Raw genomic sequence first — 57,671 nt, forward strand, 5'->3', positions numbered from 1 at the left:
GCGGGGAAGGAAGAGCCGGAGTCTTTCGAGCCAGCCCTGCGTTGCTCCTCGGTTACGGTGCCTGCACCGCGCCCTCGTCGCGCCTTGGTCTGGCCCGAAATCCACTCGGCCATTCTACCAGCCAATTCTGCAGCTTGGTATGAGGGGCCCCCGGGTTAGTTTTTGGCGGCGTCCAGCCAGAAGAAGCGATTGTCCCGAGAGAGTTCGAGCGCGATGCTTTGGAGCTGGAGGAGATCTCGTTCCTCGGCTTTGAGGGCGGCGGCGGTGACCCGGTCGTGCCGGAAGCTGGCATCGCGCATTTCGTAGCGGACTTGGTCCAGCAGGTCATGGACGGTGCTCTGAATGAACTTCAGTTTGCGGGAGTCGTCTTCGTTCTGAATGCCCTCTTGCACCAGTTGGCCCAAGAGCTCGAGTTCGCGGGCGAAGAATTGGGCGGCCAGGCGGCGATTTTCGGGTGTGTTTTGGACACTGCCATCTGGATTCCAGCGGGGCTCCTGGACCGGCGGGGCGGGGTCGGTCTCGACGTATTGGGGGCGATCTGGCAGTCCGGCCGTGTCGTCCGAGAGCACGGTGGGAGTGAGGAAAATGAGGAGATTCTTGCGGCTGCGGGATTTGTCCTTGTTGCGGAAGGGGGCGCCCAAGATGGGAATCTTGCGCAGGCCGATGATGCCATTGTCCGATTCGGTGGTGGTGGCTTCGTCCAAGCCACCGATGGCCACCGTGTTGCCCGAGCCGACCTTGAGGGCGGCGGAGTAAATTCGGGAAGAGGCAATGGGGTAGGACTCTCCCCCGATGGTTTCGCTGCCGATGATGGAGGAAACCGTGATGGAGGTATTGAGGAGGACGGCTCCATCTACCATCTTTTTCGGCAGCACATTGATGATGGTTCCGATCGGCAGGTAGTCCACGGAGGCCACGTCGGTAGAAGCCCCGCCCGAGGAAGTGCTGGAGCTGCTGGAGAGGACCGGCTGATTGATGACGCTCCGGATGACGACCTCGCGGTTGTTCATGGTGACCACTCGTGGGTAGGAGACCGAGGTCACTTCGCTGTCGCGGGCCAGCAGATTGAGGCTAGCCTGGGCGGCGGCTGCGGAGAGGATGGCGGATTGAGGGGCTTGGAAGGAGGAGGCGATGTTGCCAATATTGAATTCCGGGGTGGAGAGCCCATCCACGTTCAGGCCGTAGCCTTCGCCAAACATTCCGGTCCAATCGACCCCGATTTGGCGGCGCGGGTCTTTGGTGGTTTCGAAGAATTTGACCTCGACTGCGATGAGCGGTTGCGGACGATCCACCGCTTCGAGATAGCCCTCGATCCACTGATGCTGAGCACGATTGGCCACCACGTAGATGGTATTGGCATCCGGATTGAAGATGACCTTGGCCCCGGGGGCGGTGCTGCTTTCCTCATCGCGCACGGCGATTTCGACCTGTTGCGGCAGGGTGGCCGCGGAAACGCCGTCGCCGACCCCAAATTCCGCACCGGTGTTGACAATGCTGGTGGTGGTTTCGATGTCGAGCAGCTCTTTGATGTCGTCGAGGATTTTACTGGGCTCGGTCTCGAAAATTCGGCTGGCACCTCCCAGGCTGAGCCCGCCGGTGCCGCCGCCTGAAGATCCCGTGCCGCCGGTGGTGGTGCCCGCGCTCTGGACCCCGCCCCCTCCGGATTCGGATTGGTTGATGACCTCCTGGGGATTGAATTTGATCTGGTAAGTGCGCGCGATCAGCTCGTTGTCGCTCGATGGACGGAGATACCAGATGCTATCACTGTAAATCAAGGCCACGCCGTTGGCCCGGGCCAGGGTTTCCAAGGCAATGAAGGGCGGCGCCTTGACAGTGAAGGTCACGATCCGATCCGACTCTTCGGACTCCTCGGGGAGCGAGAAGAAGGAAATTCCCGCATCCTTCGCCATGAGACGGAAGATATCGCCGAGGCGGCCTTGCGAGAAATCGTAGGCCACGGGTGGGGCTTGGCGAAGGGGCTCGGCGGCCCGCTCGTAACTGGGCGAGCTGGGAATGGCGACTCGACCGAGGACTTCGCTCTCAATGAACTCGTTCCCGAGAGAGGCCGGCGCCTGAGCAAAGGACCCATTTCCCAGCAAGAGGAAGCTCACCAAACCTACCATCAAGCCTCTCAGGGGCCATGGTGAACTTTGCAAAGTGGTAGGTAGACAGTTCATCGGAAAGAACAAAACCCGGACCTAAATGGTAAGCGGTTCAGGGTATTTGAGTCAAATTTATAATTATAAATATTATAAGACAGGCTCCCTTTATTTAAAATGATGCGGGCAAGATTCTTCTTTATTGACTGTTTATCATAAAAAAAGGTCAGACGTAAAGAACTTTTTAGATAATTTAATCATAATTGCGTCTCGGGTTCAAGATTCCGTTATCTTGAAGGCCAATCAGGCGTGCTGGATCGGACGGGAGGGAGCGGGATCGATTCATTTCCTGGATTATAATTACCATAATTTTAATGTTGAGTATTTGACTCGGCATGGAATAATGGGCACTCCTCTCATCTCTCCCCATGAAATCGTCGTCTGTTGACTCAAGGGCACCTGTCCATGGCGGGTATAGTTTTAGCGAAGTAATTCTTTCAGTGGCCGTGGTAGCGGTCATCGCGGGAATCGGTCTCCTGCTGGCTCTCAACGCCAAGGGGACGACCGAAGAGGCTCGTTTGGCCTCGCAAATGCATTCTCTTAACTCCGCCATCCAAATTTATCTGGCCTCTGGCGGGGATCTTTCGGGAGTTTCTGACCCAGCCGTGGTGCTGACGAAACTCAAGTCCCGAGCCACCGCGGAACAGGCGGAGCAGTTGGTGGGCTTGCGGGATGCGGTGGTCGATCCTCGACTGAAATTTGTCATGATGTCCGCCAGTGAGGAAGCGGGCGGCGGGGAGCGAGTTCTGTGGAATGCTGCGAACCAGCGATTTGAAATCGCCACCAGTGGCGCGGGTGGGATCAAGCAGTTGGTTCTGGATTCCAATATTGGTTTGGACACGCAATCGACGGAAAATCGCAAGATGCCTGTCCGCATGGCCAAGGTGGACAGCTGGGTCTGGGATTACACCGAGGTGCCGATCGCTGGGTGGGGCACTCCCGGGAGCGAGTCGACCGCCCCGGGCAATGCGCCTCCCGGGACCACTGGCGCAGGAGGCGACGGGGGGAGTTTAGCGGGAGGACCTTTGCCCGGCGGTGGCCCAGGGGGAAGCACTCCTGGAGGCGACCCGGATGGCCCAGGCGCAAGCGGCTCGGGCGTCAAGATTTTGCAAGCCCCCCACTTTTCGGTCCAGACGGGGAACTATGCCTCGGAGTCTTATCCGCTGGAGGTGGCTCTGACCGATCCCAATGGAGAAGGGCTGGCTGAGATCCACTATTCCTTGAATGACAGCCCTTGGACGCTCTATGAGGGGCCACTCGGTGTGTCAGCCAATTCGCGTTTGAGTGCCTATTGCAAATCGATCGATGAGGGCCACTCGGATAGCATCTCGGTCACGGAGTATTATGAGGCCTGGGACCATCGCTTCTCGGGGATCGTGACAGCGCAGTTCGGGTGTGCCGAGGGCGGCCCGACCATGACGGTCGGCTATTCGGATGGCGAGACGGGAAGCGCTTTTGAATTTGGAATGCCAGCCGAGGGCTTCTCCACCGGCAGCCTGCTGAATTTCCGAGGGCAGGGGTTCAATGATATCCGCCCCGGGCAGATTTTCCGCTTGGGGACCTTGGATTATTTCAATGGCACCATTTGGTCTGGGACCGAGGCGGAGCGGGTTCTGTTGGAGCTTCGTTTGCGTCTGACCAATCCCGTTTCGGAGACGGGATTTCGCTATGCCTTTGAACTGGTTAGCACCGTCAATCAGGGAAACAGCGCGGATGAGGATGCGGACTTCGTCTACATCCCGCGGCTTTCCACCCCGTTTTCAACTACGCTCAACGGGGTCACCTACTTCCTCGAGTTGCAGTTTGGCTACCAAGGGGAGGACGGATTTTCCAGTATCGACACCTTTCACGTCCACGAGGGCTCCGGCGCTCAAGGCATGGTTTACGGGAAGTTCACGACGGCCCCGTCCGACCACTCAGGCCTGCAAGAAGAAGACAGCTTGGTGTGCGCCGAGCTGGGGGACGCCGTGGAAGAAGAGCCTTCGGACCAAGAAGAGCAGCCAGAGCAGGCTGCAAGCGGTCATCCTTGCCGAGAAAGCCAGCACCCGGCGGACTGGCCCGCCTACCAAGATCTGGATCTGATTTGGGAGACGCATGTCAATGGCCAGGGCTCTACCAAGTGGAGAGTCGACAATCCCAATAACGTGCCCTTGGATTCCAACCCCGATTCGAAGGTTCGATACAATTGGTATTCTTACTCTGACTACCACGCCACTGGCACCGTGGTGCAGTCGGCCAGCGCTTGGGACAACCAGGATCCGAACCCGCTCGACACCGCCTATGCCAAAAGCATGAAGCTGGAGTGGTATTTGGTGGTGGATGGCAACACCTCGCCCATTCTGGGCTGTGTCATTGCCAATGCCGATGGCGTGCCCTTGGAATCTGACCTTCCCTCTCAGCATGAGCTTTCCTTTCTCAGCCCGGCAGAGGGAGATGAATTCGCTGAGGGCGTGGATCTCTTGGTCGAGGTCTTGGCGGAAGATAGCGATGGCGTGGCCCGGGTGGATTTCTTTTTGAACGACGAATTTGTCCGGAGCGAAGAAAACGCCCCTTATGTATGGAACTCTGCCGATGAGGCCCTGCGGGACTTGCAAGCGGGCGAGTATCTCCTGACAGCCGAAGTGTGGGATGCTCTCGGGAACACCGGAGAAAAGGAGATTCGCGTCTCGGTGCTGGAGGACACCACGAGTGATACGGAGCTGTCCTTTCTCACTCCTTTGGACGGGGAGAAGTTCGCCCACCAATCCGACCTCAGCGTCGAAGTGGCCGCCTCGGATCCGGAGGGGATCGCGAGGGTCAGTCTCTACCTCAACGAGAATTTCATTCGGACGGAGCACTACGCACCCTATGATTGGAGCAGCACGGAGGACAGTGTGCTGCAAAATCTCTCAGGAGGCCCGCATGTCTTTCGGGCCGAGGCGGAGGATGGCGAGGGCAATGTGACTTCCACGGAGATCGTGGTCACGATCTTTGAGCCAGAAGGAGAGGTGCCAGCGGTCATCTTCGCCTTGCCAAGCACCGGCGAGCTTTTTCAAGAAGGCGAGACCCTCGAGGTGGAGGTCAGCGCCAGCGACGACGATGGCATCGCCTCGGTGCAGCTTTATCTGAACGATGCCTTAGTCAGGCAGGAGGTGGCAGCTCCCTACGAGTGGGGAGCGGATGATCTGGCGCTCGAGGATCTGGCAGCGGGCGAGTATGTCTTGCGGGCGGTGGCGACCGATAGCGAGGGTGAGACCAGCTCGGCGGAAATCGTGGTCTCCGTCGAAGAAGCGACAACTGGAGGGAGTTACGATGGCTATGCCTACCAGGATCTGGAAGTGGAATGGGTCCGCCATCACGGCCAAGGCAGCTCGCAATGGAGGATCATCAACCCAAATTCTAGCCCTCTGCAATCCAATCCAGAGGTCAAACTCCGCTACAACTGGAAGGTCTATCGCTTCCCCCATCTCAATGGCAGGGTGCGCCAGTCAGGGAATGGCTGGGACAATCCCAACCCCAATCCGCTGAACAGCTCCTACGGCCGCAGCATTCGGGTCGAGTGGTATCTCGTGATCGATGGAGAAGCGACGGAGATTCTTGGCGAGACCACTGCCCGGGACGAGCCCTGAGGCTTCGCGAACAATTTATTTATTGTAATTATGGTAATTATCATTCATAATTGCGAGAAGGAGGCTTAGTTTTCTCGCCATCTCACCACCCAGTCTGCCATGCAAACGGCTCAATCTCACCCACCACGCCCTCTCAAAGCGGCCGGCTTCACTCTGTCTGAGCTGCTCGCTTCTGTGGTCATCGTTGCCATTCTTGTCGGCATTGCCTTCTTTCTAGCGAGCGATGCCAAAGGAAAATCCGAGGACGCCAAATTGGATTCTCAGGTCAACGCGCTCAACTCGGCAGTTCAAGTGTATTTGGCCTCAGGGGGGCAGCTGAACGGCGTTTCCGACCCGGTCGAGGTCCTCGACAAGCTGAAGAGCACCGCCACTGATTCTCAAAAAGCTCGTATCGCCGGCCTCAGGGAGTCGGTCGTCGATCCTCGCCTGGTTTTCGTGATGTTGGGCGGGGACGCAGTCGATTCTGACCAGAAGCGGATGGTGTGGGACGCCACCAAGCAGCGATTTGAGGTTGCCACCTCGGGAGCCAATGCGGTGAGAGAAATCCGGCTGGATCCTGATGCCGCGCTCAACGGAGTCGCTCAGGAGAATCGAAAAGTGCCCATGGAGTTGGCAGCAAGTGACTCTTGGGTTTGGGACTACACGGATACGACCTCCAACGGAGGCGAGACCCCCGGCGATAACAACACGGCCCCTGGGAATGTTCCTCCTGGGACCGATTCGGGGAGTGGGGGCTCGGGCGGCGGTTCCAATCCGAACGGCGGCGGACCTGGCGGACCCGGCGGAAGCGGGGGTGGCGACAATCCGGGCGATGGCAGTGGAGGCAAGAGTGACCTCTTGCCTCCGGTCTTTTCCCAAACGACCGGCCAATACCCTTCCGAAGTCTTTCCCCTGGAGTTGGTTCTCACCAATTCCAATCCCACGGGCAGCAGCCGAATTTTGTACTCGATCAATAGTGGCGCGTGGGAAGAATACACTTCCAAGCTGTCCATCGATGCCAATTCACGCGTGAGCGCCTATGCCGAAGCGATCGACACGGGCAACTACACCGACAGCTACATCGTCTCTGAATTTTTCGAGGGTTGGGACCACCGTTTTTCAGGTAAAGCCAATGGTCGTTTCCGATGTGAGCTGGGCGGGCCCAACATGACGACCAATCACTTCGAAGAAAAGGAGATTGCTCACTTCGACTTTGGGGTCCCGGCCACGGGCTATGAAACCCCGAGCACCCTTCAGTTCAGCGGAACGCCTTTCAATGATGTCCGCCCAGGCCAGATTTTCCGCTTTGGCACGCTCGATTTCTACAACGGAACGATCTGGTCCGGGACGGGAGCGGAAAGCGTGGTCTTGTCGATGGACCTCGCGCTGACCAATCCAGTCGATTCAGAAAGTTTCCGGTATTCCTTCAGCCTTTTGTCGACCGTGAACCAGGGCATCGATCCCGACGCCGATGCGGACTATGTGTATCTTCCCAATCTCTCGACTCCTTTTTCCACGACCTTAGATGGGGTGAAGTATTATCTCGTTTTGCGTCTGGGCTACGAGGGCGAGGATGGATTTGCCACCTTGAGTAGCTTCCACGTGCATGAAAACGAGAAAGCCCAAGGGGGAGTGTATGCCTACTTCACTGCGGTGGAGCCAGAAGGCTTTGGGGAGACTTATGAAGAAGTGCAGTGTCCCGAATTAGACGCGGAAGACCAGGAAGAGGAGGCGGTGGAAGAAGAGGAAAACTCAGGCGTTTGCGGCGAGAGCGTCCATCCCTCAGACAAGCCCGCCTATCAGGACCTCTCGGTGACCTGGCAGTCCCATGTGAACGGCCAAGGCAGCACCAAGTGGCATATTGATAATCCTAACAGTGTTCCGCTGACGTCGAATCCTGAATCCAAGGTTCGTTATCACTGGCAGGTCTATGACAACTACAATGGGACCGGCAATATTCTCCAGTCAGCCGTGGGATGGGACAATGGCAATCCCAATCCGGTGAATACGGTTTATTCCAAAAGCATGAAGATCGAATGGTATCTGGTGGTGGATGGCGAATCGACCGAGATCCTGGGATGCGACGTGGCGAATGCCGATGAGATCCCGGAAGAAGATCCGGATGAATTTGAGAGCGACTATGTTCATTCCATTCCAGGGATCATTGAGGCGGAGGAATATCGCCTCGGAGGCGCCGGAGTGGCCTATGAAGATAGCAGCCTAGGCAACAACGGCGGAGCCTTTCGCCAAGACGATGTCGATATTCGGACCTCTCCCAATGGGGGTTACCTGGTGGGCTGGATTTCCGGCGGAGAGTGGATGGAATATCGGGCCAATGTGACGCCGGGGGTCTATAATGTGGAGGTCGTGATGTCGAGTGGCTATGGGAGCCCAGGCTCCTTGGCCATCAGCATCGACGACCGGGCCCTCGGGAGTGTCAACTCTGGCAATACCGGAGGCTACAACAACTTCGTGACCAAGACTCTCGAAGGAGTGGAAATCGATGAAAGTGGCGCCTGCCTCATTCGTTTCATGGCCACCGGCGATGGCGCCTTTGACGTGGACTCGGTGAGGTTCTTGGAACAGCCTGACAGCCCTACCTCGCTCGCCTTTGTCACGCCGAGTGGGGGAGAGATGCTCGACTATGGCACGGACCTGGAGGTGGAGGTGAGTGCGACCGATGACGATGGCATCAGTTCGGTGCATCTCTATATTAACGGGAACTTCGTCCGCTACGAGGCGACCGCACCCTACACTTGGGGATCAGGAGATGCCGAGCTTCAGAACCTCACTGAAGGAACCTACACCTTGACCGCCATCGCCGTGGATTTGAACGACAACTCGACCACCGAAGAGATTCAGTTCACCGTCGATCAGAATCGAATTGGCAACCTGAGCGTGTCCTTCGAGAGCCCCTCGAACGGTGACACCTTCGAGTTCGAGTCGGACCTCAATGTGACGGTAGCAGCTGAGGATCCCGATGGGGTGAGCGAAGTGCAACTCTACCTGAACGGCAATTTCATCGCTACCGACACGACTTTCCCCTACAGCTGGGACGCCCAATCCCATCCGGCTCTTCAGGGTCTGGCTGAGGGCAGCTACACCCTCACCGCTTTGGCCGAGGACGATTATGGTGATAGCGCCAGCACGGAAATCACGGTCAATGTGGATGAGGATCGCTCGGCCAACATGTGGATGTCCTTCGAGTCTCCCGGGGATGGCGATGTGCTGGAACACGGGGCCGATCTCAACGTGGAAGTTCTCGTGACGGACCCGGATGGAGTCGATCATGTCAGCCTGTATCTCAATGACGAGTTCGTGCGCACCGAAAACAATGCTCCCTACACTTGGGATGATTCTGCCGTCCAGGACTTGCAGGAAGGGACCTACACACTGCGAGCCGTGGCGACCGATAGCTATGGCTACGCAGACGAGACGAGCATTGTCATCACGATCTCTCCAGACTACACCAACAATACCACGTTGTCCTTCGTGAGCCCGGCGGACGGAGATTCCTTTGATTACCAGTCCGACCTGGAGGTCGAGGTGGCGGCAAGCGATCCACAGGGGATCGAAAACGTGAAACTCTACCTCAACGAGAATTTCGTCCGCCAAGAATCCAATGCCCCTTACGACTGGGGCTCCGGGGACAATCTGCTCCAGAATCTTGGGGCGGGGGAGTATACCCTGAAAGCCGTTTCTCAAGACGGTTACGGCGACATTCAGGAAACCAGCATTGTCATCACGATTGAGGAGGAAGAGGGTTCCGACTTCTTGGTTTCCTTCAACACCCCGGCCGATGGGGATCAGATTGAGGAGGGCAGTGACCTCGATGTGGACGTGGCCGCCAGTGCTCCCGCCGGGATTGATTATGTCCAGCTCTACGTGAATGGGAACTTCATTCGCCAAGAGAACGTGGCGCCCTATGAGTGGTATCCTGGCAACGATTCCATCTTTGACGAGATGGAGCCGGGTAGCTACACCTTGACGGCCATCGCTACCGACGAAAATGGAGCGACGGCCTCCGCCGAGATCACCATCACGGTGCAGCAAGAGAGCCTGGCCTACAGCGAACACGTCATTCCCGGCCTCATCCAAGCCGAAGAGTATGACCTCGGCGGACCGGGAGTGGGCTATTATGACACAGATTCCACCAACCACGGGGGAGCCTTCCGGAACGACGGCGTCGATATCATCAGCAATTCAGATTCCCAGCATGGGGGCAATGGGATCGGATGGGTCGACGGCGGCGAGTGGCTACGCTACACCGTGGAGGTGGCCGAGGCAGGCACCTATGAGATCGAGCTGCGAACCGCTTCGGATTGGGGCAGCCTGGGTGCCATCACCGCGGAATTAGGGGGTGAAACCATCGCGACCTTCCAGCCGGGCTACACGGGCGGATGGAACTCCTGGACGACGCTCACTTCCAATGAGGTGGAAATCGACACCACCGGTCAGACCACTCTCTTCATTCGCATCGGGGGAGACTATAGCGCAGACATCAACTGGATCCGATTCAGCAAGATCGAGCCCGAGGAACCCGAATCGGACGAAAACACCTACCAAGGCTATGCCTACCAAGACCTGATGGTGGAGTGGGTCCAGCACCACGGGCAGGGCGCCAGCGAATGGCGGATCACCAATCCGAATTCGGTCCCGATTGCCAGCAATCCCGAGGTCAAACTCCGCTACAACTGGTATGCTTACACACGACCCGACCTGAAGGGCCAGCTCAAGCAGAGTGCCTCGGGTTGGGACAACGGCAACCCCAACCCGGTCAACACTACCTTCGCCAAGTCGATGTTGGTAGAGTGGTATCTGGTCGTGAACGGAGAGGCTTCCCCCATCCTGGGAGCCATGGTGGCAAACCATGACGGAAATTCCTACTACACCGTCGGGGGCGATTCGGGAGACTGAGGCGGAAAGAGGGCTTTTCTCCGGGTATTTTGGAAAAATTTAATAATACTTGAAATTTCCATAAAAAAACGGCAGAATTAGAGGAGACGACTCCTCTGATCTGCTATGGTCCGCGAAATCACAGAACAAGATCCCCTCGGTTACCGAATCGCTCAGCTGTCCCAAAACGGCTCGATCAGTGATTTCTACGTGACGCCGAATTTTCCCCTCAGCTTCAAGCTCAACGGGAAGCTCTATTATGACGAGTTTCTCTGGCAGGTGCATCCGGACACACCGCTCGAGAATGGCCAAGAGGACTATGCCATTGTCCTCAACCAGCGTCGTTATCGGGTCAGCCGCATGACGACCCAAGGTCGCCAGCGCTGGGTCTTGCGTCTGTTGCCCGCGGGCATCCCGGATCCGGAGGACATCGGGCTCCCCCGGGCTGCTTTGAAGGCTTATCTGGAAGCGAAGAATGGACTTTTTCTGGTCTGCGGGGCCACCGGTTCGGGGAAGTCGACCACCATTGCCTCCATGGTGAAGCATCGTTCGGAGCGCCGTCAGGAGCACGTCATCACCTTCGAGGACCCGATTGAGTATGTCTATCCTGAGGACACCCCGTCGCTCGTGTCGCAGCGCGAAATTGGGACAGATGCCATGGATTTCGCGGCCTCGCTCAAAGGCTCTCTTCGTCAGGCGCCCGATGTCATCATCGTGGGGGAAATTCGGGATGGGGAAACGGCGGAGATTGCGCTGCAAGCCTCGGAGACGGGGCACGTCGTGATCGCCACCCTCCACACCTCCAGCGCCGCCCAGACGGTGCAGCGATTTTTGAAGCTCATTCCTTCAGAGCGAGTGGAGGCCGCCCAATCGACCTTCGCCGACACCCTCCGGATGATTATGTGCCAGCGTCTGATGTTGGACGAGCAGAAGGGTCGGCGCTTCGGCATTCACGAGGTGCTCCTTCAGTATGACTCGGTCGCGAACATCATCCGCCGCGGCGAATTCAAAAAGATCGACCAAGAGCTCGAAACGGGTTGGAAGAAAGGAATGTGCAATTTCGATCGCAGCATTCAGAACCGGGTCGAGGAGGGCTGGTGCCCTTCCCTGAGTGCCACTCGCACGAGCGGCTTTGGAGAGCAAGAGGTCGAGGAATTTCTGGCCAAAGAAGAAGAAAACCACGCCGCCCAGCTGGCAGTCGCCAGCCAATAACCCTTTTTTCTTAAGTCATGAGCCTTCCCATCAAAGACATTCTCACCTTCGCCGCTTTCCGGCCCGAACCGCTCGACCGTGGCGCCACCTGGGCTTCCCGTTTTCCCAAGCACAATTCGGTTTTGGTGAATCTGAACAAGTCCTCTGTCAATTGGCGGATCCGCCAGAAGAACGGAAACATTCTCGATGGAGGCACGGTGGAAGGCGATCTGGCCGAAGCCATCGCGACCGCCGGGGACGAGTGGAAGGATGCCACCCAGGGGGGCGTCATTGGGCTCTCGATTAACAATCGCTTCATGATTGCCCTGGAGACCAATCTTTCCCGCAAGCAGGGGTATCGCGAATTCCTTCGCACCAATCCCAAATCCGTCTTGGGAAGCAAGTATGAGCGTGGAAAGCGATATGCCATTGAGCACCACCCCGAATTGAACTCCAGCCTGCTTTTGGCAGTGGACGAGGGCTTGGTCAAAGACATGGAAGAGCAGCTTCACAAGGCGGACTTGAAAGCCGGGCGGATCTCTTGCGGACTCTTTCGAATGCTTTCGGAATCGGCCCTCGAAGTGACCGATTCCGGAGCGGGTGGGAAAGGAGCCGCTGCCAATTCTCTTTTGGTAGTGTGTTACCAAGGTTCGGCCTGCGTCCTAAAAATGCAGGGCGGCACCTGGGAAGAACTTCGCTCCCGCTCTGGCATCTACGAAGACGGCGATTCGGAGCCGGTCGTCTCTCTGGTGGAGCCCATGATCGACGCGAGTGCCTCCACGGTCGATGTCATGATCTACTCTGACTTTCCCCAGCAACTGGTGGGGGACCAGCTGCAACAAACCCGGCCGAACGCCCGAGTGCGCGAGGCCTCGGCCGATGGCCTTTTCTGGGATTTGATCGGGAACCACTGAACCCAGCCACCATGGAAAACACCAACAAACGAAATCGAGAAGTCTGCCACGATCTCAAAACGGAGAGCGAGGCCGTGGCCGCGCCGCTGCCGGCTGCTCTCAAGCTGGTTCCGATCTTTTTCTACCTTGCTGCCTTGGCCGGAACTGGCTTGAGCGCCAAGTTTCTCCTGCAACTGCAAGGCGTCCGCTCGGAGCAGCAGCAGTTCGAGTTGGGCACAGCCTCAGCCCAAAGAGAGACCACCAAGCTCCAGGGAATTTTCGAAGCGGTCGAACAAGAGGCTGAGCTGGCTCGGGAAGTGGCTGAATGGATCAGTGGAACAGAAAATCTCCAGCCGCTCGTGTTGCTCATTTCACGCAGCATCGAAGATGAGAACTCCGTCTCCCAACTGAACTTGGAGCGGAGTGCCGAGAACCCTGCCCAGATCAATCTCAACCTCGCGCTCGATGGGCAAGAGAGCCAACGGCAGTTGGAAATCACCATCTCCCGACTCTCCGAAATCGAATACCGGCCTTATTCGGCTGAGCGTTCGCTGGGCTACGGGTCGGTCGATTACAAAGCCACTCTCATTAAACAAAACTGATGAACCCGAAATTTTCAGGACTGATTTTGGTAGGGCTGCTAGCGGCTGTCATTGCTTATGTGGTGATGGAGATCCAGGACCACTACACCGTAGCGAAGCAAGAGGCGGCCGATGCCAAAAATGAATTGGAGCTGGCCCAAAATGCCAAGTTGATCGCGGCCAAAGGTTTGACCAATCTCGAGAAAAGCACCGATAGCTTACGCGAGTATCTCAAGCGCTGGCGAGTCTACTTCGAAGAAGGGGTTTCCGAGCAGGAAGCCGAACAGCTGATTACGGATAAGGTCAGGCAAAGCGGGGTCGTCGTGCTCAGTCAAAGTTCGCGCGAACTCACGAACAAAGAAGGGCTCGCCATCCCCCGCCATATGCGGTTTTCGCTTATTCTGGAGGACGATTACGTCAAAACCCTCAACTGGATCGGATCGCTCGAACAAGAGTTCCCGACCGCACGGGTCAACCGCTGTCAGATCTCCAAGGGCCAACAAGGAAATGATATCAAGGTCATCCTCGAATTGGATCTCCCGATCATTGACGAGGAACAATTCAACGCCGGAGGCACTTCCATCACATGAGCACGACTCACCACGCCATTCCTTCGCTGGCCTTGGTGGCCGGGATCCTTCATCTCGGTCTTCTCTCAGCGCTTTCGGAAAGCTCCGAAGGGGCCTCCCAGGTTTCCAATGCTTCTCTCCGAGGAATCGGGATGCTCCCCGAGGACAAGAAGATGGAGCAGGTGGATGGCAGTTCCCGGAACGTCTTCGGCATGCGCAACAACGATAGCGAACGGCCCACCGCCCAAAGCCAATTTGCCAACAGCGAAGAACAGCAAGTGATGGAGCTCTTGGGGCGACTCCCCATCACGGGCAAATCGGAAGGCCCGAGCGGGAAACGTCTTCTGATGGGGGACATCATCTTGGAGGAAGGTTCGCTCGTGCCGCAGCTTCTGCCTGAGCAGACCAAGCAACTGCGGGTGTCCGCCATTGGGGGTGACCGAGTCGACTTGGAATGGGTCCGGGATGATGGCAAACGAACCACGGGCTTTGCCTTGGCCTATGATTTGGGGCCTCGGGTCAATATTCTTTTGAAAGGACGGCTGGATGAAGAGGGCAAGCGGGCCAGCGACGTCATGGGCACGCTGGACGAGGAGCAGATCCAGCAGCAACGCACTGAGCCTGGCAGCCAAATTACCAATGTGGATGGGCTGCCGCGTTCAATCCGCTAGGAGGTCGTCTCGTCGCCATGGTGAAATCGTGTCCCCAAGCCACTTGGCAAGCGCCGCGATCCGTCGGGGGATTCACCTTGGTGGAGCTTTTGGTGGCGCTGGTGACAGCGGCCGCCTTTTTCACGGCCGCGGCTCTCATCTTCCAAAGTGTCTCCCAGGGCCAGCATCGCTTGACCTCCTTTGGTGAAATCACGATCGGCCAGGTCTTTGAGACGAATTTTTACGGGAATGAGACCGCGGATGGGGTCATCAATGCCTACTGGGCGCCCAATTATGGTCGCTCGGCTTTGGTAGAGCAGTTGCGCGATCAGCTGCACCTCGACCTCCAGAGTGCCAGTGGGGTCTACGGACTGACTCGCAGCGGGGTCAATTCTCTTCGGCCCCAAAGTGTTTCGCTTGGCTCGGTCCTTTCGCCTGCCCAAATCGCCACTCCCAATGCCTTTCGTGATCTCTTGGCCATCGACGACTCTTCGGCCTACACCATATTCGGCACCTTTGACGGTTTCCCAGGCACCAAAAACCAACAGGGCGAAAACCAGAATGCCACCTTCTTTCTCACCACCCCGGGCGATTCGATGGGGGCCGTGGATCTCTTGGCCGTCTATGAGATTGATCTGGTGGAAGCGGCCACCCCGGTGGGCCTCTACGCCAGTGTCCGGCGGTATGCCTACGATGATGCGGATGTGGAGCAACTGACTCACTACTACGACATCTTTTATGAGGGAGCCACTCGGGACGACATGGGTCCGATCTTTGTGCACATCGAAAACGAGAATCGCGACAATGGCCTGGCCGCCGAAGAGACCAATCGCTTCCGCCAAGCCAAGGGGGCTTCTTACTACATCATCTGGTTTCCCGATCCGGTCATTCCGGTGACCGACGTGATTGTCCCCAGCACCTCCAGCAATGACCCCAACAGCAGCTATGCGGCCCAGGGAGTGCGGACCGCACACATGCAGGTGGTGCCCATGTTCCCCATGCTGACCCCCGCGCTATGAAGTTCCGCCGTTCCAGAAATCGATCAGAAGAGGGGGGCGTCTTGGTCTTCTCTCTTCTGGTGATGTTGGTCTCCAGCTTTGGGATGCTGGCCTTCGTGACCTTGGTGCAAGCGCGTGGGCAGGCTGTCAACGCCATGGAAGAAGCCATCCAAAGGCGGACCGCCCAAGCGAACGCCAAAGTGCTCGCTACCGAATATATCAATCGCTTGGTCCTGCCGGAAAATGGAGCGGCCGATGCGACCTTGAGTTTCAATAGCAGCTGGGGCACCGCCACCATCACCAATGCCAATAGTTCTCCGCATGGCATTACCGGAGGTCTCAGCAATCAGCATGAGGTTTCTCCGGCTTTTGGGAGCGGCTATGCCGCCACCTCTGACATCACGGTCAATGATGGGATTTCCGATCAGTCCTACAATCTCCTCTTGGCTTCCCGGGCCGGACAAGGAACCGGAGAACTCTTCCACCTGCATCGCTCGCAAGCGTATCCGAACTCGCTCGCGACCGTGGATGGGCTTTTCCGGGTCTATGGCGGCGTCCGCTCTTGGTATGCCGCGAGTGCCGGGGCGGTCAGCTTGCAGGCCCAATGGTATTGGTCTCCGGAAGGCTTTCTACCGGGGATGGCCAATCTGAGTGGGGTCCAGATGATTCCGAGCAACTTCACGAATGTCTCGATGACCAAAGGCCTAACCGCCGTCAATCGAGGCTATGACGGGACGCTCAATGTGGTGCGCAACAATGTGGCCGTGGAAAACTCCCTCGAGCAAATGGCCTCCTCCTTCGGGGCCCCGGACTACGTCAACGGTGGCAGCGTGGACAATACCGGCGCGGTTACCAGCGATGGGGCGGGCACCGTGGAAGTGAGATTGCAAGCGGGCGACCAACTCAGTCACGTGCTCATCGAGGGAAACACCAGCACGCTTGTCCTCCGGGGACAGACTAATTCCTCGCACCTTGGCAATGAGGACGCCATGCCCCCGCTCTATATTGTGGGCTGGGACAACCAGACGGGAAATCGCCTCACGCGCATCGAGTTGGAGGGCCAAAATGTCCGCCCTCTCATCCTGGCCTACAAGCGATGGGATCGCGGGAATGTGGTGGTGGACGCCCCGCAGGAGACCTGGCGTGGCTATGGCTATTTTGAAAACTGCCAGTTGGACTTCGCTGTCTCTGGCAATGGCATCTTCCTGTGGAAAGGCGGCCTGCATACCGACTCGGACGTGGATGTGACGGGCGGGATCGTCGAAGTTGTCCCGGAGGACAACCCCACGAAAGCGGCCGCCGCTCAACCTTTGCTCCCCCGGTATGCCTGGGCCGAACTCATCCTCGATTCGCCATGAAAAGGATCGCGCAGAGAAACCGGGGCCGTAGGGGCTACACCATCATTGAGATCCTGATCGCTTCGGCTGTCTTGTCGCTGGGGGCGGCGGCCGCGGCCTCCCTCGCCATGACCTCGACGCGCCAAGAGGATATGAATTGGCGGATTGCCCTCTCCCTAAACTGGCATGAGAGCGCGGCCACCCTCTACCGGCTGGGCCACAGCCCGAGTGAGATTCTCGACATCCTGCCGCCCAATCCCGATGTGCAGACCCACACCATTACGGAAAGTGCCACCACCATCGGCGCGCTCGGCAGCCTGCCAGTCGCCACTTCCCAGCTCGTTTTTCGTTCGGATCCGAATCTGGCCGAAGATCGCACCCATCAGATCCTGACCGTCCGTCTCACGAACGAATAAGCTTCACCTGCTCCGCCTGATTCCATGCTTAAGAAAGTCATCCTCACCAACTCGGCCACCAACAAATCGCTCACCACCATCGTCGATATCGACTCGGATGAGGGCGCGCTCATTGGCTCCGGGAAGTCGCCCAACGAGATCGCCAAAATCTCGGACATCACTGGCATCGACGAGAAGATCCAACGGATGAGTTCTCCGAGCAATTCGCTCGCTGACCGCGTCGCCCTTCTCAACGGGGTCTCCCGCTGCCTCGATCGCAACATCGCCACCATCAAGAGCTTTGAGCTGCAAGCCAACCGGGTGCAAAGCCCCCGCTACAAGGGCATGATTGCCAGCATCTGCGACCAACTCTCCCTCGGCGAGCCGGTCAGTGCCGCCATGGCCAAGTTCCCTTGGGCCTTCGGTCCGGAGGTCATCTCCTTGGTCGAGGCGGGGGAAGAGTCCGGCCGCCTTCCCGAAGTCTTCCGCCAACTGGCCACTAGCCAGAAGAAAACCCTGCGCATCATCGGCAAGCTCAAGTCGGGCATGATCTACCCGGCCATCGTGGTGGTGTTGGCGGTGGTCGTCATCATCGTGATCTCCATGACCCTGGTCCCAGCGGTTTCCAAGCTCTACACCAACATGGGCGCGGACCTCCCCGGGGCCACCGTCATGATGATGAACATCTCGGAAACGCTCATCAACAAACCCTGGACAGCGCTTCTCCCCTTCATTGGGCTGGGCATCCTCTTCAAAAACTGGGGAAAAATCACCGCCCAGCCCTGGTTCCAACAAATGGCCATCAAGCTCCCCACGGTCGGGCCGCTCGTGCGAAAGTCGGCCGCCGCCATCAGTTTCCGGACCTTGGCCATGCTGATGGACTCCCATGTGCGCTTGAGCAAAAGCCTGGAAATCACGGCCGGGACCGCCCCGCACATCCACTACAAGACCTTCTTCCGGAAGGTGAAGGAGCACATCGATTACGGACTCGGTTTCTCGGAGAGCTTCCTCATGGAGTCGCAATACCTCGGGGAGGACGCGCGCAGCATCTGCGGGATTTTGGAAATCTCTGAAGAGACGGGCGGGGCCAATGACATGCTGCATGAGATCGCGGCCGATTACGAAGATGACCTCGACACCTTGGCCAACCAAATCGACAAAATCCTCGAGCCCCTCACCATGGTGCTCCTGGGAGGAATGGTCGGCTTTCTCATCTACGCCATCTATTCCCCGATTTTCAACCTGGGCGACGTCCTGCTGCCGAAGTAATACCAACTTCCAGAATTCACTGGTAGAATGGAGGGAGGGTGGTGTGGGGAAGAGGCGCCAAAATGGTGCTCGCTGCTGGGTTCGAACCAGCGACATCTACCGTGTGAAGGTAGCGCTCTACCACTGAGCTAAGCGAGCGACGCGGCCAAGAGAGTAGCGGTCTGCCCCTTTTCTGCAAGGAAAAAGGGGCTCTTCCCCAACGCGGCCTGTGGCTGCTTGGCCCGAGTTCGCTTTGAAAAAGAGCTGGCGGGTGGGGGAGGGAATGGGTTCAGTCCCCCATGAGCTTCCCCCTCCTCTTGGCTGGTATTGTTGCGATCGTGGGCTTCGCCCTTCATTTGGTGATGGGAGAACACGCCGTCATGCGATTCCGTCCCTCCAGCCAGGACCGGGAGGAACGGCGTTGGCGAGGGTGGTTGCAAGTGCGCGCGGGTTGGCATCTGGGCTCGTTTCAGCTTTTGGCGGTGGCGGTGTTTTTGCTCTTCGCGGGCTTTGGCGATCTCATTGTGGGCGAGAAGGTGCTGGTGACCTGGGTCGGTTTTTACTTCTTTGCGTCTGGCTTGGTTTGGCTAGGGCTCTTGGCCTGGAGCGACCGGGGCCTGCGCCAGGCGAGTCGGCTTTTTGAGTGGGCCTTCCACATTGGGATCGGCGGATGCTGCTTTCTGGGGGCTTAATACCAACCTCCAGAATCCACTGGAAGAATGGAGGGGAGGTGTTGTGGGGAAGAGGCGCTGAAGCGCGGGGAAGAGAGAGCCGGAGTCTTTGGAGCCAGCCCAGCGTTGCTCCTCGGTTACGGTGCCTGCACCGCGCCCTCGTCGCGCCTTGGTGGTCTGGCCCGAAATCCACTCGGCCATTCTACCAGCCAATTCTGCAGCTTGGTATAAGGTGATTTTGGGCTTTGGGTTTTGGGTTTTGGACGGCATGGGTGGGGATGCGTTTGAGCCGTTGTGAACATCTCGATCTCTCGTTTCTCGATGCCCGCTCCAAGCTCATCGACTTGGCGGCTTTTCTGGATCGCCTGGACCGCGCCTCCGGCCCGGAGGATTTTCGGGCGCAGGCCCTCCGCCAAGCGCTCTCCATTTTGGCCGAAGAGCAACCCGGGCGGGCCGCCCGGATTTTGGAGGCCATGAGCGACCCCACTTCCCAGTTGGCGGCCACCGCCTCGGGCAAGGCGGCGGCCGGCGCTTGGTCGGGAGAGAGCGAGCCATGAAATACATCGAGCCCCATGCGCACATGGTTTCGCGCACCACGGACGACTACCAGGCCATGGTCTTGGCCGGCTGTGAAGCGGTCTGTGAGCCCGCTTTCTGGGCTGGCTTTGATCGCGCGAGCGCGGAGGGCTTTCACGACTACTTCCGACAGCTGACCGAGTTCGAGCCCAAGCGAGCCGCCCGATTCGGCCTTCCCCACTACAGCTGGCTCTGCATCAATCCGAAAGAGGCCGAGGACACGGGGCTGGCGCGCGAGGTCATGTCTTTGCTCCCCGAGTTTCTCCCGAAGCAGACGGTCCTGGGCATCGGAGAAATCGGTCTCAACAAAAACACCCGCAATGAAGCCAAGATCTTCCAGGAACACGTCGATCTGGCGGCCGAGCGGGATTTGCTCATTTTGGTGCACACCCCGCATTTGGAGGACAAGCGCAAGGGCACCCAGTTGATCGTGGACATGCTGCGGCACGACAGCCGCATCCAGCCCGAGCGGGTCATCATCGACCATGTGGAGGAGCACACCACGTCCCTGGTCTTGGACGCCGGATTCTGGGCGGGGGTGACGCTCTACCCCGAGTCCAAGTGCACTGCGGCCAGAGCCATCGATATTTTGGAGCTTTTTGGGAGCGAACGCTTGTGGATGAATAGCGCTTGCGATTGGGGCGTGTCCGATCCTTTGGCGGTCGTCAAGGCAGGGTGGGAGATGCGACGGCGAAAGTATCTGGCCCAGGAAATCGAGGCGGTCCTCTTCCGCAATCCAGTGCGCTTTCTGGAGCAATCGGGTCGATTTCGCTTGGAGTGATGGCGCGGTCTCCTGACCCCTTTTTGGGCTACTGCACCAATATTCACCCGGCAGAAACCTGGCCGGAGACCTTCGAGGTGCTGGAGACCAAGGTGCTGGAGGTTCGCGATCGCGTAGGCTGGCGGGGAGAATACCCCATCGGTTTGCGTCTGAGCGCGGAAGCGGCCGAGGGGCTGGAGCGTCCAGACGAGTTGGCGCGCCTTCGGGATTGGTTGGCGGCAGAGAAGGCCCGGGTCTTTACCATCAATGGCTTCCCTTACGGCCGTTTTCACGGGATGCGGGTCAAGGAACAGGTCTACGCGCCCGATTGGAGTGATCCGAGGCGGCTGGACTACACACTGCGGCTGTTCCGGATCCTGAGCGCTCTTTTGCCGGAGGGGGCGGAGGGCTCGGTCTCGACCCTACCGGGTTCCTTCAAAGGCTTTTTGCGCCAGGACCCGGAGTGTGGGGCGAGAGAGGGGGCCATTCTCCGGCAGCTCCGCCGGGCGGGAGAGGAGGTGGATCGGCTGTCGCAGAAGCGGGGGCAGGATCTCCACCTGGGATTGGAGCCTGAGCCCTTCGGTCTTTTTGAAAACACCGCTGAGACGCTGCGTTTTTTCGAGCAGCTGCAGTGGGCCCGGAGTGCGAGCGAGAAAGAGCGGCTGGCCCGCTGTCTGGGCGTCAATTTCGATACCTGCCACTTTGCGGTCCAGTTCGAGGAATCTTCCACGGCCTTGGCTCGCTTGGCGGAGGCGGAGATCCGAGTGAGCAAGGTGCACCTGAGCAATGCGCTCCGCCTGGACCCGCAAAGTGCGGAGGCCTGGAGCCGCTTGGCCGATTTTCGGGAGGACACCTACTTGCATCAGGTGATCGGCCGAGACGACTGCGGCCACCTCCGCCGCTTTCCGGATCTGCCAGAGGCCCTGGCCGCTGGCCCGCAGGGGGACCGGGAATGGCGAGTCCATTTTCACATCCCGCTCCATCGGGCCCCCGAGCGACCGCTCTTTTCGACCATCGAGGCGGCGAGTTCGGCCCTGGCCTGGTGTCAGAAGCACCCCGGGAGCTGTCAGCATTTCGAAATGGAGACCTACACCTTCGACGTGTTGCCGGCCTCTCTGCGGACCCGGGGGAGGGTCGAGCAGGTGGTGGAGGAATACCGCTGGGTGGCCAGAAATTCGGATTTTGGGAAAAGAATCGCCAAAGTGCCGGAATAAGACGAGCATTCGTAACGTCCACTGGTCCGAGTTTGGAACCAGTCCGACTCACCCTAAGAAACAATGAAAACATTCAAGACCCTACTCACCACCCTCTTCGTTGCCGGTTTGGCTGCCTCCGCTTACGCGGGCGGTTGCGCGGACTGCAGCAGCAGCAAGAGCGAATCCACCACTCCTGACGTCTCTCTCGACGTGCTCAAAACGGCCGTGACGGAAGGTTCGGTCACGCTCATCGACGTGAACGGCACCCAGTCTTACACCGCTGGTCACATCCCCGGGGCCATTGACTTCCAAGCCGTCGGCAAAGAAGGCTTGGTCGCCTTTCTGCCCCAAGAGAAGGACGCGCTGATCGTGGCCTATTGTGGAGGTCCCGGCTGCGCCGCCTACAAGAAGGCGGTCGACGCGGCCACCGAGCTTGGTTACACCAACGTCCAGCACTTCTCGGGCGGCCTCAAAGGTTGGAAAGAAGCGGGCCAGGCCACCAAGGCCGTCGCAGGCTAAATTTTTTCCCATCCGGGATGAAAGCGCTCCAGGGGCAACCTTGGAGCGCTTTTTGTTTGTCGGCCGGGTCATTGCCACGGAATAGGAGGGCATGACTTGGCGGGATTGGTGGGCGATGGGGCGGATGAGCAATCTCCCGTCGGTCGTCTCGAACGTCTTGGCGGGAGCGGCCCTCGCTGGGACCCAGGATGGGCTCCTCTTGGGTTGTCTCGTCCTGGCGGCTGGCTGCCTTTACGTCGGGGGGGCCTTTCTCAATGACTGGGCGGATGTCGGCTGGGACAAGGTGCATCGCCCCGAACGCCCGCTGCCCCAGGGCAAGCTGCTGCCCTGGATGCTTCTCCTGATGGCGGCCAATCTCTTGCTGGCCGGGGTGGTGACCTGTGTCACGGTCGATCCGGCAGCCGGGCCTTGGGGGCTGGCCCTTTTGGCAGCCATCGTTCTCTATACCTGGAGTCACCGGCGGACTGCGCTCGCCCTGCTGCCGATGGGACTGTGCCGGGCTTTTCTCTATCCACTGGGGGCGCTCGGCCAGGGGAGTGGGCTGCTCTGGGCCGGGGCGGCCGGTCTGGCAGTTTACGTGATGGCGCTCACTTGGTGGGCTCGACGGGAAAGCGAGGTCAGGCGGAGGCGGCCTCAGGTGGAGGGGGCCCTGGCCGGGATTTGCCTCTATGATGCGCTGGTTTTGCTGCTGGCGGGGGTGGCGGCGGGGCCGATTGCGCTCGCCTTGGGGCTCTTTGGGCTGAGCTTTTTGCTGCAAAAGGCGATTTCCGGCACGTAAGGGGGCGGGGTGGACTTGGAGTATGCGATTTCCTCGAGCTGGCGACATCGCGTGCGCTTCGCTCGAGAGGTTCTGACCCAGGAGCCCCGGCTTCTGGCGGAATTTCTCGGTCTGGGTCAGAGCCACGGGCCACGGCGGGTGCTCGCGATTTTGGATGAGGGCCTCGCGGCGGCTCGGCCGGCTCTGGAGCGGGGCTTGGAAGCCATGGCGGACGAAACGCGGGTCGTGGCCGGGGGCGAAGCGGCCAAACAAGGCGAGGGAACGTGGAAGGAGGTGTTGGGGGCGATCGAGCGAGCTGGGCTCTGTCGGCATTCGGCCATTTTGTGTGTCGGGGGAGGGGCCTTGCAGGATGTGGTGGGCTTCGCGGCCGCCACCGCTCATCGAGGCATTCCGCTCTTTCGTTTGCCGACCACGGTTTTGTCCCAACTGGATTCGGGCGTGGGGGTCAAAAACGGGATCAACGCCTTCGGGAAAAAGAATTTTCTGGGGGCCTTCGCGGTGCCGGCTGGGGTCTTGCTGGATTCTTCCCTTTTGGCGACCCAAGCGGAGCCCGAGCGGACGGCGGGCTTCATCGAAGCGGTCAAGGTGGCCTTGGTCAAGGACGCGGCTTTTTTCTCGTATCTCGAGGGCGCGGTCGAGGCTTTGCAGCGCTTTGAGCTGGAGACGGTGGAGGCGGTCATCGCCCGGTCCGCGCGCTTGCATTTGGAACACATTGCCCTGGGGGGGGACCCCTTTGAGGAGGGCAGCAGCCGACCACTCGACTTCGGGCACTGGGCCGCCCATCGGCTGGAAGCACTGAGTGGGTTTCGTCTTTCCCATGCCCAAGCGGTGGCGGCCGGCCTGGCGCTGGATGTGGTCTATTCCCGTCGACTCGGTTGGTTGGCGGAGAGCGATGGTGAACGGATCCTGAGTCTGCTCGAACGAATGGGGTGGCCGCTTTTTTTTGAGGAGATGAGGGATGGTCCAGCTGTTCTCAATGGTTTGGAGGAGTTTCGCGAGCACTTGGGGGGGGAGCTGACGGTCATGATGCTGGCGGGCATCGGCCACGGGAAGAATGTGCATCAGATCGAGCGCGGCCAGATGGAGGCGGCCCTGGCGGAGCTGGGAGCACGGTGCGGGGCCCTCTCATGAACCGCACGGCTGTCCTGAATGTGGTGGGCCTGACGCAGGGTCTCTTGGGGCACTTGCCCCGGATCCAGGCTTTCGCCAAGGGCCACGGTGGGGCCCGGTCCTTCCGGCCCGTCTTCCCAGCGGTCACTTGCTCCGCCCAGGCGACCTATGTCACGGGCCAGGGGGTGGGGGAGCATGGAATCGTGGGCAATGGCTGGTATGACCGGGACCTCTGCGAGGTTCATTTTTGGAAGCAGCCGGATGGACTGGTCCGGGGAGAAAAGCTCTGGGAGCGGCTGCGGGCTGCCCAGCCGGGCTTCACCTGCGCCAAGCTCTTCTGGTGGTTCAATATGTATTCCCGGGTGGACTACGCCATCACGCCTCGGCCCCTTTATCCGGCGGACGGGCGCAAGGTCTTCGATGTCTACACGACCCCGCTCGCCCTTCGCCACCAGATCCAGTCCGCGGAGCACTTGGGAGCCTTTCCTTTCCAAAAGTTCTGGGGCCCGGCCGCCGACATCGAGAGTTCCCGGTGGATCGCTGCCTCGGCTCGTTGGCTGGAGGCGTCTCGGCAGCCTAGCCTGAGTCTCGTCTACCTGCCTCACCTGGACTATGGCTTGCAGCGGTGGGGGCCGGGTTCTCCTGAGATGGCGGGGGAGTTCGCCGCCCTGGACGAGCTAGTGGGGGAGCTTCTGGAGTTCTATCAAGGGAGGGGGGTGCGCTGCTTCTTGCTGAGTGAGTATGGGATTTCTCCCGTCTCGCAGTCTCTCTCCCTCAATCGCTTCTTTCGCCAAGCGGGCTGGCTCCAGGTCAAGCGGGAGCTGGGGCGCGAGCTGCTGGATCCTGGGGCCAGCCAGGTCTTTGCGGTGGCCGACCACCAGGTGGCTCAGGTGGTGGTGAACGATCCGGCTCTGGTGGCCGAAGTGAGGGTGGCCTTGGAGAGTCTCGAGGGGGTGGAGTCGGTCCGGCTGCCCTCCGAGCTGGGCTGGGAGGGCCGCGCGGCTGTGGCCCGGGCCGGCGACCTGGTGGTGACGGCCGCGGAGGGTTTTTGGTTTGATTACTACTACTGGGAAGAGGATGGCCTGGCGCCGGACTTCGCCCGGACGATCGATATCCATCGCAAGCCGGGCTACGACCCCTGCGAGTTGTTCCTCGATCCTCAGATTCGTTTCCCGAAGCTCCGCCTGGCCCACTTTCTGGCGCGGAAGCGATTAGGATTTCGTGCTTTGCTGGAGGTCATCCCGATCGCCCCCCAGCTGGTGAAAGGCTCCCACGGCCGGGCCGAGGTGCCGGTGGAGGAACAGCCGGTCATCATCGGTCCCGAGGCGGATTCGGTCCAGCAAGCCACCGATGTCTTCACGGCTCTCCTGGCCAATTTTTGAGCCCTTTCTTGAAAGGAAGCAGGAAACTTTTGCGTTGCGGCGCGCTTCCAAATGCGAGAGGTTTCGCATTAGTTTGGAATCCCCCATGAGTGACTCCCTCCCGGCCAAAAAAAAGCGTACCCGCTCCAAAAAGGATGTGGAGTATGCTTATGAGAAGACGCGCAAGAGCTTGATCGCGCGCCTCATCAACTGGGGGGACCAAAAGACCTGGGACGAGTTCTACCGCACCTACTGGAAGCTGATTTACAGCGTGGCCATCAAGTCCGGTTTGCGCAATGAGGAGGCCTTCGATGTGGTCCAGGAGACGATCCTTTCGGTGGCCAAGCAGTCCAAGGAGCAGAAGTTTGATCCGGAGGCGGGCTCGTTCAAATCCTGGCTCATGAACATGACGCGCTGGCGGATTGGCGATCAGTTTCGCAAGCGCAAGAAGGACACCGCCATGATGGGGCTGCCGGGCGACGATGACCGGCGGACCGATGCGCTCGACCGCATGGCCGACCCGGCCGGGGATGTGTTGGATCGGCTCTGGGACATCGAGTGGAAGAGCCACATCGCTGAAATCGCGCTCGAGCGGGTCAAGGCCCGCGTTTCCCCGAAGCAATTCCAAGTCTACCACTGCCACGTGGTCCGAGGTTGGGAGCCTAAGAAGGTTTCCAAGGATCTTGGCGTGAGCATGGCGCAGGTCTACCTCGCGAAGCATCGGGTAGGCGGACAAGTGAAAAAGGAACTGGCCCAGCTTGAGCAGCAATCGCATTAAGGAAAAGGTGGCCCGCGAGCCACCCGAAATCCCCGACCATCGCGTCCTGCGCATGATCGGGCACGGAGCTTATGGCGAAGTTTGGTTGGCGCGTGGGCTGACTGGTTCCCTCCGGGCGGTCAAGGTGATCTACCGGGAGGACTTCCACGATGAGGAGAGCTTTGAGCGCGAGTTTGAGGGCATCCGGGAGTTCGAGCCGATTTCGCGACACCATCCCGGCTTGGTGGATGTGCTCCACGTGGGCCGGAATGCGGCGGAGGGCTTTTACTACTATGTCATGGAGCTGGGGGATGACGCTTACCTCGGACGTGACATCAATCCGGCAGAGTATCTCCCTCGGACGGTCCGGCGGGATGATGGGGAGCAGGTCCGGCTGAGCGCGGCCCGCTGCATCGAGATCGGGAAGGTCTTAGCCGGCGGCTTGGAGCACCTGCATGAAAACGGCCTGACGCACCGCGACATCAAGCCCTCCAATGTGATTTTTGTGAACAGTCTGCCCTGCTTGGCAGACATCGGGCTGGTGGCGGCCACGGGGCGTCGGACCTTCGTGGGCACTCAAGGCTTTGTCCCCCCGGAGGGGCCGGGGAGCGAGAAGGCGGATCTCTTTAGCTTGGGGATGGTGCTCTATGAAATCAGCACCGGAAAGGACCGACTCCAGTTTCCCGAGATCCCCGATGCCTTTGAGTCCGAGGAGGAGGCCAAGCGCTGGCGGGCTCTCAACGAGGTGGTCTGCCGAGCCTGCGCCCAGGACCCGCAGCATCGTTTTCGCCATGCCAAGGCCATGCGGCAGGCCTTGGAAGCCATCGATGACCCCGCCAAGCGCGCCCTCCGCTGGGCCGGCCCGGTCGGCGGGGTGCTGGCGGCGGCCTTGGCGGTGGTCTTGGTGGTGCTCCTGGGCCCTTGGCGGGAGGAAGAGGAGCCGAGCGTTCCGGCTCAGGGTGTTTTTCAAGAGGGTGCGGAGCGGGAAGAGGGGCCGCTCTTCGGGCGGGTCAAGATCATCAGCCAACCGGAGAATGCCATGGTGCTGATGAAAGGAGAGATCATTGGCCACACCATGCTGGAGCTGGAGACGGTGCCGAGGGACGAATTGGTGAAGGTCACCATCTGGAAGGAAGGCTTCAAGCCGATGGTTACGAGCGGCTTGGTCGATCCCGAGGAGACGCTCGTCCTGGGTGGCTTGTTGGAAAACTGGAGTCCGCCTCGCCGAGGCGAGCCCTGGGTCAATAGCTTGAACTTTCCCTTCGAGCCGGTGGGGGCGCGGCACGTGGCCTATTCCGCCCTCACGCTCGGGCTCTACAATCGCTTCCTCAGCCAGACCGGCCAGTCTCTGCGGGGGCAGGTCCGGGAGTTGGAGAGCGATCCCAATTATGAGCGCGCGGGCCAGCAGCGGATCGTTTTTTTGGGGGAAGAAGATGCCGAGCGCTTCCGCACTTGGCTGACCGAGAATGACCTCCGGCGCGGGTTCCTGGGGGAGGACTATTTTTATGAGATGGAGGCCCTCTCGCTGGAGGAGCTGGCGCAGCGGGGCTACCGCAGTTCCGAACGCGTCAAGGCGCTGCCCACTTCCCTGCAAGCTCGCTGGCTGACGGTCAAGCGGCGCATCTTCGGCGAGGTGCTGCTGACTTCGACGCCCGAGGGGGCCAAGATCTACCAAGGGGAGGAGCTGCTGGGCATGACCCCGCTGAGCTTGACGCAGATGCGTCCGGGAGAGGTCGATTTCGAGTTCCGCCTGGAGGGCTTTGACAAGGAGCAGGCGACCGGGGTGGTGACGGGCCAGCGCTTGCTTCAGCTGCACGTGGAGCTGGAGCGCAATCGGGGCCTGATTTTCGGGCAACCGTGGGAGAACAGCCTGGGGATGTCGTTCGTGCCGGTGGGCAAGGTCATGTTCTGCCAGTGGGAGACCCGCCGGAGCGATTGGGAACAATTCATCCAAGAGAGGGAGCTGCGCTGGCGGCATTTTGAGCCCTGGGTGGAGGACAATCACCCGATCGTGAACATCAAGCGCGAGGAAGCGATCGCGTTTTGCCAATGGCTCACGGAGCGGGAGCAGGCGCGGGGTCTCATTGATCGCAATCACGTCTACCGGCTGCCGACCGATGCGGAGTGGAGCTTGGCGGTGGGTCTGGAGGAGGAGCCGGGTTTGGAACCGAGCCAATTAGACGGGGTCGACAAGGAGCAGTTTCCCTGGGGAACGGGCTTTCCCCCGGCCAGCTACAGCTCGAATCTGGCCGATGTGGAGGTCCAGGATCCGGTGGGCGACTACTTCATTCCCGGGTATGTGGATGGCTTTTCCACGACTTCCCCCGTCGGCACCTTTCGCAGCAATGCCTACGGCTTGCACGATATGGCAGGGAATGTCTGGGAGTGGGTGGCGGATAGCTACAGCCAAAAAACCGCTTCCCAGTTTGGGGTGCTGCGAGGGGGCTGCTGGCGTTCTTACCGCGAGTCGGATCTGCTGTCTTCGAGGCGCAATTTGGTGGCGATCGATTTCCGCGATGTGCTTTATGGCTTCCGGGTCGTCTTGGCCGCCTTGCCACAAGATGCCCGCAAGGACACGGACATCGTGGAGATCGAGAGAATGACGCAGGAGTCTGATTTGCCGCTCACGACTGATTAGGGGGGCAGGTCTCGGGTTTCAGGTAGGATAGGGTTTGCGCTGGGCGGAGGAGGTTCCAGGCTTGCCCCTTCTGGAATGACTTGGTCACGCGATAGCTCGGTAGCGAGACGATTTTTCCCCCGCCTGGTGGAGCGATTTCCGGTTCGTTCCGAAGCGCAAGGGGTGGCGGCGGCCGCCCTCCTCTTCTTGCTGTGCGCGAGTGTCTTTGTGGTGGCCCTAGGTTCGCCCCAGGCCTTGGCTTGGCTGGTGAATGAGGCGGGTCTGGCGCGCTTTGAATTGCTCCAGGGCGAGTGGTATCGCTGCCTGACGCATTTGGGCGTCCACCAGGGTTGGATGCACTTCGGTGTCAATATGCTGATGCTGCTCCCTGTGGCCTGGGCGGTGGGGCGTCGCTTGGGTTTCTGGGCCACGCTGGCTCTCTTCCTGGCGGGGGGCGGGGTGGGGGGGCTGCTCCAAGTCCTCCTGCAACCCCACACCCGCTTGATCGGGGCCTCGGGAGGCATTTTTGGCTTGGTCGCGGCCTGGGCGGCCTTGGCGCCCGAGTCCGGTTTGCTCCCTTTCGGCCTGCCGGTCCGTTTGCGAGCTCGCTACCTGGGGCAAGCGGCGCTCCTTTATTCGGCGGGGCTGAGCGGCTGGTCTTTGCTGGCGTCGAGGGAGGCTGGCTGGTGGAGCGGGGTCGCCCATTTGGCGCACCTTGGCGGCACGCTGACGGGGTTCCTTTGGGTGGCGGTGCTGGTCCGGGTGGGCGGCTCGGGCAAGCTGGCCTGGCAGAGGGCGAGCTCGGAGAAGTGATACCAACCTCCAGAATTCACTGGAAGAATGGAGGGAAGGTGTTGTGGGGAAGAGGCGCTGAAGCGCGGGGAAGGGAGAGCCGGTGTCCTTCGAGCCAATTCTGCAGCTTGGTTTGACGAGTCAGCGGGCGTCGATGCCGAAGAAGGAGGTGGCCGGTTTTTCCGGATCGTCCCCGGCCGTAGGGGGGGCGGGAGGTGTTTCCATGGACTTGGCTTTGGGAAGCTTGCTGATCAGGAAGAGACTGGCAGGCGAGCGCTGGACGCGGCTGATTTCCGCTTCCAGCACGCCCAGCTCTTGGCCTTCCAGAGTGGGGCGAAGTGCTTCCAAGGCGGGCAGGTATTGCGCGAGGAGAGGGGCGATTTGCAGGTCGAGCCAAGCCCGGGTTTCTGTTTCCAACTGCGTGAGGGCGGCTGCGGTCGGGGCGCTGGCCGCGCTGCCTTTTTGACGCTGGAGGAGGAGGCCGCGGAGTTCGCAGCCGTAGGCATCGCTTTCATCCCCCTGGATTTGGGTGGCTTTCAGCCGGAGGACGGATTGCTCCGGTGTCAGGCTGATGGTGCCCAGTTTCGTGAGGGTGAAGTTTTCTCCAAAGTTCCCGCTGACGGTGGGCTCGAGCTGGGCCGAGGCCGCGCTTTGGCTTTTAGCTTTGGGGTTGCCTGCCATGACTTCATTGGGCGAGAAGGCTTCCACCAAGAAGGTGCCGCCACCCATTTTCGTGGCGGTGAAGTCGGCCAGCACTTCAAAGTCCCCCGAGAGGGGCTCGGATAAGATCCATTGGGCGTAGGCGTTGTTCCGATTGAAGCGGAGGACCTTGCGGATGCTTTGGTATTCCACGCCGACCGAGGGGGTGGCCAGCCCGGCGGAGAGGCTGGTGGCGGATGAGGCCCCTGGCCCGGAGAGGCTGACCGGAGAGTTCAGTTCTTTCTCGAGCTGGTGGAGGGTCGCGGCGGCCTTATACCAGTGGCGGGCCACGAATTCGGCTCGTCGCTCCGCCAATTTCTCAAAGAGGAGGCCCTGTTCATCGAGGGGGGTCTTTTGGAGGAAGGCCCGGAATTCGGCGCAGTAGGCTTGCACATCGGTGGGGGCGATGACGGGCGCGGGTTCCAGCACGAGGCGTTGAAGCTGGAAGACGCCACCGCTCAGGCCTTCACTGACCTCCAGCCGGAGTTGGCTGGTTCCGGGACCGATTTGCAAAACCCCTGCCGGCAGGCGAACCAGTGCCCCCCGCGGTTTTTGGGCGGCTATTTCGATTTCGAGAAAGTGGTAGGAGCTGGCCAGGCGAAGCTGGCCGGAAACCGTGCCCGTGACGGAGGCCACGAGGGTGACTTGGTAGCCGCCCACGGCCATTTCAGGAAGCTCCCAGCGGGCTTGGCTGCCGGTTTCTCGCCAGCCGAGGAGGGCTTCCCCGCCTTGGCCCAGGGTGATGGCGCCCTCGGGACGCGCCATGCTGGCGGAGAGTTCCAGGCCTTGGAGGCTGCGGAGGGCGACCCGGCGTTCCTGCTGTTTGCGAAAGCGGACCACGTCCGGCAGGGCGGCGAAGTCCCCCCGGAGAGCGGTCTGTTTCTCGAGGGCCTGGGCGGGACGAAGGGTCTGTTCGAGAAATTTCTGGTAGATCCCCCGCCGAAAGACCTCGGCGTAGGATTTTCGCAGAGCGGCCAGGTCTTGGGTGCTGGCTGCCGGGCAGGGCAGGGAGGCCAGCAAGGCCAGGACGAGGGGAAGGGCGCGGGACTTCACACTGGCTGGGTAGCGGGTTCTGAAGGGGGCGGCAAGCGTTTCCTGACTCTGGCTGGCTCTAGAAAACGCTTTGCCGCCCTGCGGCTTATGGTAGCGGTCGGAATGCGGGGGGTTGCTTGGCGCGGAGGACTTTTCATTCTGCTCTTGCTGATCGGGGTGACGGGTCTGAGTCGCATTCGTTTGGACGCAGACGCTTCCAAGATCCTCCCGCAGGAGGTGCCGGAGATCCGGGGGATGGCGCTTTTCCGCGAGCATTTTTCCTCGGAGGAGGAGCTGTTTCTGACGGTGGCGGGTCCTTCGCCCGAGGAAGTGGCGGCCGCTGCGGAGGATTTGGCTGAGTTTTTTCAAGGTCGCGAGGAGCTGGTGGAGAGCGTGCTCTGGCGGAATCCTCTCAGCCTGCCGGGCGAGTCCCAGAGCCAAGCGGAGGCGCAACAGCAGTTGGCCGCGGCGGCCGAATGGATCGCCTGGCAATGGTGGAATGGTGATTCAGAAAGGCTGGCGGCCGGGGTGGAGGGCTGGTCCGCCGAGGGGCTGGGCCGAACGATGGCGGAGGCGATCGAGGAGGCTTCTTTCGGCGAGGCGCTTTCCGCCTTCGATCCGCTCCAGTTGCTGGCGCCTTGGGCCGAGGAGGCGGGGCGGAGTCAGTCTCCCATGGTGGCCGCGGAGGGTCGCTTTCGCATGGTGATCCTGAAAGCCCGGCCCGAGTTTGCCGGGAGCGGGAGCGCCATGGCTTGGCTGGCGGATGTCCGAGGGGCCTTTCAAGAATGGCAGGCCGGGGAGGGGGCGCGGGGCTCGGGCTGTCGCTTTGGCTTGACAGGCGAGACGGCTTTTCTCGATGAGACGGGGGCGGCCATGGAGCGGGATATGCGGCAGTCCCTTTTGATCACCTCCGGGCTGATCGGGCTGCTTTTTTGGTTGGCCCACGGGCGCTTGAAACCGCTTTTGGTTTTGCTCTTGGCCTTGGCCTTTGTGCTCGTTCTCACCCTGGGGCTGGGCGGATGGATCCTTCGAGATCTGACCCTTCTGAGCGCGGGCTTTGCCGCGATCTTGCTGGGGCTGGTGGTGGATTATGCCATGGTCGTTTTCCAAGAGGGGAGGACCGCGGGGGTGGACGCGCGCGAGGTGCGACGGCGGGTGGCCCCCGGTCTTTTTTGGGCGGCCGCCACCACGGGAGGGATTTTTCTTTCGCTCAATCTGAGCTCGGTGCCGGGGATCGGACAGCTGGGCGCTTTGGTGGCGCTGGGCGTGCTGGTGGGGGCTTGGGTGATGGCTTTTCCCTTCGCGCAGTGGGCGGGCCGCCAGTCGGCGGAAGAAGGGCACGCTTGGCGTTTGCCCAGTTGGGACCTGCCTTCCTGGTGCGGTCCTCTTGGGGGAGGCTTGCTGGGGCTGGGGGTGGCCTTGGTTTTGGTCCTGGGGGGGCTGCCGGAATTGCGGAAGGGCTTTGATGTCATGGGAAATCGCGACAACGCCGCCACCAGCGCTTACCAAGAGATCGAGGCCCGATTTTCGCTCGGCGGGGAGGGTTGGATGCGGGTTTTGGTGACGGCACCCTCGCTCGACTCGCTCGCGGAAAGGGTCGAGAGGGCGCAGGAGGTCTTCTCGGGCTTGCAGCGGGAAGGGCTTTTGCGGGGAGTGCAGCTGGACGCTTCTTTTTGTCCCGACCCCGTCCGCCAAGCGGAGAATCGGGCGATTTTGGCGAAGGTGCTTTCGGTCGAGGCGGCCAGGGAAGTCCGCTCGGCCGATTTCTTTGCCGAGCCGGTGGCGGATTTTGTGGAGCAGGTTTGGGCTCATTGGCGGGAGTGGTCGGAGCGGGAGGGCTTGGTCTTGCCGGAATCGCCGCTTCTCCGAAGGATGCTCAGTCGCCTGCTTTCGTCCGAAGGGAGCGAAGTGGCTTACATGGGTTCGGTCCAAATCGCCGGGGTCGGCGATCCCCGGGAGTGGGAGTATGACTGGGTCCGCCAGCGGTTCCCTGAGGGGGTCTTTTTGGCGGCCTGGGAGCCAATTGGGTCCGTGCTCCTGCCCTTTGTGAAGGCGGATTTGAGCCGAGTCTTTTTGCCCATCGGACTGGTGCTGGTGGGGATGCTGGCTTTGGCCTTTCGCAATCTCACGGATGTGCTGCTGACCTTGGGCACGCTTTTGGGAGCCACGCTGGCCCTTCTCGCCAGCATGCGAGTGCTCGGGATGGAGTGGAACTTTTTGAATCTCAGCGCCATCCCGCTCGTCTTTGGAGCGGGGTTGGATTATTCCATCCACATGATCCATGCCCTTCGACGGACGGGGGGGAATCGCGAGGCGCTGCGACAGGGCATCATCCGGGCGCTCTTTCTTTGTGCCCTTTCGACCATGGTGGGCTTTGGCTCGCTCTGCTTTGCCTCCAATCAGGGCCTGGCCAGCTTGGGAAGCCTGTGCGCCCTTGGGATTTTTTGGACGGCTTGGCTGGCCATTGGGATCCTGCCGTCGGCTTGGCGGCGGTTGCATTCCCCCAAGGGATCGCTAGGCTTTTCGGGATGAGGCCCTTTCTTTCGATCCTTTTCCTTCTGGGGGGTTTCCTGGGGGAGGCGGCCGCGGAGGAGGCCGCGCGGGCCTTTTTGGCGGCTTGGATGAAGGAACAAGCGGCGCTCCAATCGCTGGAGGTGCAGTTCGTGCAGGAGCGGAATTTGGCGGCCCTCAAGCGACCGGTGGAGTCTCCCGGGCGCTTGCTCTGGGTGCGGGATGAGGGTTTTCGCTGGGAACTGGGGACTCCCCCTCGGAGGGTCTTGCTGGTTCGTGGAGGCGAGGCCTTGGTTCTGCGTCCGGAGAGGGGCGAGGCCGAGCGACTCGATCTGGAGGCGACGGACTCGGCCCAGTTGGCACCCTGGCGTCTCCAGGAATGGCTTTCTACGGGCAGCGTGGAGTCGCTCGAGGCTTGGTTGAAGGTGGCAGAGGCGGAGAGGAAGGGGGACGAGGTCACGGTCCGGCTGCTTCCCCGCGAGGGAGCGAGTGGCGGGTTCCGGCAGATCGAACTGCGGATGCGGCGGGAGGATCGCCAGCTCCTGGGCTTTGCCATTTTGACGGTCGCGGGCTCGCGGATTGACTGTCGCTTCACCCGAGTGACCCGCAATCCGGCGCTTGATCCGCAAGACTTTCGTCCCGATTTGAGCGCTTACGATTTTCTCGAAAACAGTTGAGTCTGAACCAGCTCTGCCCGAAGGCCTCCGCATGAAGGAGGCTCTTTTGGCTGCAGTCGACCGTTTTCATGAGCTGCGGCTCCTGGTGGTGGGCGATGTCATGCTGGACATCTTCGACTTCTGTCGTTCCAGCGAGAGCAAGCCCATCGATTCAGAAAAGCTTGGCAAACGGGCCTACCTTTCCCATGAGTCCGTCAGGACGCTCGGCGGGGCCGGGAATGTGGCGGTCAATGCCGTTTCGCTGGGTGCGCAGGTAGACCTGGTGGGCCTGGTGGGGCAGGATGGGCATCGTTTCACGATGGAGAGTTTGGCGGCGAAGCGCGGGGTGGAGGCCGCTTTGGTGGAAGATCCTGATCGACACACCACGACCAAGACCCGGCTTTACATCGACGATGAATACCAACTCCGCTGGGATGAGGAGTCGACCACACCCCTAGCGGGAGCCCTGGCGGAGACCCTCATTGGCCTGGCCTGCGACAAGGCGCGTCGCTCTCAGGCTGTCATTCTGAGCGATTACGCCAAGGGGGTCTTCACCCCGGAGGTGAGCCGGCGAATTTCGCAGGCGGCTGCCGATGCCAAGGTGCCGGTGGTCATCGATTTCAAACCGGCTAACCGAGCCCTCTTCGAGGGCGGCAACATTCTTTGTCCCAACGAGACGGAGGCCAAGGCGCTCCTGCCGGATTTTTCGCAGCGCTTGGCCGAGGGAAAATTGGAAGCCGCGGTTTGTGATCTCCACCAGGCGCTCCGGGCCAATCGCGTGGTGGTGACCTTGGGAGCCAAGGGCATCTGTGGCTTCAACGGGGAGCGCTTTTTCCATCTGCCCGGCCACCGCGTGGGAGCGGTCGATGCGGTCGGCTGTGGCGACACCGTTCGGGTGGGCTTGGCCTTGGGGCATGCTTTGGGCCTTCGCTTGGAGGAGGCGGCGGCGCTGGCGAACGCGGCCGCAGCGGTCATCGTGCAAAAGCCCGCCACCGCTTGCCTGAGCGCGGATGAGTTGCGCCGTTTCATCTCGGAAAACATCCCTTGAGAAGAAGACGCGGTTCCTCCGCTTGCAGTCTTCTCCACGGTCGTTAGGGGTCTCCACCGATGGCGGCCTTCGACCTTTCCCAACTCAATCCCCAGCAGCGAGAGGCCGTTCGCCAAATTGAGGGTCCGGTCCTCATTCTGGCGGGAGCCGGCACGGGTAAGACGCGAACCATCACTGCCCGGATGGCCCATATGATCCGACAAGGAATCCAGCCTGAAGGCATTTGTGGCGTGACCTTCACCAACAAAGCTGCGGCGGAGATGCGCGAACGAGTGGGGGGCATGGTGGCCAGGGAAGACGCCCGGCAGCTCACGCTTTGCACCTTTCACTCGCTCTGTGTCCGGCTTCTCCGGCAGGACATCGATTCTTTAGGTTGGAAGCGAAATTTTTCGATTTACACCCAGAGCGATCAAGTCGGCTTGCTCCGCAAGCTCATCGTGCGCAAGGGCGGAAAGGACGAGAAGTTAGAAGCACGCGAGCTTCTTTCACAGATCAGCCGGGCCAAGAACGAGGGCCTTTCTCCCAAGGGCGTCCTCGATCCCTTGCTGGCCCTCGTTTACGAGGCCTACCAGAGCGAGCTCAAGCTGCAGAACGCCCTCGATTTTGACGATCTGCTTCTGAAGGCGGTCCAGCTTCTCGAGAAGGAAAAGAAGGTGCGCAAAAAATGGCAGGAACGCTTCACCCACCTGATGGTGGACGAGTTTCAGGATACCAATCAACTCCAGATGCGCTTGGTAACCTTGCTGGTGGGCAAGCCTCAAAACCTCTGTGTGGTCGGTGATGACGACCAGAGCATCTATGGCTGGCGGGGCGCCGATCTTCGAAACATCCTCGAGTTCGAACGCCATTTCAAAAGGCCCACCGTTCTCAAGCTGGAAGAAAATTACCGCAGCACCAATCCCATTTTGGAAACCGCCAACTCGCTCATTCGACACAATGTGGGCCGACGCGAGAAGCGGCTTTGGAGTCGCAAAGCAGGCGCGGAACGCATCCGAGTCATTTCCATGCCGGGCGATGAGGCGGAGTCGGAATTCCTCATCACGGAAATTTTCGAGACACGGCATTCGGAGGCCCGCAAGTGGGAGGACTTCGCCATCCTTTTCCGCACCAACCAGCAGAGCCGCCTTTTCGAGCAGCAGCTCCGCCAGCTGGACATTCCCTATCGCGTCGTGGGGGGCATGAGCTTTTTTGATCGAAGAGAGGTCCGCGATGTCTTGGCCTTCTTGCAGCTTTTGGAAAACCCCGAGGACGATGTCAATCTCCTGCGGGTCCTGAACACCCCGCCCCGTGGTCTGAGTGCCAAGATTCAAGGAGCGGCCCTCGAGGAAAGTCGTCTCGAAGGCAAGAGTGTGGTGACGGTCCTCCTGGATGAGTCATTTCAGCGCTCTCTTTCCACGCGAGCGCAAAGCGCCATCGAGGAGTTCTTTGGCTTTCTCCAGCGCTACCGGGATCGCTTGGTCGAGGACGCGACGACTTATCCAGAAGTCGCCGGGGAGATGCTGACGGAGATGGCCTACCTCGAGTGGATGAAGCGGCAGTGCAAAACGGATTCGGAGAAGGACAGCCGCGAGCGGAGTGTTCATGAAATGCTCAACTCGCTGGTCGAGCATCGCAATCGCCGCCGAGGCGGTCTCCGCGCCTACCTCGATGACATGGCCCTCCAAGGCGAGAAAGACGAGGACGGCGACCTGTCCAAGAAACAAGGGGTCTGCCTCATCACCCTCCACGCGGCCAAGGGCCTGGAGTTTCCGATCGTCTACCTGGCCGGGTTGGAAGAAGGCATTCTCCCCCATCGACGATCCATGGAGGAAGGGACGCGAGAGGAGGAGAGACGCTTGCTCTACGTCGGGATCACCCGAGCCATGGAACGACTCACGCTGACCTATTGCAGCACCCGCGTGCGCTATGGACAAAAGATGAGCTGTCTTCCCAGCAGCTTTTTCAAAGAAATCGATCCAGCCCATTTGGATGAGCTCCGCCACGATGAAATCGCGGCCAAGCCAGCCAGCGAAGAGACCAAGAAAGGCCTGTTTGATGATTGGAAGGGGATGCTGGAGGGCATCGATGGGGTGGAGGTGGACTAGGAAATGGGGTCTTTCAGGACGGCGCTCGAACCTGGCCGGGCTTGCATAATGGAACAAAGAAACCAACTTCTTCAGGATGGTCAATTTCAAGCAAGGCAGTGAAAAGCTCATCAAGGTGCTCCCGAGCGCGGCCCATCGGCTGACCTCCTTGCTCAAACGTCAGGGGCGCTTCGAGGAAGGGGGGCTCCGCGTGGCGGTCATTGGCGGGGGCTGCTCGGGGCTGCAATACAAGATGGACTTGGTCGATGGGCCCAAGGATCGCGACATCATGGTGACGAGTGGGGGAGTGCGCGTCGTCATCGACCCCAAAAGCGCGCTTTTTGTGACCGGCTCCGAGCTGGATTTTTCCGATGATTTGCAGAGCGGTGGCTTCAAGGTGAGCAACCCCAACGCGGTCGTGACCTGTTCTTGTGGAGAGAGCTTTGCGGCTTGATGGAGAACGCCTTTCTTTGTCTCGGCCTGCCGGAGCGCCTGGCTTTCTCAGAGGAGGAACTGAGGGAAAAATGGCACGCTCTTTCCCGGGAAGGAGCGCAAGCGTCCGCCAATCAGGCCTGGGAAACGCTGCGGTCTTCGGCCCGGCGAGCCCGCCACCTCCTGACGCTGCGCGCACCCGAGGTCAAGCTGAAGGGCATGACCATTTCTGAGCCGCTTTTTGCGCTCTTCGACGGAGTGGGAAGGGCGCTCGATACGGTGGGGAGCTACCTCGAAGCCAAGGAAGGGGCCGACTCGGCCCTGGCCAAGGCCCTTCTGGTCGGGAGGCAGCTGGAGGCCAAGGAAAGCTTGGATGAGATGACGGCCAAAGTGAGCGAGGCCATTTCGGAAATTGAGAAGCAATTCCCCGAATGGGATCGCGAGCCCGAGCGGGAGACGCTCGCCAGAATGGCGGCCGACCTTGGCTTTTTAGAAAAGTGGCTTGAGCAGCTTCGGCAAAAACAGGTGGAGCTTTTCTAGTCTTCCAGGGGACCCGTCTTGACGAAATCGACGAGTTTTTCCTCCTCATTTTCGTAAGCCCACACGGCGCGCAAGAAGTCGGCCGGATGGAGGTCGTAGGCCCGCAGGAATTGGCGGTCGCCTCCGCAAGAATACATGATGTTGGGATCGTTTTCGCCGCGCAGTTTGTTTTTGGCTTTTTGGATGATGCGAGGTAGCCAAGGAATCCCGGCCAGTTCCGCCCCTCTCGCCGGGAGCTCCTCGGCCTTCATCTGGCGTTGGCTGGGGAGGCCTTTTTGCACGGTGCGAAAATAATCGCGTCGGGCAGCTGCGATCAAGACAGCGGCTTCCGGGCTGGGAAGTTCATCCTCACAGTAGTCTTCCACGTAGTCAAAGAACTCGCGCGGCTGGTAGCCGATGGAGCGGAGAAAGGCTTGGTCCTCCTCGGTGTAGTAGGTCAGGAAGTCGCGATTTCCGCCGCGGTAGCGAGCCACGCAGCGATCGAAGAGCGCGCGGAAGTGGATTTCCCAAAGAAAGTTGGTGGGAGGGGAGGAGGACATTTCTGGAAAGAGAGAAGGCTTAGGCAGACGGGCAGGAGGCGGGCCTCATTCTTTTGGATGCATGAACTTGAAGGTCAGGGCCGCGCCCGCCCCTCCCAGAAGACTCCCCATGACCGGAATCCAAATGCAGGTGAGACAAAGTTTTCCCACCAGAACGAGAGCGGCCGCGACCGCTGGATTGAAGACGGCCAGGGAATAGGTGCCGACGGTGAGCGCGCCTCCGAGGACGGTGGCGGCGATCGCGAGACCGAACCATTGATTGCCCGCGGTGGGCGAGTAGGTGGCCACGTGCAGGATGACCCAGACGAGGGCGAAGCTGAAGAGAATTTCAGCGACCAAGGCGGGCAGGATGTCCCCGCCGGAGAGAATGACCAGCTCGATCTCGCGCTCCTGCTTGAACACAAAGAGAGCCAAGAGGGAAGCCAGAATGCCGGCCGCAAACTGCGCTATGAGGTAGGGGGCGATGTCTCGACGATCGATCTTGCCGCGCAAGATGAAGCCGAGCGTGACGGCGGGGTTGAAATGCGCTTTCGAGATGGGCCCCCCGGCGTAGATCATGGCCATGAGGGTGAAGGCGATGGCGTAGGCAGCGTCCGTCCCGGCGGCCCCGAGAGCGGCTGCCACGCACACGGCGAAACAGAGAAAGAACGTGCCAATGAATTCAGCGAGGTATTTGTCCATAACGAGGGAACGAGGTGACGGGGATCGATAGCATTGTTCCTTTTGGCGTCATGTGATTTCCGGAAGTCTTTCCTTGTGTTCAAAAGCCCAGTCCCTAAGGCTGCTGGATGTTCATCAAGGTCCATTCCGCCGCCGTCGTGGGGGTCGAAGCGGTAGGGGTGGAAATCGAGGTGCACGAAGGCCGGGGTGATCCGAAGTATGCCATCGTGGGGCTGCCGGATGCCGCGGTGAAGGAGAGCATCCAACGAGTGATGGCAGCGCTCACCAACAGCGGTTTCGGCAAGCCTCAAGGAGCCACCACGGTCAACTTGGCGCCCGCCGACCTCAAGAAGGAGGGTCCGTCTTTCGATCTGCCGATTGCACTCGGAGTGGTGGGTTTGAAAGAGGCCTACAAGGAAGGGGCGCTCGAGAAGTCTTGCGTGGTGGGCGAGCTGGCTCTCAATGGGCGCATCCGCCCCGTGAAAGGGATCCTCTCGATCGTTCAGGGCGCGCGCGAGGCAGGGCGAAAGGCCGTGATCGTGCCGGTGGAAAATGCCCAGGAAGCGGCCTTGGTGGACGGGATTTACACCTACGGGGTCGAGAATCTCCGGCAAGCGGTCGAGCTCCTCCAAGGGGAAAGCGGGCAGAAGCCGGTCCAGGTGGATCGGGAAGAAGTCTTTGCCCGCCAGGGGGCTTTTGAGGTCGATTTTGAGGAGGTCAAAGGGCAAGAGGCGGCCAAGCGAGCCTTGGAAATCGCGGTCGCCGGAAATCACAATGCTTTGCTGATCGGTCCGCCGGGCACAGGGAAGTCCATGCTGGCCAAGCGACTGCCCTCCATCATGTCACTGATGAGCGAGGACGAGGCGATCGAGACGACCAAGATTCATAGCATTGCGGGATTGCTGGAGCGCCGCGAGGGCATGGTCGCGGCCCGTCCTTTCCGCTCGCCCCATCACACCATTAGCGACGCTGGCCTCTTGGGCGGTTCGGGCCATCCGCGCCCGGGCGAGGTCAGCCTGGCCCATCATGGGGTGCTTTTTCTGGATGAATTGCCGGAATTTCGGCGAACGACTTTGGAGGTGCTGCGGCAACCCTTGGAGGATCGCAAGGTCACCATCTCGCGGGCGCTCGGGACGGTCACCTTTCCGGCGTCCTTCATGTTGGTGGGAGCCATGAATCCCTGCAAGTGCGGTTACTTCGGGGACGTCCGGCGGGAATGTCGTTGTAGCAGCAACGAGGTGCTCAAGTACCGCCAGCGCATCAGCGGACCGGTCATGGATCGGATTGACCTGCATGTGGAAGTGCCGCTGGTGGAATATCGCGATCTCTCCCAAGCCGCCCCCGGCGAGTCCTCTGCCACCATTCGCGAGCGAGTGGACGCGGCCCGAGCGAGGCAAGGGGCCCGTCGGCCGGGAGGCCAGCCGCTTCCCAACGCCGCCCTCGGCTCCAAGGAGCTGAAGCAGGTCTGCCAGTTGGACGCGGAAGGAGCGGGATTCCTCCACACGGCCATGACAGAACTGGACCTGAGTGCGCGGGCCCATGATCGCATTTTGAAAGTCGCCCGCACCATCGCCGACTTGGCGGGGGAGAGGGACATTTTGGGCGACCACGTGCTAGAGGCCATTCAATACCGCACCCTCGATCGGAAGCTTTGGTAGGGGGGAGTTTGCTAGGCTTCAGAGTTCAGTTGCAGGAAGAGCGTGGGAACTTCCTTCAGACGGTCTAAGTGACCGTGGGTAACCACCTTGGAAACTGAGTCTTAGCAAACTCCGCATGGGTTGGTGGTCGGGACGACTGGATTCGAACCAGCGACCTCCTCAACCCCATTGAGGCGCGCTACCAAGCTGCGCTACGTCCCGTTTTCTCCGGTGAATTCAGAGAGCGAAAAAGGTAACCAGATTTGGCCGTTGGCAAGCGATTGTTTCCATGGCAGGACCAAGGGAATGGACCGGGTCAAAACAGCTGTCATCGGGGCCAGTGGCTACACCGGAAAGGAGCTTTTGCGCCTCCTTCTCCAGCATCCAGGAGTGGAGCTGACCGCGGTGACTTCCCGTCAGTATGCTGGTCAGAAAGTGGAGGAGGTCTTTCCACGATTTCGAGGGGCAGAGGGGGCTCAGCTGACGTTTTCTCATCCTGAGCCTGGAGAAGTGGCCGCCACAGGGGCCCAGGTCGCTTTTCTCGCCCTCCCCCATGGGGTCGCCTCGGAGTATGCCCGAGCGCTCCTTGAGAAGGGGCTTCGGGTGCTCGATCTGAGTGCCGACTTTCGGCTACGGGACCCGGCCATTTACGAGGAGTTCTATGGGGCGCCCCACCCGGAGCGGGAGCTTCTGGCCGAGGCCGTCTACGGGCTTCCCGAGATCTACCCCGAGGAGATCAGAGAGGCGCGGTTGATTGCCTCTCCGGGCTGTTACCCGACGAGCATTACCCTGCCGCTTTGGCCTCTCCTGCGGGCTGGATTGGTTTCTCCAGAGGGGATCGTCGCCAATTCCACCAGTGGTGTCAGCGGGGCGGGCAAGAAGGCTTCTGAGCTGCTGCTTTTCGCCGAGTGCAATGAGAGCGTGCGTGCCTACGGCTTGCCGAAACATCGGCACTTGAGCGAGATCGAGCAGGAATGCTCTCGGGCGGCCGGCCAGGGGGTCAGGCTGTGCTTTCATCCACACTTGGTCCCGATCAATGCGGGGATTTGCACTACGACCGCTTGTGCGCCCGGTGAGAGCTTTTCTGGAAAAGAGCAGGTGGAGGAGGTGTTGGCCGAGGCCTACGCGCAGGCGCCTTTCGTTCGTCTCCTCGGCGAGGGCGGCTTCCCGGATACCAAACAGGTCGTGGGGACCAACTTCATCGATATCGCTTGGGCGTGGGATGAGCGTTGCCAGCGCCTGATCCTTCTGAGTGCCGAGGACAACCTCGGCAAGGGGGCCGGCGGTCAAGCAGTCCAGTCTTTCAATTTGGCCTGTGGGTTTGAGGAAACTTGCGGGCTTTTGCATTTTTAGCTGTTCATGGGAGGGGGCGACCCGGTAGACTGCGGCGCTCAGGAGAACGGTGGCTTCCATGGAATTGGTGACGAAGAAGATCAAAGGCGGCGGCGTGACTTCGCCCAAAGGATTCAAAGCGGCCGCCGTGGGCTGTGGAATCAAAACCCCCGAAGTCCTCCGTTCAGACTTGGCTCTGATCTACTCCGAGCTTCCGGCCGCTTCCTCCGCACTTTTCACTCTAAATAAAGTCAAGGCGGCCCCCATTCGAGTGTCACAGACCCACCTCCGCGCCAAAGAGGTGCGGGCCTTCCTGATGAACAGCGGCAATGCCAACGCCTGCACGGGGCCGCGGGGAATTCAGGATGCGAGACGGCTCTGCCGGGAGACGGCTAGGCTGCTCGACTTGCGTCAGCGTCAGGTCCTGATTTCTTCCACCGGCATCATCGGCCTGCCTCTGCCAATGGACCTCATGATGCCCAAACTGCCTGATTTGGTTTCGCAGTTGGGTAGCACCCATGAGCATGGTCTTCAGGTGGCGGAGGCCATTCTGACTAGCGATACCCGGCCGAAATCACGCGCTCTTTCTCTCGAGCTGAGTGGAGGAACCATCCGAATAGGGGCGGTGGCCAAAGGGGCTGGGATGATCTCCCCGAACATGGCCACCATGCTCTGTTTCGTCACAACCGACGCCGCCATCCAGCCGGGAGAACTCCAGAGGTCGCTTCATTACGCCGTGGAGCAATCGTTCAATCGCATCTCGGTGGATGGCGATATGAGCACCAATGACACGGTGCAGCTCATGGCCAACGGAGCCGCTGGGAACAAGCCGATCAAGGCCGGTTCGGCCGATGCCCGGCTCTTTCGGGAGGCGCTGGAGCAGCTTTTGGTGAAGACGGCCAAGGCGCTTGTCAAAGACGGTGAGAAAGTCACCAAGTTCGTGGAACTGCACGTCAAAGGAGCCTCTACTTTGACCGACGCCAAGAAAGTCGCGGAGGCAGTTGGCAATTCCAAGTTGGTCCAGTCCTCTTGGAATGGGGAGGATCCCAACTGGGGTCGGATCATGCACGCAGTGGGCTATGCCAAAGCCCGAATACGGGAAGAGATGATCGATATCTACTTCGATGGCTTGGCGGCAGCCCGCTCCGGGATGATGGCGGACACCGGGGTGACGCAGTTGCGCAATGTCGTGAAGAAGAATCGTTTCTCCGTCACAATCGATCTCGGCTTGGGCAATGCCGAGTATGTTCTCTTTTGTTCGGATCTTTCGCCTGAGTATGTGGAATACAATCGCTCGGAATACGCGGCTTGGCGGCGATTGAAAAAGTGAGCGCGGACTCGCTCCCAGAGGGGTTGGGCGAGAAAACAGGAACTTGATAATTCCTGACGCTCCGCCAGACTGACGATTCCCCTTTTCGGGAGAATTTTGCGATGACTGATCCAGGAACAGCCAAAACGGAAGTCCTGCTGGAGGCACTGCCTTACATGCAGCAATTCCGCGGATTGACCTTCCTGATCAAGGTCGGTGGGAGCGCCATGGAGGATGAGGAACTGCTTCGCAGCCTTTTGCGGGACGTCGTCTTTCTGGAAGCCGTTGGCATCAATCCAGTCATCGTGCACGGCGGCGGAAAGGCCATTTCCCAAGCCATGGAACGGAAAAATCTCGAGCCCCAATGGGTCTCTGGACTCCGAGTGACGGATCGAGAGGCGGTCCGGGTGGTCGAAGAAACGCTCGGGCGCGTCATCAACCCCGCCCTGGTCGAGATGCTCCGAGGCCTCGGGGGCCGGGCCACCGGGGTGCCTGGCAAATCGGTTTTCCAAGCCTCCCGCATGTCGGCCCAGGGAGCCGACGGCCAGGTGGTCTCGTTGGGCTTTGTGGGGCAAGTGGAGGAGGTCGATCCGGGATTGGTCGATGCCGTGGTCCAAGGCGAGCAGGTCCCCGTGGTCACTCCCTTAGGCAATGAGCCCGAGACGGGGGCGACTCTCAATGTGAATGCGGACTTGGCCGCCAGTGCCCTCGCTTGTGAGATGAGAGTGACCAAGCTGATCTATCTCAGTGATGTGCGAGGAGTCTTGCGCAACGCGTCCCAGGAAGAGTCCCTCATTCCCAGCATTGCCCAAGGTGAGATCGAGGGTCTTATCGAAAAGAAAGTTATCCAAGGAGGGATGATTCCGAAAGTTCGCTCGGCCTCCCAAGCCCTCGATGCCGGCGTAAAAAAAGTCCACTTGATCGATGGTCGCATCAAACACGCCCTCCTTTTGGAAGTTTTCACCGACCTTGGCATCGGGACCGAGATTGTCCGCTGATTCGGTTTGCCATCGCTCCGCCAAGACGGCCTCTTTTGGGCTCAGCCCCACCTTATGAACATGCAAACTACCGCCCTGACCGACCAATGGATCGTGCCCACCTATGGGCGGCTTCCGGTGGCGTTGGAGCTTGGTCGGGGAACGGAGGTTTGGGACGAGGACGGGAAGCGCTACCTGGACTTTGCCATGGGAATCGCGACTTGCTCCCTCGGCCATTGTCCGGAGGTGATTCAGAAGACTTTGGCGGAGCAAAGCGCCCAGTTGATTCACTGCTCCAATCTCTTCCACATCCGAAAGCAAGCCGAGTTGGCGGCGCTCATCAGCGAAGAGTTTTTGCAGGCGCCTGGTCGGACCTTCTTCTGCAATAGCGGAGCGGAGGCCAATGAAGGGCTCTACAAATTGGCTCGTCGCTACGGGCAGGCCCGGCCCTCTCCCAACGGCCCTCGCTACGAAATTCTCACTTTCGAGGGCTCCTTTCACGGACGGACCCTGGCGGGCATTTCGGCCACGGCGCAGGAAAAGGTCAAGCAGGGTTTCGGGCCGCTCTTGCCAGGGTTTCGGCATCTGCCTTTCAATGATGTCGGCGCCTTGCAGCAAGCGGTCGGCCCCGAGACGGTCGCCATTTTGTTGGAGTGCGTGCAGGGGGAGGGGGGCATCCACGTCGCCACCCCCGCCTTTCTGCAAGCCATTCAGAAACTCTGCCAAGAGCAAGACCTGCTCTTGCTAGCGGACGAGGTGCAGGCGGGCTTTGGTCGCTGCGGGGAGCGCAATGCCTGGGAAGCGATTTTGCCGCAGTCGGAATGGGAGACCTTTCAGCCCGACGCTGTCAGTTGGGCCAAGGGCATGGGCGGGGGGCTGCCCATCGGAGCTTTTTGGATCCGAAACCAGAGCGATCGGACGACGGACCTACCCGCTCTTTTGGGCGCAGGCAGCCATGGGACGACCTACGGTGGCTCACCTCTCATGTCGGCGGTCTCCCGTGCGGTCCTGAGAGAGATTCTCGACCAAAATCTCATCGAGAATGCTCGCTCGCTGGGACACCAGAGCCGAAGTCAGATTGAGTCCTGGAACCACCCAGCCATCCAGGAAGTCAGAGGGCGCGGGCTTTTGCTTGGCATTCAGTTTGATGAGAAGGCTCTCGGCTACCTCTCGGAGAGCAAGCGATCTGGAAAACCGGTCATGGTGGCCTTAGTGGAACGACTTCTTGCGGATGGGCTTCTGACCGTGATGGCGGCTGGCGGGGTGCTGCGATTGTTGCCACCCTTGAACGTCTCGGCTTCCCAAATCGAAGAGGGACTGACCATCCTGAGAAAGACTTTAGACACTCTGGTAGAATGAAACACTTTTTAGCACTGAAAGACGTCTCAGGCGACGAGCTGCGGGACTTGATCCAACTGGGGGCCGAGCTAAAAGACCTCCGAGGAACGTCCGCTCATCCCCGCCCGCTCACGGGGCAGACTTGGGCCATGATTTTTAATAAATCGTCGACGCGAACGCGTGTCAGCTTTGAAGTAGGCGTCCGCGAACTCGGAGGCGATGTCATGATGCTCTCAGCCAGGGATCTGCAATTAGGTCGTGGCGAACCGATCAAGGACACGGCCAGAGTCCTAGGGCGCATGGTTCATGGAGCCATCATTCGCACCTTCGCTCAGCAGGATGTCGTGGATTTCGCTCACTACGCCAAGGTTCCCACCGTCAATGCTTTGACGGATGGAGAACACCCTTGCCAAGTGGTGGCGGATCTTCTCACGATTCAGGAACACGCCGGCGGTTGGGAGGGCAAGAAAATCGTGTATCTGGGCGATGGAGCCAACAACATGGCCTACTCCTGGATCTGGGCCTCTGTGAAATTAGGTTTTCAATTGGTGATTTCATCCCCTTTGGGCGAGCAACCCGATTTGCAAAATTTGGGAGTGTCCAGCGACTCTCCCGTGTCGATCGAGCCAGATCCGAAGGCCGCAGTCAGGGAGGCGGACGTTCTTTATACCGATGTCTGGGTCAGTATGGGGCAAGAGGACGCAGGCGAGACTAGAGAGCAAAAAATGGCGCCCTACCAAGTCAATCGTGCGCTGGTCGAGGCGACTGGGAAAGTGCCTTTGGTGCTACACTGTTTGCCGGCTTATCGCGGCAAGGAAATCGATGAGGAAACGCTGGAGGCCAACGCTACTGAGATTTTTGACCAAGCGGAGAATCGGCTCCATGCCCAGAAAGCCATTCTTCTTCGCTTGGCGGAGGCTTAAAGAAGAGGCTGACCGTCTCATACCAAGCTCCAGAATTCACTGGAAGAATGGAGGGAAGGTGTCGTGGGGAAGAGGTGCTGAAGCGCGGGGAAGGAAGAGCCGGAGTCTTTCGAGCCAGCCCTGCGTTGCTCCTCGGTTACGGTGCCGGCACCGAGGCCTCGTCGCGCCTTGGTCTGGCCCGAAATCCACTCGGCCATTCTACCAGCCAATTCTGCGGCTTGGTATCAGACCTGGATGTTTTTGAGCCAGGACTTGTTCTCGAGATACCACTGGACGGTCTGAGCCATGCCCTCTGCAAAATCGATTGTGGGGGACCAATCAAGAAGGCGCTTTGCTTTGGAAATGTCGGCCCAGGTTTCCCGCATGTCGGCGGCGTGGAAGGGTTGTTCATCGATGACAGCCTTTTTCCCTAGAAGCTTCTCAAAGGTTTCAATCATCTGGCGGATGGTGATGGGATTGTTCCCGCCCCCGAGATTGATAATCTCATAGCCGAGCGGTTTCATGGCCGCCACCGTTCCTTGGGCGATATCGTCGACGTGGGTGAAATCGCGGGCTTGGGAGCCATCACCATAGAGTGTAATGGGCGTCCCTTCGTCAATCCATTTGATGAATCGCAAGGGACTCATGTCGGGCCGTCCAGCGGGTCCATAGACAGTGAAATACCGAAGGACACTCACGTCGATTCCATAAAGCTTGTGCCAGGTGAAGGCTTGGACCTCCGCTGCTTTCTTCGAGGCGGCGTAGGGTGAGATCGGCTCATTCACGGGCAGGTCTTCGCGAAAAGGCATCGCTTGGCCGGCGTAGAGAGAAGAGGTCGAGGCCAGCACATATTTTTTGACCCCATGACGACGCATGGCTTCCAAGAGATGGAGCCCTCCCAAGACGTTTGTGGTGTAGTAAACCAGTGGGTTCTCCATGCTGTAGCGAACGCCGGCTCGAGCGGCGAGATTGAAGACTCCATCGAAGGAAAACTCTTCGAGCAGGGAATCGATGGCGGGGGCGCTTTCGATATCGAGAGAGCGAAACTCGAAACCCTCCTCTTTGCCAGCCACCTCCTTCAGTCGGGCCAGGCGCCAGTCTTTGATTCGGGTGTCGTAGTAATCGTTGCAGTTGTCCAGACCGACGACGCCATGGCCGGCAGCCACGAGTCGTTCGCTGACCTTGCTGCCAACAAATCCGGCCACGCCGGTCACGAGGAAGCGTTTCAAGAATTGAGTTTTTGGTTTTCTTGGATGAGCTGGAAAGAGGCCTTTTCTCCGATCTCGTCAATGGATTGTTGCACGACTCTCTCGCGTTCTAGGTGACTTTTGGGGAGTCTTGGCAGGCCATAGAAGATCTTTCGATGGTAAAGGAGGAGTGCCATCTCATCAGGAGCGAAGGGCCTTTTGGCGAGCTCTCGCCCGCTCTCAAAAAGATAGCGGTGAATGATTTCCGGATAGATCATCGGCCCGGCTGCATCTTTGCCTCCCAGGAGCGCGGTTGCGATGGGCAATGTGAAGTAGAGAACAATCAAGACCGCGGTCGCGGAGAGGAGGGAAATCCAGACCAGATTGCTGGTCTGGGTGCTGGCGATTTCTGTCGCTTGCCAGCTACCTTCGGCTGTTTCTTGCTCCTCGAGAATTCCGGGCAAGGTATAGGGTTCGATTTCTTGGGAGGAGAAGTCCGGATTTTGGAATTCCCGCATCACAAAATCTCCTTTGGCTTCGGTTTCCCCGTCCTCTTGCAAGGTGCGCAAGGTAAAGGTCTCCTCCTGCTTCTGCTGGGAAGCGAGGATGCGCTCGACAAAAGTGGGTTTCTCGCTGCTTTCACTGTTGGACTCGTCACCCAAAAGAAGACTTTGAATGACTTTCGTTTCCTGCGGCAAAAGCTCTTCCCAAGGCATTTCATCCAAAAAGACCGCCGCCCTCTCTTGCTTTCCATTGAGTGAAAGACTGGCCCCGTAGGCCACTGATTCGGATGGGGGAAGGGAGGTCCAATCGACGTTGACTTCATCGAAGAGCGAGAGGGCCTCGGAGGACTCGCCCAGCATTAAGAGAATTATGGCGAGGGAGGAGCGAAAATTGAGGATCTCAGGCTTGAGATCGACCAATTCTTGGAGCGCTTCTTTGCAATTTTCCAACTCCAGATCGCGGTGCAGCGCTGACAAATAGAAGTAGTTATTAAGAAGCTGAAGGTTGGTGGGCTCATACCGCAAGAGCTGGCGATTGGCCCGCATCAGCTCAAGACTGCGACCTTCCTGCGCTAGGATCGTGAAAAGGGGTTGGAGATCATTGGAGAGAGGAATCTTGCCGATTCCTAGACGAAGCGCCCCCATGAGGGCCTCCGAATAGACGCGGGAGTTTCCCACGGTTCTGGCTCTCGCGGCGATTTCCAGATAGTGATTTTCGGAACCATCCAAAGACGCTTCCCGCAGAGCCTGCTCCCAAGCGGCGGTTTCGGCGGCCTGGTTGCTCATCGTGCCCTTCAGCACCGCCTCCAAGCTCCGTAACTTCACCACTGAGATTCCTGAGGGTGGCTCTTGCATGGCGGCTTCGAGTGCTTCCAGTTGCCCGAGGGCTGCCAACGATTGATTCCTTAGATCAAAAAGCTCGAGGCTTTGGCTAGCGTCTTCCTCTGAGATCAGCTCCAGAATCTCGGAGTGCTCCCCAAACGTCCCGAGCCAGGTGGCGAGGTCTTTTGGGCTCTCCTCTCGAAATTCGGCAATGGCTTCCGCAAGGAGCGTCTCGGGCCTGACCGCTTGCTGGCGTAGCTGCTGGTGCCGCGCGATGAGTCGGTCGAGGGTCGTCGCTTCTTGTCTCTCGGCAATCCAAGCTTCGAGATCCGGAAGCACCTCCAAGTCCAAGAGAGGAATGGGGATTTGCCCTAGGAGACGAAATGCCTTCATCGCCACCTCCCCTTGCTCAGCGAGCAGGGCCGAGATCCAGCCTTGCGCTTCCCGCACCTCTCCGGCGCCGCCTTCTGTCAGGAGGATTTCGGCGAGGCGAAGGCGAAGTCTCGGTTCCTGAGAAAGGGTCAATTGCTGGTCGAGGAGCACGTCTTTCGCCTCCCCCCAGCGTCCGCGATCTTTCAGGTATTGCGCTTTTTCCAGTAAGATCGGGGGAGACTGCGCCTCTTGCGGATCCAGAGACTCGACCGCCCTCAGAAAAAAGACGGCAGCGGCATGCTTTCGAATCATGGGAAGCGACTCAGCCCGGTCGAGCGCAGTCGCCTCTGGATGGAAAAACAAGGCTTGGGCAAAGCGAGGATCCTTAGGGCGCTCCATCCCCTCGGCGGCTTGCTGGAGATGGCGCAAGGCTTCTAGGGCCCCATCGTCTCCCCGCAAACGGAGCGAAGCTAGGGCCAGTTGTTTTGCAAGGCCCCAGTCCTCGTTTGCAAGAGCTTCGGAAGACTTTTCCAGATTGACCGCCGCCCTCCACTCTTTTAGCCAGCGGTAGGCTGGTTTGGCTGAAAAATAGGCGGCAACGAGAAGTAGCAGCAAACCGGCTGCCAAGAGAGAAACGCGAATTCGAAACTTCCGCTTCATTTCACGCTCCTTGAGCTGCCACGGCTCGAGCTGACCTAGGTTGGGGTTGGTTTCGGGCATGCCTCAGTCAGCTTGAGACCGGGCGGCCTTCCTAGCAAGGCCTCTTGTAAAAGAACGATCTTTTCTTAGGATTTTCTACTTGCAATCAGAGGGCAAAACCGATTTAGCTCACGACGAGTGCAGGCTCCTCCACGGGGCTTCCACGTGCGGGAGCTTGGTTGATTGACCGGTTAAGGCTTTGTGGTTCGCCTTGGGCCACGTTTGGTAGGAAAGAAAGATGAAGATCTGTTGTCTGGGTGCGGGGTATGTTGGAGGGCCGACCATGGCTATGATTGCCTCGAAGGCACCAGGTGCCAAGGTCACGGTCTGTGATCTCAATCAGCAGCGGATTGATGCCTGGAATTCAGAAACTCTCCCCGTGTATGAGCCGGGTCTGGATGACTTGGTGAGGGAAGCTCGCGGGAAAAGCCTCTTCTTCAGCACCGACACGCGGACTCATATCAGAGAAGCAGACATCATCTTTGTGTCGGTGGGCACGCCCACCAAAACCTACGGCACGGGAGCCGGGCGTGCCGCCGATCTCCGATTCATCGAATTGGCAGCGCGAGAAATCGCCGACGTCGCCGAAGGTCCCAAGATCATAGTCGAAAAAAGCACCATTCCGGTCAAAACCGCCGAGGCCGTTCGGACCATTCTTTCGGCCAATTCAAAAAACGGGGAATTCCAGGTCCTCTCGAATCCCGAATTTCTGGCAGAGGGAACGGCCGTAGCGGATCTGGCCAATCCCGACCGCATCCTGATTGGTGGGGAACGAACCCCATCAGGGCAGAAAGCCATCCAAACCTTAGTCGATGTCTATGCGAGTTGGGTTCCCAGAGAGAAGATCATCACCACAAATCTTTGGTCTTCGGAGCTCTCCAAGTTGGTGGCCAATGCCTTTCTGGCTCAGCGTATTTCCTCCATCAATGCCATCTCAGCGCTTTGTGAGGCGACGGGAGCCGATGTGGATGAAGTCGCTCATGCGATCGGCCTTGATTCCCGCATCGGCCCGAAATTCTTGAAAGCCTCGGTCGGGTTCGGGGGCTCGTGTTTTCAAAAAGATATTTTGAACCTCGTTTATCTCTGTGAGCACTTCGGTCTCCCGCAGGTCGCCCGTTACTGGGAAGAAGTCATCGCCATGAATGACTACCAGAAATCGCGATTCACAGAAAAAATTGTTAAAACCCTATTCAATACGGTAGCAGGCAAGAAGATTGCGGTCTTGGGATTTGCTTTCAAGAAGGACACCAACGATACCCGAGAATCGGCCGCCATTTATGTTGTCCGTGATCTTCTTATGGAGACGGCCAATCTGGCGATTTTTGATCCGAAGGTCCCCCGAGAGGCTATCATCGAAGATTTGTCTCATGTCGGTGTGCCTCGCGAGATCCTTGAGAATCATCTTGTGGTTTGCCAGGATGCCTATGAAGCAACCGAAAAGGCGCATGCCGTTGCTGTCATGACGGAATGGGAGGAATTCCAGCGGCTGGACTTTGCGAAAATTCACCAGGCCATGTATAAACCCGCCTTTGTCTTTGACGGTCGCAACATCCTTGATTTGGCTGCCATGAGGGAACACGGCTTTGAAGTCTATTCCATTGGCAAAGGCTGAGCACGCTGGGCGAGAGACTTATTGAATCACCTATTATGAAGAAAGCGCTTATTACCGGAATTACGGGACAAGATGGCTCCTATCTCACGGAACAACTCCTTGAAAAAGGATACGAAGTTCACGGGATGGTTCGTCGTGCTTCCTCCTTCAACACCGACCGGATCGAACATCTCTTTCAAGATCCTGAGGTATATGATCGTCGATTGTTTTTGCATTACGGTGATCTGACCGACTCCTCGAATTTGAATCGACTTCTCGAAAAAATTGCTCCCGATGAAATTTACAACCTGGGGGCGCAAAGTCATGTGCAAGTTTCATTTGAGGTGCCGGAATACACAGCCGAGGTCGATGGAGTCGGCACTCTTCGCTTTCTCGACGCCATCAAGGAGGTCGGACTGAAGGATAAGACCCGGTTTTACCAAGCATCGACCTCTGAGCTATACGGAAAAGTGCAGGAGGTTCCTCAGACGGAGAAAACACCTTTTTACCCCCGCTCACCCTACGCCGTGGCCAAACAATACTCTTACTGGATTGTGGTCAATTACCGGGAGTCTTACGATCTCCACGCTTCCAATGGGATTCTTTTCAATCACGAATCTCCGCGTCGTGGCGGGACCTTTGTCACCCGCAAAATCACCCAAGCAGTCGCCCGTATCAAACTGGGGCGCCAAGAAAAACTCTCTATGGGGAACATCGACGCCAAGCGCGACTGGGGCTATGCGCCCGAATACACCGAAGGCATGTGGCGAATTCTCCAGCAAGAAAATCCCGACGACTACGTCTTGGCGACCAATGAAACGACCACGGTCCGCGATTTCATTCGGATGGCTTTTTCCAATGCGGAGATGGAGATCGAGTTTGAGGGTGAAGGCGTCGACGAGAAAGCAACCGACCAAAAGACAGGCAAGGTGGTCGTCGATATCAATCCACGTTATTTCCGCCCCGCAGAGGTCGATCTCCTGATTGGCAATCCCGCCAAGGCTAAGGAAAAGTTAGGCTGGGAACCCAAGACGAAGGTCGAAGAGCTTTGCCGAATCATGGTGGAAGCCGACCTCAAGCTCGCTCAGGGCGGAGGGGCGCAGTTTGCTTGAGAGCGAAGACCTCACCCGAAAGGTCGGTCAGTTTTTGAATGTTGGGTTGGTTGTCGGCCCGACGTGGAGCCCAGTCTTTTATGAAAAGCTCGTCTAAAATCTATGTGGCAGGCCATCGGGGTATGGTGGGCTCTGCAATTTGTCGGGCACTCGAGGCCGAGGGCTATCCCAACCTCCTAACCCGCACTTCTGCCGAACTCGACCTAAGAGATCAAGCTGCCGTTCTCGCCTTTCTTAGGGGCGAAAAGCCAGAAGCTGTCGTGATTGCGGCTGCCAAAGTAGGGGGCATTCACGCCAATCAGACCTACCCAGCAGAGTTTCTCTATGACAACTTGGCTCTTGAAGCCAATCTCATTCACGGCAGCTACCAAGCTGGCATCGATCGAGTCCTTTTCTTAGGCTCATCTTGCATCTACCCCAAATTCGCACCTCAGCCCATGCCGGAGAGTTGCCTCCTCTCGGGGGAATTGGAGCCCACCAATGAGGCCTACGCCATCGCCAAGATCGCCGGCCTCAAACTCTGTGAATTCTATCGAAAGCAGTATGGGCTGACCTTCCACAGTGCCATGCCGACCAATCTTTATGGTCCAGGCGATAACTATCATCCGGACAACTCCCACGTTCTCCCAGCGCTCCTCCGGCGTTTTCATGAAGCCAAGCTGGAAGAGAAATCCGAAGTGGTCATGTGGGGCACGGGCACGCCCCTTCGTGAGTTCCTCCACGCCGATGACTGCGCCGCTGGGCTCTTGCATCTCTTGAAAATGGAAAATCCGCCCGACCTGGTCAACCTCGGTAGCGGCCAGGAGATCCGTATCAAAGACCTCGCGTATTTGGTGGCCGAGGTGGTGGGATACCGAGGCGAAATTAGCCACGATCTCAGCAAACCAGATGGCACCCCCCGCAAGCTCATGGATTCCAATCTTCTTTTCTCTCTTGGTTGGCGCCCTCGCTATGACCTTCGGGCAGGCATCGAAAACGCCTACCAAGACTTTCTTGCCCGCGAGGAAAGCGGCGATTTGCGCCAAAAATGAAAGACGATCCCGGCTTTCTGCTTGATCCCAATCGCATGCTCGCCTCCCTCCTTGCTCTCTCCCATCGAGCCGGCCTAGCCATTCTCGAACATTTCGGCCAAGACCTTCCGGCGGATAAGAAGGCTGATGATTCTCCACTCACCTTGGGCGATCTCGCTTCCCACCGGTGCATTGTGGAAGGCCTGAAAGCGGAGTATCCTGACATCCCCATCGTCTCCGAAGAGAATCCCGAAGCCATCGATGTTTCGCAAGCCGAGCGCTACTGGATGGTCGATCCGTTGGATGGGACCAAAGAATTCATCAAGAAAACCGGCTACTTCACTGTCAACATCGCGTTGATTGAGGATCATTGTCCCATCCTAGGCGTCATCCACGTCCCCGTTCATGGGACGACCTACTACGCAGACCCTACGGGTGCTTGGAAACAGGAAAAAGATGCCGAGGCCATTCCTATTCAGACAGCCCCGTGCCCTCCGCCGACCACTGAGTCTCCCCTGCGATTGGTCGCTAGCCGAGACCACGCGGGACCTGCGGTCGAAGCGCTCCTCCAGCGATATCCGAAAGCGGAATGTCTTAGCATAGGTAGCTCGCTCAAGTTTTGTCTGGTTGCCGAAGGCAAAGCGGACGCCTACCTTCGTGACATCCCCACCATGGAATGGGACACCGGAGCGGCCCAAGCCATTGTCAGCGCAGCTGGCGGAGCGGTCCAAACTTGGCCCGACCTGAGAGAGCTTCGCTATGGCAAACCTGAGTTTCGCAATGGAGCGCTCCTGACCGTGGGGCGAAGGGAAATCGCGCAAGCGCTTGCGGGGGGCGAGTAGCGAGGTCCTGAGAGCAGTCGCTGTCGGGAAATTGCCTCATTCCTGAGCATCGCCAAAGACTCCGCTAGCCCACTCCGCACCCAACTCCGAATTGGCATGAAAGCGGAATTTCTCGGTTGCGCCCACGCTTTCAACTGCGCTGACGAAGCTCGCTCACTTGGAAGAATCCGAGCCTCCTTGATCCAGAAACATCGGAACTCCTCCAAGTAATCTACCGATTCGCATGCCAGACCTCGCTTCTCGCCCCTCGTCTCTCGTTTCATCAAAATCAGCTCCGCTGATTTTGATCCTCGGCCCCTGTAGTCTGGAGTCCTACGAACTGTCCGCCCGAGTCGCTGAAGTTCTCGCGACCTTGCAAGCAAAGGCCGAGGACATCCAAATCTATTTCAAAGGGTCCTACGACAAGGCCAATCGCACCTCTCTTGGCAGCGAACGTGGCCCCGGACTGGAGGAAGGGCTTACGATTCATCAAAAGATCAAAGACCAGTTCGGTCTGCCCTGCTTGACCGATATTCACTCGCCCAGCCAGGCGTCCACCGTCGCCGAGGTCTGCGATGTCCTCCAGATCCCCGCCTTCCTTTGCCGCCAGACCGATCTCCTGACAGCCGCAGCCGCCACTGACGCCATTGTCAATGTGAAGAAAGGCCAGTTTCTTTCCCCTTACGAAATGCCCTTTGTCGTCAAAAAGCTTGAAGACAGTGGCGCCAAAGGCATCTGGCAAACCGAGCGAGGCACCACCTTTGGCTATCAGAATCTCGTCGTAGACATGCGCAGCTTCCCGCTCATGGCCGCCAACGGTCATCCCACCATCATGGACGCCACCCACGCCGTCCAAATGCCGGGTGCTGGGGCGGGAACCACTTCTGGCCGTAGAGAATTCGTGCCCTCTTTGGCGAAAGCGGCCTTAGCTGCCGGTGCAAGAGGGGTGTTTCTCGAGACTCATCCCGATCCGAATTCAGCAGTCAGTGACGGCCCGAATCAAGTGCCCTTGGAGCAACTTGGAGCCCTTCTTGACCAATTGGTTGCGCTATGGCGATTGGTTTCCTCTCAAGAGGATCTAGATATTCAAAGCGCCTAGTAGCTTTCCCTTGTCACCGCGAGGTGTTCTGTATGAACTGTGTGATTGTGATTCCGGCAAGGCTGGCTTCCAGCCGCTTTCCGGAAAAGCTTCTGCAGCCTCTAGCGGGTAAGTCTGTTTTGCAACGCACTTGGGAGCAAGCGCAGCAAGTCCAGGGAGCGCAACGGGTGGTGGTTGCCGCTGATTCCCAAAGAGTTGCCGAGCATGTGGCTTCTTTTGGTGGTGAGGCCTTTCTCACTGACCCTGCGCTAGCGTCCGGGACACTTCGCATCCACGCGGTTCTTGATCAGCTAGAGGCCGACTTTGTCTTGAACGTTCAAGCGGATGAACCGCTCATTTCTCCCCATTTGCTCGACCGCTTGGTAGAGGCTGCCAAGACTACTCATTGTGACATTGTGACAGCGGTCACTCCTATTGATGAGCTGGATGATGTCTTTGACTCGAATGTGGTCAAGGCTGTTCTGGCCCCTGATGGCCGCGTGCTGTATTTCTCCCGTAATCCCGCACCTTTTGTGAGAGACCGAGAACGGCTTGATTGGATGAAGGAAACGACCTTTTATCGCCACATTGGCACCTACGGATATACCCCTGAGGCCCTACGGTGGTATGCCTCTCAGCAGCCTACAAATCTTGAAGAGGTGGAAAAGCTTGAACAACTGCGCTTCTCTGCAGCTTCTTGGAAGTTTCAGACGGTTGTAACTGAAGAGTTTTCTTCAGGAATCGACATACCCCAAGACTTGGTCCGTGCCCACGAAATCTTAGAGGAAGCCAATCAGCAGACTTCCAAGACGGTTTCTCCCCATTATCTCACAGCACGCGAAGTGATTTACCGTGAGGTGGACGCTTTAGAAGAGCTTTTGGAGCGGAATCGTGAGGGCATTTCCACCGTTGTGGAGCTTCTCCTTCAGGCCACTGGAAAGATTGTGGTCGCTGGCTTGGGAAAGTCGGGGCTGGTTGGCCAAAAAATGGCTTCTACCTTCACCAGCACAGGTAGTCCAGCGGTTTTCCTGAGTGCGGCCGAGGCACTCCACGGGGACCTTGGCGTGGTGGAAAAGGGAGATGTAGTGTTGATGATCAGCAACAGCGCGTCCACCGCCGAACTGAGTTCGATGATGCCAAGTCTTCGACAGTTGGGAGTG

At 59.2% G+C, this 57,671-nt stretch carries 46 protein-coding genes and 2 tRNA genes (1 of these 48 running past the window's edge); 40 read left to right on the forward strand and 8 right to left on the reverse strand.

Annotated elements, in window-relative coordinates; translation table 11 throughout:
- Positions 1-155: 155 nt before the first annotated feature.
- On the reverse strand, positions 156-2,123 hold the full coding sequence (locus tag AAF555_02210; GenBank protein MEM6910372.1) for a hypothetical protein: 1,968 nt from the start codon (positions 2,121-2,123) through the stop codon (positions 156-158).
- Between the two features lie 482 nt (positions 2,124-2,605).
- Between AAF555_02210 and AAF555_02215 the strand changes: the two genes are divergently transcribed.
- From AAF555_02215 to AAF555_02265, 11 genes are all read left to right on the forward strand, one after another.
- Positions 2,606-5,767 carry an Ig-like domain-containing protein gene (locus AAF555_02215; GenBank protein MEM6910373.1) on the forward strand — a complete coding sequence of 1,054 codons (3,162 nt, stop codon included), beginning with the start codon at positions 2,606-2,608 and terminating at the stop codon, positions 5,765-5,767.
- Between the two features lie 99 nt (positions 5,768-5,866).
- Complete coding sequence (locus AAF555_02220) at positions 5,867-10,663, forward strand: Ig-like domain-containing protein (protein ID MEM6910374.1); 4,797 nt, start codon at positions 5,867-5,869, stop codon at positions 10,661-10,663.
- Between the two features lie 105 nt (positions 10,664-10,768).
- Entirely contained in the window at positions 10,769-11,854 is a 1,086-nt protein-coding gene (locus AAF555_02225) for an ATPase, T2SS/T4P/T4SS family (protein ID MEM6910375.1), read from the forward strand.
- A 17-nt stretch (positions 11,855-11,871) separates the two neighbouring features.
- Positions 11,872-12,747: a hypothetical protein gene (locus AAF555_02230; protein MEM6910376.1), complete on the forward strand. Its 876-nt coding sequence runs from the start codon at positions 11,872-11,874 to the stop codon at positions 12,745-12,747.
- Positions 12,748-12,758: 11 nt separating this feature from the next.
- Complete coding sequence (locus AAF555_02235; protein ID MEM6910377.1) at positions 12,759-13,328, forward strand: hypothetical protein; 570 nt, start codon at positions 12,759-12,761, stop codon at positions 13,326-13,328.
- A complete protein-coding gene (locus AAF555_02240; protein MEM6910378.1) occupies positions 13,328-13,897 on the forward strand; it encodes a hypothetical protein in 570 nt (189 codons plus the stop codon). Before AAF555_02235 ends, AAF555_02240 begins: the two co-directional genes overlap by 1 nt.
- Positions 13,894-14,547, forward strand: a complete 654-nt coding sequence (locus AAF555_02245) for a hypothetical protein (protein MEM6910379.1) — start codon at positions 13,894-13,896, stop codon at positions 14,545-14,547. The genes AAF555_02240 and AAF555_02245 overlap by 4 nt, the downstream gene beginning before the upstream one ends.
- 17 nt (positions 14,548-14,564) lie before the next feature.
- Positions 14,565-15,545 carry a prepilin-type N-terminal cleavage/methylation domain-containing protein gene (locus AAF555_02250; GenBank protein MEM6910380.1) on the forward strand — a complete coding sequence of 327 codons (981 nt, stop codon included), beginning with the start codon at positions 14,565-14,567 and terminating at the stop codon, positions 15,543-15,545.
- On the forward strand, positions 15,542-16,882 hold the full coding sequence (locus AAF555_02255; protein ID MEM6910381.1) for a hypothetical protein: 1,341 nt from the start codon (positions 15,542-15,544) through the stop codon (positions 16,880-16,882). Before AAF555_02250 ends, AAF555_02255 begins: the two co-directional genes overlap by 4 nt.
- Complete coding sequence (locus AAF555_02260; GenBank protein MEM6910382.1) at positions 16,879-17,277, forward strand: prepilin-type N-terminal cleavage/methylation domain-containing protein; 399 nt, start codon at positions 16,879-16,881, stop codon at positions 17,275-17,277. The genes AAF555_02255 and AAF555_02260 overlap by 4 nt, the downstream gene beginning before the upstream one ends.
- 24 nt (positions 17,278-17,301) lie before the next feature.
- Entirely contained in the window at positions 17,302-18,525 is a 1,224-nt protein-coding gene (locus tag AAF555_02265; protein MEM6910383.1) for a type II secretion system F family protein, read from the forward strand.
- A 63-nt stretch (positions 18,526-18,588) separates the two neighbouring features.
- Here AAF555_02265 and AAF555_02270 read toward each other — a convergent pair.
- Positions 18,589-18,663 (reverse strand) — tRNA-Val (locus AAF555_02270).
- A 140-nt stretch (positions 18,664-18,803) separates the two neighbouring features.
- Between AAF555_02270 and AAF555_02275 the strand changes: the two genes are divergently transcribed.
- The 11 genes from AAF555_02275 (at position 18,804) to AAF555_02325 (ending at position 29,662) form a co-directional block, all read left to right on the forward strand.
- Positions 18,804-19,196: a hypothetical protein gene (locus tag AAF555_02275; GenBank protein MEM6910384.1), complete on the forward strand. Its 393-nt coding sequence runs from the start codon at positions 18,804-18,806 to the stop codon at positions 19,194-19,196.
- 257 nt (positions 19,197-19,453) lie between these two features.
- Positions 19,454-19,732 (forward strand): hypothetical protein, encoded by a 279-nt coding sequence (locus AAF555_02280; GenBank protein MEM6910385.1) that lies wholly within the window; start codon positions 19,454-19,456, stop codon positions 19,730-19,732.
- On the forward strand, positions 19,729-20,532 hold the full coding sequence (locus AAF555_02285; protein ID MEM6910386.1) for a TatD family hydrolase: 804 nt from the start codon (positions 19,729-19,731) through the stop codon (positions 20,530-20,532). Before AAF555_02280 ends, AAF555_02285 begins: the two co-directional genes overlap by 4 nt.
- Entirely contained in the window at positions 20,532-21,725 is a 1,194-nt protein-coding gene (eboE, locus tag AAF555_02290; GenBank protein MEM6910387.1) for a metabolite traffic protein EboE, read from the forward strand. The genes AAF555_02285 and eboE overlap by 1 nt, the downstream gene beginning before the upstream one ends.
- Before the next feature lie 63 nt (positions 21,726-21,788).
- Positions 21,789-22,226, forward strand: a complete 438-nt coding sequence (locus tag AAF555_02295; protein ID MEM6910388.1) for a rhodanese-like domain-containing protein — start codon at positions 21,789-21,791, stop codon at positions 22,224-22,226.
- Positions 22,227-22,317: 91 nt separating this feature from the next.
- Positions 22,318-23,004, forward strand: a complete 687-nt coding sequence (locus AAF555_02300) for a UbiA family prenyltransferase (GenBank protein MEM6910389.1) — start codon at positions 22,318-22,320, stop codon at positions 23,002-23,004.
- Between the two features lie 9 nt (positions 23,005-23,013).
- Positions 23,014-24,135, forward strand: a complete 1,122-nt coding sequence (locus AAF555_02305) for a 3-dehydroquinate synthase (GenBank protein ID MEM6910390.1) — start codon at positions 23,014-23,016, stop codon at positions 24,133-24,135.
- The gene (locus AAF555_02310; GenBank protein ID MEM6910391.1) at positions 24,132-25,496 is read left to right on the forward strand and encodes a nucleotide pyrophosphatase/phosphodiesterase family protein; all 1,365 of its coding nucleotides are present in this window, start codon (positions 24,132-24,134) and stop codon (positions 25,494-25,496) included. The genes AAF555_02305 and AAF555_02310 overlap by 4 nt, the downstream gene beginning before the upstream one ends.
- An 85-nt stretch (positions 25,497-25,581) precedes the next feature.
- The gene (locus tag AAF555_02315; protein ID MEM6910392.1) at positions 25,582-26,253 is read left to right on the forward strand and encodes a sigma-70 family RNA polymerase sigma factor; all 672 of its coding nucleotides are present in this window, start codon (positions 25,582-25,584) and stop codon (positions 26,251-26,253) included.
- Complete coding sequence (locus AAF555_02320) at positions 26,234-28,870, forward strand: bifunctional serine/threonine-protein kinase/formylglycine-generating enzyme family protein (GenBank protein ID MEM6910393.1); 2,637 nt, start codon at positions 26,234-26,236, stop codon at positions 28,868-28,870. The genes AAF555_02315 and AAF555_02320 overlap by 20 nt, the downstream gene beginning before the upstream one ends.
- A gap of 75 nt (positions 28,871-28,945) precedes the next feature.
- Entirely contained in the window at positions 28,946-29,662 is a 717-nt protein-coding gene (locus AAF555_02325; GenBank protein MEM6910394.1) for a rhomboid family intramembrane serine protease, read from the forward strand.
- A 120-nt stretch (positions 29,663-29,782) separates the two neighbouring features.
- Here AAF555_02325 and AAF555_02330 read toward each other — a convergent pair whose 3' ends face one another.
- Positions 29,783-31,393 carry a hypothetical protein gene (locus AAF555_02330; protein MEM6910395.1) on the reverse strand — a complete coding sequence of 537 codons (1,611 nt, stop codon included), beginning with the start codon at positions 31,391-31,393 and terminating at the stop codon, positions 29,783-29,785.
- An 87-nt stretch (positions 31,394-31,480) separates the two neighbouring features.
- On the opposite strand from AAF555_02330, the gene AAF555_02335 reads away from it, so the two are divergent.
- The 6 genes from AAF555_02335 (at position 31,481) to AAF555_02360 (ending at position 38,622) form a co-directional block, all read left to right on the forward strand.
- Positions 31,481-33,904: an MMPL family transporter gene (locus tag AAF555_02335; protein MEM6910396.1), complete on the forward strand. Its 2,424-nt coding sequence runs from the start codon at positions 31,481-31,483 to the stop codon at positions 33,902-33,904.
- The gene (locus tag AAF555_02340; GenBank protein MEM6910397.1) at positions 33,901-34,560 is read left to right on the forward strand and encodes an outer membrane lipoprotein carrier protein LolA; all 660 of its coding nucleotides are present in this window, start codon (positions 33,901-33,903) and stop codon (positions 34,558-34,560) included. The genes AAF555_02335 and AAF555_02340 overlap by 4 nt, the downstream gene beginning before the upstream one ends.
- A gap of 31 nt (positions 34,561-34,591) precedes the next feature.
- The gene (locus AAF555_02345) at positions 34,592-35,587 is read left to right on the forward strand and encodes a PfkB family carbohydrate kinase (protein ID MEM6910398.1); all 996 of its coding nucleotides are present in this window, start codon (positions 34,592-34,594) and stop codon (positions 35,585-35,587) included.
- Positions 35,588-35,646: 59 nt separating this feature from the next.
- A complete protein-coding gene (locus AAF555_02350) occupies positions 35,647-37,671 on the forward strand; it encodes a UvrD-helicase domain-containing protein (GenBank protein ID MEM6910399.1) in 2,025 nt (674 codons plus the stop codon).
- Positions 37,672-37,747: 76 nt separating this feature from the next.
- Entirely contained in the window at positions 37,748-38,104 is a 357-nt protein-coding gene (locus AAF555_02355; protein MEM6910400.1) for an iron-sulfur cluster assembly accessory protein, read from the forward strand.
- Positions 38,104-38,622 carry a hypothetical protein gene (locus AAF555_02360; GenBank protein ID MEM6910401.1) on the forward strand — a complete coding sequence of 173 codons (519 nt, stop codon included), beginning with the start codon at positions 38,104-38,106 and terminating at the stop codon, positions 38,620-38,622. Before AAF555_02355 ends, AAF555_02360 begins: the two co-directional genes overlap by 1 nt.
- Here the strand turns inward: AAF555_02360 and AAF555_02365 are convergent.
- Together AAF555_02365 and AAF555_02370 are read right to left on the reverse strand one after the other, a co-directional pair.
- Positions 38,619-39,161 carry a hypothetical protein gene (locus AAF555_02365; GenBank protein MEM6910402.1) on the reverse strand — a complete coding sequence of 181 codons (543 nt, stop codon included), beginning with the start codon at positions 39,159-39,161 and terminating at the stop codon, positions 38,619-38,621. The two genes, AAF555_02360 and AAF555_02365, sit on opposite strands and share 4 nt — an antisense overlap.
- Positions 39,162-39,206: 45 nt before the next feature.
- Positions 39,207-39,842: an aquaporin gene (locus AAF555_02370; GenBank protein MEM6910403.1), complete on the reverse strand. Its 636-nt coding sequence runs from the start codon at positions 39,840-39,842 to the stop codon at positions 39,207-39,209.
- Between the two features lie 107 nt (positions 39,843-39,949).
- Between AAF555_02370 and AAF555_02375 the strand changes: the two genes are divergently transcribed.
- A complete protein-coding gene (locus AAF555_02375) occupies positions 39,950-41,479 on the forward strand; it encodes a YifB family Mg chelatase-like AAA ATPase (GenBank protein MEM6910404.1) in 1,530 nt (509 codons plus the stop codon).
- Positions 41,480-41,603: 124 nt separating this feature from the next.
- On the opposite strand, the gene AAF555_02380 is transcribed toward AAF555_02375, so the two are convergent.
- Positions 41,604-41,680: transfer RNA gene (locus AAF555_02380), tRNA-Pro, on the reverse strand.
- 84 nt (positions 41,681-41,764) lie between these two features.
- Here AAF555_02380 and argC point away from each other — a divergent pair.
- The 5 genes from argC to argF all read left to right on the forward strand — a co-directional run bounded on the left by argC (position 41,765) and on the right by argF (position 47,337).
- Positions 41,765-42,811, forward strand: a complete 1,047-nt coding sequence (gene argC / locus AAF555_02385; protein MEM6910405.1) for an N-acetyl-gamma-glutamyl-phosphate reductase — start codon at positions 41,765-41,767, stop codon at positions 42,809-42,811.
- A gap of 58 nt (positions 42,812-42,869) precedes the next feature.
- On the forward strand, positions 42,870-44,120 hold the full coding sequence (argJ, locus tag AAF555_02390) for a bifunctional glutamate N-acetyltransferase/amino-acid acetyltransferase ArgJ (GenBank protein ID MEM6910406.1): 1,251 nt from the start codon (positions 42,870-42,872) through the stop codon (positions 44,118-44,120).
- Positions 44,121-44,221: 101 nt separating this feature from the next.
- Positions 44,222-45,097: an acetylglutamate kinase gene (gene argB, locus AAF555_02395; protein ID MEM6910407.1), complete on the forward strand. Its 876-nt coding sequence runs from the start codon at positions 44,222-44,224 to the stop codon at positions 45,095-45,097.
- 60 nt (positions 45,098-45,157) lie between these two features.
- Positions 45,158-46,435, forward strand: coding sequence for an acetylornithine transaminase (locus AAF555_02400; GenBank protein MEM6910408.1), 1,278 nt, complete (start codon positions 45,158-45,160; stop codon positions 46,433-46,435).
- On the forward strand, positions 46,432-47,337 hold the full coding sequence (argF, locus tag AAF555_02405) for an ornithine carbamoyltransferase (protein MEM6910409.1): 906 nt from the start codon (positions 46,432-46,434) through the stop codon (positions 47,335-47,337). The genes AAF555_02400 and argF overlap by 4 nt, the downstream gene beginning before the upstream one ends.
- Before the next feature lie 224 nt (positions 47,338-47,561).
- Here the strand turns inward: argF and AAF555_02410 are convergent, their stop codons facing one another.
- The gene (locus AAF555_02410; GenBank protein ID MEM6910410.1) at positions 47,562-48,545 is read right to left on the reverse strand and encodes a GDP-mannose 4,6-dehydratase; all 984 of its coding nucleotides are present in this window, start codon (positions 48,543-48,545) and stop codon (positions 47,562-47,564) included.
- Positions 48,542-50,920: a hypothetical protein gene (locus AAF555_02415; protein ID MEM6910411.1), complete on the reverse strand. Its 2,379-nt coding sequence runs from the start codon at positions 50,918-50,920 to the stop codon at positions 48,542-48,544. The genes AAF555_02410 and AAF555_02415 overlap by 4 nt, the downstream gene beginning before the upstream one ends.
- A gap of 217 nt (positions 50,921-51,137) precedes the next feature.
- On the opposite strand from AAF555_02415, the gene AAF555_02420 reads away from it, so the two are divergent.
- From AAF555_02420 to kdsB, 6 genes are all read left to right on the forward strand, one after another.
- Positions 51,138-52,511 (forward strand): UDP-glucose 6-dehydrogenase, encoded by a 1,374-nt coding sequence (locus AAF555_02420; protein MEM6910412.1) that lies wholly within the window; start codon positions 51,138-51,140, stop codon positions 52,509-52,511.
- 35 nt (positions 52,512-52,546) lie between these two features.
- Positions 52,547-53,602, forward strand: a complete 1,056-nt coding sequence (gene gmd / locus AAF555_02425; GenBank protein MEM6910413.1) for a GDP-mannose 4,6-dehydratase — start codon at positions 52,547-52,549, stop codon at positions 53,600-53,602.
- An 80-nt stretch (positions 53,603-53,682) separates the two neighbouring features.
- Positions 53,683-54,633: a GDP-L-fucose synthase gene (locus tag AAF555_02430; GenBank protein ID MEM6910414.1), complete on the forward strand. Its 951-nt coding sequence runs from the start codon at positions 53,683-53,685 to the stop codon at positions 54,631-54,633.
- The gene (gene cysQ / locus AAF555_02435; protein ID MEM6910415.1) at positions 54,630-55,454 is read left to right on the forward strand and encodes a 3'(2'),5'-bisphosphate nucleotidase CysQ; all 825 of its coding nucleotides are present in this window, start codon (positions 54,630-54,632) and stop codon (positions 55,452-55,454) included. Before AAF555_02430 ends, cysQ begins: the two co-directional genes overlap by 4 nt.
- Before the next feature lie 223 nt (positions 55,455-55,677).
- A complete protein-coding gene (kdsA, locus tag AAF555_02440; GenBank protein MEM6910416.1) occupies positions 55,678-56,532 on the forward strand; it encodes a 3-deoxy-8-phosphooctulonate synthase in 855 nt (284 codons plus the stop codon).
- 32 nt (positions 56,533-56,564) lie between these two features.
- A protein-coding gene (gene kdsB, locus AAF555_02445; GenBank protein ID MEM6910417.1) for a 3-deoxy-manno-octulosonate cytidylyltransferase crosses the window boundary here: on the forward strand, positions 56,565-57,671 show its 5' portion. Its footprint extends 627 nt past the window's final position; the window shows 1,107 of its 1,734 coding nt (coding positions 1-1,107); its start codon is at positions 56,565-56,567; its stop codon lies off the right edge, out of view.

This window comes from Verrucomicrobiota bacterium, from assembly GCA_039027815.1.
GTDB lineage: Bacteria > Verrucomicrobiota > Verrucomicrobiia > Verrucomicrobiales > JBCCJK01 > JBCCJK01.

Bases quoted from the DNA above. Each gene is read 5' to 3' on its own strand.
- AAF555_02210 (MEM6910372.1), bottom strand. From the start codon at position 2,123: ATGGTAGGTTTGGTGAGCTTCCTCTTGCTGGGAAATGGGTCCTTTGCT.
- AAF555_02220 (MEM6910374.1), top strand. From the start codon at position 5,867: ATGCAAACGGCTCAATCTCACCCACCACGCCCTCTCAAAGCGGCCGGC.
- AAF555_02225 (MEM6910375.1), top strand. From the start codon at position 10,769: ATGGTCCGCGAAATCACAGAACAAGATCCCCTCGGTTACCGAATCGCT.
- AAF555_02230 (MEM6910376.1), top strand. From the start codon at position 11,872: ATGAGCCTTCCCATCAAAGACATTCTCACCTTCGCCGCTTTCCGGCCC.
- AAF555_02235 (MEM6910377.1), top strand. From the start codon at position 12,759: ATGGAAAACACCAACAAACGAAATCGAGAAGTCTGCCACGATCTCAAA.
- AAF555_02240 (MEM6910378.1), top strand. From the start codon at position 13,328: ATGAACCCGAAATTTTCAGGACTGATTTTGGTAGGGCTGCTAGCGGCT.
- AAF555_02245 (MEM6910379.1), top strand. From the start codon at position 13,894: ATGAGCACGACTCACCACGCCATTCCTTCGCTGGCCTTGGTGGCCGGG.
- AAF555_02250 (MEM6910380.1), top strand. From the start codon at position 14,565: ATGGTGAAATCGTGTCCCCAAGCCACTTGGCAAGCGCCGCGATCCGTC.
- AAF555_02255 (MEM6910381.1), top strand. From the start codon at position 15,542: ATGAAGTTCCGCCGTTCCAGAAATCGATCAGAAGAGGGGGGCGTCTTG.
- AAF555_02260 (MEM6910382.1), top strand. From the start codon at position 16,879: ATGAAAAGGATCGCGCAGAGAAACCGGGGCCGTAGGGGCTACACCATC.
- AAF555_02265 (MEM6910383.1), top strand. From the start codon at position 17,302: ATGCTTAAGAAAGTCATCCTCACCAACTCGGCCACCAACAAATCGCTC.
- AAF555_02275 (MEM6910384.1), top strand. From the start codon at position 18,804: ATGAGCTTCCCCCTCCTCTTGGCTGGTATTGTTGCGATCGTGGGCTTC.
- AAF555_02280 (MEM6910385.1), top strand. From the start codon at position 19,454: ATGCGTTTGAGCCGTTGTGAACATCTCGATCTCTCGTTTCTCGATGCC.
- AAF555_02285 (MEM6910386.1), top strand. From the start codon at position 19,729: ATGAAATACATCGAGCCCCATGCGCACATGGTTTCGCGCACCACGGAC.
- eboE (MEM6910387.1), top strand. From the start codon at position 20,532: ATGGCGCGGTCTCCTGACCCCTTTTTGGGCTACTGCACCAATATTCAC.
- AAF555_02295 (MEM6910388.1), top strand. From the start codon at position 21,789: ATGAAAACATTCAAGACCCTACTCACCACCCTCTTCGTTGCCGGTTTG.
- AAF555_02300 (MEM6910389.1), top strand. From the start codon at position 22,318: ATGACTTGGCGGGATTGGTGGGCGATGGGGCGGATGAGCAATCTCCCG.
- AAF555_02310 (MEM6910391.1), top strand. From the start codon at position 24,132: ATGAACCGCACGGCTGTCCTGAATGTGGTGGGCCTGACGCAGGGTCTC.
- AAF555_02315 (MEM6910392.1), top strand. From the start codon at position 25,582: ATGAGTGACTCCCTCCCGGCCAAAAAAAAGCGTACCCGCTCCAAAAAG.
- AAF555_02325 (MEM6910394.1), top strand. From the start codon at position 28,946: ATGACTTGGTCACGCGATAGCTCGGTAGCGAGACGATTTTTCCCCCGC.
- AAF555_02335 (MEM6910396.1), top strand. From the start codon at position 31,481: ATGGTAGCGGTCGGAATGCGGGGGGTTGCTTGGCGCGGAGGACTTTTC.
- AAF555_02340 (MEM6910397.1), top strand. From the start codon at position 33,901: ATGAGGCCCTTTCTTTCGATCCTTTTCCTTCTGGGGGGTTTCCTGGGG.
- AAF555_02345 (MEM6910398.1), top strand. From the start codon at position 34,592: ATGAAGGAGGCTCTTTTGGCTGCAGTCGACCGTTTTCATGAGCTGCGG.
- AAF555_02350 (MEM6910399.1), top strand. From the start codon at position 35,647: ATGGCGGCCTTCGACCTTTCCCAACTCAATCCCCAGCAGCGAGAGGCC.
- AAF555_02355 (MEM6910400.1), top strand. From the start codon at position 37,748: ATGGTCAATTTCAAGCAAGGCAGTGAAAAGCTCATCAAGGTGCTCCCG.
- AAF555_02360 (MEM6910401.1), top strand. From the start codon at position 38,104: ATGGAGAACGCCTTTCTTTGTCTCGGCCTGCCGGAGCGCCTGGCTTTC.
- AAF555_02365 (MEM6910402.1), bottom strand. From the start codon at position 39,161: ATGTCCTCCTCCCCTCCCACCAACTTTCTTTGGGAAATCCACTTCCGC.
- AAF555_02370 (MEM6910403.1), bottom strand. From the start codon at position 39,842: ATGGACAAATACCTCGCTGAATTCATTGGCACGTTCTTTCTCTGTTTC.
- AAF555_02375 (MEM6910404.1), top strand. From the start codon at position 39,950: ATGTTCATCAAGGTCCATTCCGCCGCCGTCGTGGGGGTCGAAGCGGTA.
- argC (MEM6910405.1), top strand. From the start codon at position 41,765: ATGGACCGGGTCAAAACAGCTGTCATCGGGGCCAGTGGCTACACCGGA.
- argJ (MEM6910406.1), top strand. From the start codon at position 42,870: ATGGAATTGGTGACGAAGAAGATCAAAGGCGGCGGCGTGACTTCGCCC.
- argB (MEM6910407.1), top strand. From the start codon at position 44,222: ATGACTGATCCAGGAACAGCCAAAACGGAAGTCCTGCTGGAGGCACTG.
- AAF555_02400 (MEM6910408.1), top strand. From the start codon at position 45,158: ATGCAAACTACCGCCCTGACCGACCAATGGATCGTGCCCACCTATGGG.
- argF (MEM6910409.1), top strand. From the start codon at position 46,432: ATGAAACACTTTTTAGCACTGAAAGACGTCTCAGGCGACGAGCTGCGG.
- AAF555_02415 (MEM6910411.1), bottom strand. From the start codon at position 50,920: ATGCCCGAAACCAACCCCAACCTAGGTCAGCTCGAGCCGTGGCAGCTC.
- AAF555_02420 (MEM6910412.1), top strand. From the start codon at position 51,138: ATGAAGATCTGTTGTCTGGGTGCGGGGTATGTTGGAGGGCCGACCATG.
- gmd (MEM6910413.1), top strand. From the start codon at position 52,547: ATGAAGAAAGCGCTTATTACCGGAATTACGGGACAAGATGGCTCCTAT.
- AAF555_02430 (MEM6910414.1), top strand. From the start codon at position 53,683: ATGAAAAGCTCGTCTAAAATCTATGTGGCAGGCCATCGGGGTATGGTG.
- cysQ (MEM6910415.1), top strand. From the start codon at position 54,630: ATGAAAGACGATCCCGGCTTTCTGCTTGATCCCAATCGCATGCTCGCC.
- kdsA (MEM6910416.1), top strand. From the start codon at position 55,678: ATGCCAGACCTCGCTTCTCGCCCCTCGTCTCTCGTTTCATCAAAATCA.